Source organism: Vibrio sp. A1-b2 (genome assembly GCF_021726015.1).
Lineage (GTDB): Bacteria > Pseudomonadota > Gammaproteobacteria > Enterobacterales > Vibrionaceae > Vibrio > Vibrio diazotrophicus.
On the sequence record NZ_JAKKCI010000001.1, the window covers coordinates 461,370 to 519,040 of the forward strand.

Annotated in this window: 54 protein-coding genes and 1 other RNA gene (2 of these 55 cut by a window edge); 22 read left to right on the top strand and 33 right to left on the bottom strand. The window is 42.9% G+C overall.

The annotated features are described in order from the left end of the window. On the top strand, nt 1–556 hold the 3' portion of the coding sequence (locus L3V23_RS02005) for a DUF5677 domain-containing protein (RefSeq protein WP_237291877.1). Its footprint begins 287 nt before the window's first position; the window shows 556 of its 843 coding nt (coding positions 288–843); its start codon lies beyond the left edge, outside the window; it ends in the stop codon at nt 554–556. A gap of 419 nt (nt 557–975) precedes the next feature. Continuing rightward, nucleotides 976–3,033 carry a hypothetical protein gene (locus tag L3V23_RS02010; RefSeq protein WP_237291878.1) on the top strand — a complete coding sequence of 686 codons (2,058 nt, stop codon included), beginning with the start codon at nt 976–978 and terminating at the stop codon, nt 3,031–3,033. A gap of 399 nt (nt 3,034–3,432) precedes the next feature. On the opposite strand, the gene L3V23_RS02015 is transcribed toward L3V23_RS02010, so the two are convergent. Continuing rightward, the gene (locus tag L3V23_RS02015) at nt 3,433–3,984 is read right to left on the bottom strand and encodes a hypothetical protein (RefSeq protein WP_237291879.1); all 552 of its coding nucleotides are present in this window, start codon (nt 3,982–3,984) and stop codon (nt 3,433–3,435) included. Nucleotides 3,985–4,087: 103 nt separating this feature from the next. Between L3V23_RS02015 and L3V23_RS02020 the strand changes: the two genes are divergently transcribed. Then, nucleotides 4,088–4,396 (top strand): helix-turn-helix transcriptional regulator, encoded by a 309-nt coding sequence (locus tag L3V23_RS02020; protein ID WP_237291880.1) that lies wholly within the window; start codon nt 4,088–4,090, stop codon nt 4,394–4,396. On the opposite strand, the gene L3V23_RS02025 is transcribed toward L3V23_RS02020, so the two are convergent. The 5 genes from L3V23_RS02025 to L3V23_RS02045 form a co-directional block, all read right to left on the bottom strand. Beyond that, nucleotides 4,393–5,379 carry a TniB family NTP-binding protein gene (locus L3V23_RS02025; RefSeq protein ID WP_237291881.1) on the bottom strand — a complete coding sequence of 329 codons (987 nt, stop codon included), beginning with the start codon at nt 5,377–5,379 and terminating at the stop codon, nt 4,393–4,395. The genes L3V23_RS02020 and L3V23_RS02025 overlap by 4 nt on opposite strands. After that, nucleotides 5,376–7,280 carry a transposase family protein gene (locus L3V23_RS02030; RefSeq protein ID WP_237291882.1) on the bottom strand — a complete coding sequence of 635 codons (1,905 nt, stop codon included), beginning with the start codon at nt 7,278–7,280 and terminating at the stop codon, nt 5,376–5,378. The genes L3V23_RS02025 and L3V23_RS02030 overlap by 4 nt, the downstream gene beginning before the upstream one ends. A 1-nt stretch (nt 7,281) precedes the next feature. Then, nucleotides 7,282–7,905: a TnsA endonuclease N-terminal domain-containing protein gene (locus L3V23_RS02035; RefSeq protein WP_237291883.1), complete on the bottom strand. Its 624-nt coding sequence runs from the start codon at nt 7,903–7,905 to the stop codon at nt 7,282–7,284. Between the two features lie 125 nt (nt 7,906–8,030). Beyond that, an RNA gene (ffs, locus tag L3V23_RS02040) (signal recognition particle sRNA small type) lies at nt 8,031–8,127 on the bottom strand. Between the two features lie 146 nt (nt 8,128–8,273). Then, the gene (locus L3V23_RS02045) at nt 8,274–10,280 is read right to left on the bottom strand and encodes a GGDEF domain-containing protein (protein ID WP_237291884.1); all 2,007 of its coding nucleotides are present in this window, start codon (nt 10,278–10,280) and stop codon (nt 8,274–8,276) included. 335 nt (nt 10,281–10,615) lie between these two features. Here L3V23_RS02045 and L3V23_RS02050 point away from each other — a divergent pair, with 335 nt between their 5' ends. After that, nucleotides 10,616–10,918, top strand: coding sequence for an MGMT family protein (locus L3V23_RS02050; RefSeq protein ID WP_042490143.1), 303 nt, complete (start codon nt 10,616–10,618; stop codon nt 10,916–10,918). 44 nt (nt 10,919–10,962) lie between these two features. Here L3V23_RS02050 and L3V23_RS02055 read toward each other — a convergent pair whose 3' ends face one another. Further along, nucleotides 10,963–11,397, bottom strand: a complete 435-nt coding sequence (locus tag L3V23_RS02055; protein WP_102952853.1) for a YbaY family lipoprotein — start codon at nt 11,395–11,397, stop codon at nt 10,963–10,965. A gap of 267 nt (nt 11,398–11,664) precedes the next feature. Here L3V23_RS02055 and tesB point away from each other — a divergent pair, with 267 nt between their 5' ends. After that, complete coding sequence (gene tesB, locus L3V23_RS02060) at nt 11,665–12,525, top strand: acyl-CoA thioesterase II (RefSeq protein WP_102952852.1); 861 nt, start codon at nt 11,665–11,667, stop codon at nt 12,523–12,525. 207 nt (nt 12,526–12,732) lie between these two features. Here the strand turns inward: tesB and L3V23_RS02065 are convergent, their stop codons facing one another. Continuing rightward, nucleotides 12,733–13,197: an Lrp/AsnC family transcriptional regulator gene (locus L3V23_RS02065; RefSeq protein ID WP_042490136.1), complete on the bottom strand. Its 465-nt coding sequence runs from the start codon at nt 13,195–13,197 to the stop codon at nt 12,733–12,735. Nucleotides 13,198–13,316: 119 nt separating this feature from the next. Between L3V23_RS02065 and L3V23_RS02070 the strand changes: the two genes are divergently transcribed. Further along, nucleotides 13,317–14,384, top strand: coding sequence for a PLP-dependent cysteine synthase family protein (locus L3V23_RS02070; protein WP_237291885.1), 1,068 nt, complete (start codon nt 13,317–13,319; stop codon nt 14,382–14,384). A gap of 97 nt (nt 14,385–14,481) precedes the next feature. Further along, nucleotides 14,482–14,949 (top strand): GyrI-like domain-containing protein, encoded by a 468-nt coding sequence (locus L3V23_RS02075; RefSeq protein WP_052404644.1) that lies wholly within the window; start codon nt 14,482–14,484, stop codon nt 14,947–14,949. A gap of 105 nt (nt 14,950–15,054) precedes the next feature. On the opposite strand, the gene L3V23_RS02080 is transcribed toward L3V23_RS02075, so the two are convergent. Both L3V23_RS02080 and L3V23_RS02085 read right to left on the bottom strand, forming a co-directional pair. Further along, on the bottom strand, nt 15,055–15,372 hold the full coding sequence (locus L3V23_RS02080) for a DUF1244 domain-containing protein (protein ID WP_102963170.1): 318 nt from the start codon (nt 15,370–15,372) through the stop codon (nt 15,055–15,057). Nucleotides 15,373–15,510: 138 nt separating this feature from the next. Then, nucleotides 15,511–16,383: a TIM44-like domain-containing protein gene (locus tag L3V23_RS02085; RefSeq protein WP_237291886.1), complete on the bottom strand. Its 873-nt coding sequence runs from the start codon at nt 16,381–16,383 to the stop codon at nt 15,511–15,513. Between the two features lie 271 nt (nt 16,384–16,654). On the opposite strand from L3V23_RS02085, the gene L3V23_RS02090 reads away from it, so the two are divergent. The 3 genes from L3V23_RS02090 (at nt 16,655) to L3V23_RS02100 (ending at nt 20,311) form a co-directional block, all read left to right on the top strand. Beyond that, nucleotides 16,655–17,251: a TetR-like C-terminal domain-containing protein gene (locus L3V23_RS02090; RefSeq protein ID WP_102963168.1), complete on the top strand. Its 597-nt coding sequence runs from the start codon at nt 16,655–16,657 to the stop codon at nt 17,249–17,251. Nucleotides 17,252–17,263: 12 nt separating this feature from the next. After that, nucleotides 17,264–19,135: an MFS transporter gene (locus L3V23_RS02095; RefSeq protein ID WP_237291887.1), complete on the top strand. Its 1,872-nt coding sequence runs from the start codon at nt 17,264–17,266 to the stop codon at nt 19,133–19,135. A gap of 249 nt (nt 19,136–19,384) precedes the next feature. Then, nucleotides 19,385–20,311 carry a putative sulfate exporter family transporter gene (locus tag L3V23_RS02100; RefSeq protein ID WP_237291888.1) on the top strand — a complete coding sequence of 309 codons (927 nt, stop codon included), beginning with the start codon at nt 19,385–19,387 and terminating at the stop codon, nt 20,309–20,311. Here the strand turns inward: L3V23_RS02100 and L3V23_RS02105 are convergent. The 7 genes from L3V23_RS02105 to L3V23_RS02135 form a co-directional block, all read right to left on the bottom strand. Further along, a complete protein-coding gene (locus L3V23_RS02105) occupies nt 20,294–20,467 on the bottom strand; it encodes a hypothetical protein (protein WP_167828599.1) in 174 nt (57 codons plus the stop codon). The two genes, L3V23_RS02100 and L3V23_RS02105, sit on opposite strands and share 18 nt — an antisense overlap. Before the next feature lie 191 nt (nt 20,468–20,658). Continuing rightward, nucleotides 20,659–22,086, bottom strand: coding sequence for an o-succinylbenzoate--CoA ligase (gene menE, locus L3V23_RS02110; RefSeq protein ID WP_237291889.1), 1,428 nt, complete (start codon nt 22,084–22,086; stop codon nt 20,659–20,661). Then, nucleotides 22,083–23,078: an o-succinylbenzoate synthase gene (gene menC, locus L3V23_RS02115; protein ID WP_237291890.1), complete on the bottom strand. Its 996-nt coding sequence runs from the start codon at nt 23,076–23,078 to the stop codon at nt 22,083–22,085. Before menC ends, menE begins: the two co-directional genes overlap by 4 nt. Before the next feature lie 109 nt (nt 23,079–23,187). Then, complete coding sequence (gene menB, locus L3V23_RS02120; RefSeq protein ID WP_042483502.1) at nt 23,188–24,054, bottom strand: 1,4-dihydroxy-2-naphthoyl-CoA synthase; 867 nt, start codon at nt 24,052–24,054, stop codon at nt 23,188–23,190. Beyond that, a complete protein-coding gene (gene menH, locus L3V23_RS02125) occupies nt 24,047–24,871 on the bottom strand; it encodes a 2-succinyl-6-hydroxy-2,4-cyclohexadiene-1-carboxylate synthase (RefSeq protein WP_237291891.1) in 825 nt (274 codons plus the stop codon). Before menH ends, menB begins: the two co-directional genes overlap by 8 nt. Beyond that, on the bottom strand, nt 24,861–26,573 hold the full coding sequence (gene menD / locus L3V23_RS02130; RefSeq protein WP_237291892.1) for a 2-succinyl-5-enolpyruvyl-6-hydroxy-3-cyclohexene-1-carboxylic-acid synthase: 1,713 nt from the start codon (nt 26,571–26,573) through the stop codon (nt 24,861–24,863). Before menD ends, menH begins: the two co-directional genes overlap by 11 nt. Beyond that, nucleotides 26,570–27,877, bottom strand: coding sequence for an isochorismate synthase MenF (locus L3V23_RS02135; RefSeq protein ID WP_237291893.1), 1,308 nt, complete (start codon nt 27,875–27,877; stop codon nt 26,570–26,572). The genes menD and L3V23_RS02135 overlap by 4 nt, the downstream gene beginning before the upstream one ends. A 215-nt stretch (nt 27,878–28,092) precedes the next feature. Here L3V23_RS02135 and L3V23_RS02140 point away from each other — a divergent pair, with 215 nt between their 5' ends. The 4 genes from L3V23_RS02140 (at nt 28,093) to L3V23_RS02155 (ending at nt 32,353) form a co-directional block, all read left to right on the top strand. After that, a complete protein-coding gene (locus L3V23_RS02140) occupies nt 28,093–29,307 on the top strand; it encodes a pyridoxal phosphate-dependent aminotransferase (protein ID WP_042483514.1) in 1,215 nt (404 codons plus the stop codon). Between the two features lie 128 nt (nt 29,308–29,435). After that, nucleotides 29,436–30,020, top strand: coding sequence for a 5'-deoxynucleotidase (yfbR, locus tag L3V23_RS02145; RefSeq protein WP_042483516.1), 585 nt, complete (start codon nt 29,436–29,438; stop codon nt 30,018–30,020). A 129-nt stretch (nt 30,021–30,149) separates the two neighbouring features. Next, nucleotides 30,150–30,920 carry a transporter substrate-binding domain-containing protein gene (locus L3V23_RS02150; RefSeq protein ID WP_237291894.1) on the top strand — a complete coding sequence of 257 codons (771 nt, stop codon included), beginning with the start codon at nt 30,150–30,152 and terminating at the stop codon, nt 30,918–30,920. Between the two features lie 83 nt (nt 30,921–31,003). Further along, nucleotides 31,004–32,353 (top strand): anti-phage deoxyguanosine triphosphatase, encoded by a 1,350-nt coding sequence (locus L3V23_RS02155; protein WP_042483526.1) that lies wholly within the window; start codon nt 31,004–31,006, stop codon nt 32,351–32,353. A 7-nt stretch (nt 32,354–32,360) separates the two neighbouring features. On the opposite strand, the gene L3V23_RS02160 is transcribed toward L3V23_RS02155, so the two are convergent. Beyond that, nucleotides 32,361–32,963 (bottom strand): DTW domain-containing protein, encoded by a 603-nt coding sequence (locus tag L3V23_RS02160; RefSeq protein ID WP_237291895.1) that lies wholly within the window; start codon nt 32,961–32,963, stop codon nt 32,361–32,363. Between the two features lie 3 nt (nt 32,964–32,966). Here L3V23_RS02160 and rrtA point away from each other — a divergent pair, with 3 nt between their 5' ends. Continuing rightward, on the top strand, nt 32,967–33,521 hold the full coding sequence (gene rrtA, locus L3V23_RS02165) for a rhombosortase (protein WP_237291896.1): 555 nt from the start codon (nt 32,967–32,969) through the stop codon (nt 33,519–33,521). Nucleotides 33,522–33,561: 40 nt separating this feature from the next. On the opposite strand, the gene L3V23_RS02170 is transcribed toward rrtA, so the two are convergent. Both L3V23_RS02170 and sohB read right to left on the bottom strand, forming a co-directional pair. Next, nucleotides 33,562–33,981, bottom strand: coding sequence for a DUF3319 domain-containing protein (locus L3V23_RS02170; protein ID WP_237291897.1), 420 nt, complete (start codon nt 33,979–33,981; stop codon nt 33,562–33,564). 289 nt (nt 33,982–34,270) lie between these two features. After that, nucleotides 34,271–35,329, bottom strand: a complete 1,059-nt coding sequence (sohB, locus tag L3V23_RS02175) for a protease SohB (RefSeq protein WP_237291898.1) — start codon at nt 35,327–35,329, stop codon at nt 34,271–34,273. A gap of 89 nt (nt 35,330–35,418) precedes the next feature. On the opposite strand from sohB, the gene L3V23_RS02180 reads away from it, so the two are divergent. The 4 genes from L3V23_RS02180 (at nt 35,419) to L3V23_RS02195 (ending at nt 41,510) form a co-directional block, all read left to right on the top strand. Beyond that, nucleotides 35,419–36,162 (top strand): YciK family oxidoreductase, encoded by a 744-nt coding sequence (locus L3V23_RS02180; RefSeq protein ID WP_042483538.1) that lies wholly within the window; start codon nt 35,419–35,421, stop codon nt 36,160–36,162. A 128-nt stretch (nt 36,163–36,290) separates the two neighbouring features. Beyond that, a complete protein-coding gene (imuA, locus tag L3V23_RS02185; RefSeq protein WP_042483540.1) occupies nt 36,291–36,977 on the top strand; it encodes a translesion DNA synthesis-associated protein ImuA in 687 nt (228 codons plus the stop codon). A 2-nt stretch (nt 36,978–36,979) separates the two neighbouring features. Beyond that, nucleotides 36,980–38,377: a DNA polymerase Y family protein gene (locus tag L3V23_RS02190; RefSeq protein WP_042483543.1), complete on the top strand. Its 1,398-nt coding sequence runs from the start codon at nt 36,980–36,982 to the stop codon at nt 38,375–38,377. Nucleotides 38,378–38,438: 61 nt separating this feature from the next. Further along, nucleotides 38,439–41,510 (top strand): error-prone DNA polymerase, encoded by a 3,072-nt coding sequence (locus L3V23_RS02195; RefSeq protein ID WP_237291899.1) that lies wholly within the window; start codon nt 38,439–38,441, stop codon nt 41,508–41,510. Between the two features lie 76 nt (nt 41,511–41,586). On the opposite strand, the gene L3V23_RS02200 is transcribed toward L3V23_RS02195, so the two are convergent. Next, a complete protein-coding gene (locus L3V23_RS02200) occupies nt 41,587–42,528 on the bottom strand; it encodes a chemotaxis protein CheV (protein ID WP_042483549.1) in 942 nt (313 codons plus the stop codon). A gap of 86 nt (nt 42,529–42,614) precedes the next feature. Then, nucleotides 42,615–43,832, bottom strand: a complete 1,218-nt coding sequence (locus tag L3V23_RS02205) for an ROK family protein (RefSeq protein WP_042483552.1) — start codon at nt 43,830–43,832, stop codon at nt 42,615–42,617. Nucleotides 43,833–44,167: 335 nt separating this feature from the next. Between L3V23_RS02205 and pyk the strand changes: the two genes are divergently transcribed. Further along, complete coding sequence (pyk, locus tag L3V23_RS02210) at nt 44,168–45,613, top strand: pyruvate kinase (protein ID WP_237291900.1); 1,446 nt, start codon at nt 44,168–44,170, stop codon at nt 45,611–45,613. Between the two features lie 49 nt (nt 45,614–45,662). Here pyk and L3V23_RS02215 read toward each other — a convergent pair whose 3' ends face one another. Both L3V23_RS02215 and L3V23_RS02220 read right to left on the bottom strand, forming a co-directional pair. Further along, nucleotides 45,663–46,853, bottom strand: a complete 1,191-nt coding sequence (locus L3V23_RS02215) for a DUF6363 domain-containing protein (protein ID WP_102966708.1) — start codon at nt 46,851–46,853, stop codon at nt 45,663–45,665. Nucleotides 46,854–46,871: 18 nt separating this feature from the next. Continuing rightward, complete coding sequence (locus L3V23_RS02220; RefSeq protein WP_042483562.1) at nt 46,872–46,961, bottom strand: YnhF family membrane protein; 90 nt, start codon at nt 46,959–46,961, stop codon at nt 46,872–46,874. Between the two features lie 681 nt (nt 46,962–47,642). On the opposite strand from L3V23_RS02220, the gene L3V23_RS02225 reads away from it, so the two are divergent. Both L3V23_RS02225 and L3V23_RS02230 read left to right on the top strand, forming a co-directional pair. Beyond that, nucleotides 47,643–49,103: a sodium-dependent transporter gene (locus L3V23_RS02225; protein ID WP_102963151.1), complete on the top strand. Its 1,461-nt coding sequence runs from the start codon at nt 47,643–47,645 to the stop codon at nt 49,101–49,103. Next, entirely contained in the window at nt 49,103–49,195 is a 93-nt protein-coding gene (locus L3V23_RS02230; RefSeq protein ID WP_146029080.1) for a MetS family NSS transporter small subunit, read from the top strand. The genes L3V23_RS02225 and L3V23_RS02230 overlap by 1 nt, the downstream gene beginning before the upstream one ends. Before the next feature lie 72 nt (nt 49,196–49,267). Here the strand turns inward: L3V23_RS02230 and L3V23_RS02235 are convergent, their stop codons facing one another. From L3V23_RS02235 to fabF, 9 genes are all read right to left on the bottom strand, one after another. Next, nucleotides 49,268–49,984, bottom strand: a complete 717-nt coding sequence (locus L3V23_RS02235; RefSeq protein WP_102966707.1) for an SDR family NAD(P)-dependent oxidoreductase — start codon at nt 49,982–49,984, stop codon at nt 49,268–49,270. 139 nt (nt 49,985–50,123) lie between these two features. Continuing rightward, complete coding sequence (locus L3V23_RS02240) at nt 50,124–50,528, bottom strand: hypothetical protein (protein WP_102966706.1); 405 nt, start codon at nt 50,526–50,528, stop codon at nt 50,124–50,126. A gap of 164 nt (nt 50,529–50,692) precedes the next feature. After that, complete coding sequence (gene ptsG, locus L3V23_RS02245) at nt 50,693–52,123, bottom strand: PTS glucose transporter subunit IIBC (RefSeq protein WP_102963148.1); 1,431 nt, start codon at nt 52,121–52,123, stop codon at nt 50,693–50,695. A 444-nt stretch (nt 52,124–52,567) separates the two neighbouring features. Continuing rightward, nucleotides 52,568–53,335, bottom strand: coding sequence for a YchF/TatD family DNA exonuclease (locus L3V23_RS02250; RefSeq protein WP_102966705.1), 768 nt, complete (start codon nt 53,333–53,335; stop codon nt 52,568–52,570). Next, on the bottom strand, nt 53,326–54,291 hold the full coding sequence (gene holB / locus L3V23_RS02255; protein WP_102966704.1) for a DNA polymerase III subunit delta': 966 nt from the start codon (nt 54,289–54,291) through the stop codon (nt 53,326–53,328). Before holB ends, L3V23_RS02250 begins: the two co-directional genes overlap by 10 nt. Nucleotides 54,292–54,299: 8 nt before the next feature. Further along, nucleotides 54,300–54,929, bottom strand: coding sequence for a dTMP kinase (tmk, locus tag L3V23_RS02260; protein ID WP_102966703.1), 630 nt, complete (start codon nt 54,927–54,929; stop codon nt 54,300–54,302). Beyond that, nucleotides 54,929–55,942, bottom strand: a complete 1,014-nt coding sequence (mltG, locus tag L3V23_RS02265; RefSeq protein WP_102966702.1) for an endolytic transglycosylase MltG — start codon at nt 55,940–55,942, stop codon at nt 54,929–54,931. Before mltG ends, tmk begins: the two co-directional genes overlap by 1 nt. Continuing rightward, entirely contained in the window at nt 55,939–56,742 is an 804-nt protein-coding gene (gene pabC, locus L3V23_RS02270) for an aminodeoxychorismate lyase (RefSeq protein ID WP_102966701.1), read from the bottom strand. Before pabC ends, mltG begins: the two co-directional genes overlap by 4 nt. A gap of 79 nt (nt 56,743–56,821) precedes the next feature. Next, nucleotides 56,822–57,671, bottom strand: partial view of a beta-ketoacyl-ACP synthase II gene (gene fabF / locus L3V23_RS02275; protein ID WP_042484139.1) — the 3' portion only. 395 nt of this gene lie beyond the right edge of the window; 850 of the gene's 1,245 nt are visible here — the last part of the coding sequence; its start codon lies off the right edge, out of view — the gene reads right to left on this strand; it ends in the stop codon at nt 56,822–56,824.

Sequence of the window (57,671 nt, forward strand, 5' to 3'; positions counted from 1 at the left end):
TTGGAATTATCCAGAGCGAGCACAATTAAGATTCCTTATATACAAGCATAGTGGCTATCGAGAGCGTCAAAAATTTGCTCGAACTAATGCAACTGTTAACAATGAAAAAATATCCAAAAAAATACTTGAGGAAAGTCTTCGAATTAAGGAGTTAGAGAGCGAGATTTCACTTCTGGCAGGGCAACATGGTATTCCAGAAAACTATATTAGTTATAACCTCGAGAAGGGATGGAAAAGTGGAAAAAGTTGGGCTGAGATAGCAAAGGAAACAAATTTGTCTAACACCTATATTGATCTTAGTTATCCTTATTTCTGTGGTTATTCACATTCTGGTTATGAAGCGTGTATGCAATTAATTACTGACGAACTCGAAGGATACGAAACTCGGTTGCAAAGGCATAATTTTACTTACTTCTACGCTACGTATTTAGTTGCTATTTTTTATGAGTCATTCTGCTCATTTCTACTGTCCAATAAGAATTTTCTTTATCAAGAAGAACACTCTATGGGAGATATTATCTTAAAATATGATAAAGCAATTCAATCTATGTGGTAACTTGCGTTAACGGAGAAATCTATCTTTTAAGTAGGTTAAGATTAAATATGAATCCAGATTTAATATAAAGTTATCGGAAGTAAGAATTCTGATTGCCTTCCACTAAGAAACTTTTGCCCCAAAACGAGTTTGTATCGATGGATAGACTAAGCCTTACCTGCATTTTTACGATACATAAACTAATGAAAAAGCAAAACGCAAGTCTATTTATTGTTAATCAATAAAATCAGAAACCATTAAGAGATTTTAGTCACTTTAAGCCATGATGCTTAAAGGATTCTATAGGTAGTGCTTTTCATGTTTTTTATGTATTATTTACTCTAACTTATTGTTTTAACTATATCATGAATAAGTACGTCACTTTTGTAAGCTATTCAATTGATATCGCAGATTGTTCTTTAAATAGGAGACTTTTTACTATGAGTAGTAATGCTGGAGGTGCGGCTACAAATGCTGGTATAGACTTTCAACAACGAATATCTGCATTATTTTTGACACATATGTTTATGGATGTTGTATTTATTGATGATCTAGGTATGGATAAGAACTCGAAGATTGTTGAGTTAAAATTTGAGTCTAATAACGAAATCGATGATCTTGTCATCAAAACAGAACAATCTACGATATTCATTCAAGCTAAGAGATCTATCAGTTGTTCAGAGTCTGAAAGCTCTGAGTTTTATAAGGTCATAAAGCAGTTTGTTTCACAATATTTAACTAATACAAGCATTAACGATAGATTTGTACTTGCAACGACATCGAAATCTTCATCGAAAATCACTGTCGAACTAAAAAAAATACTAGAAAGTATACGGTCTAATGACAAAGGTTTTCTAAATAACCCATTGAACAAATCAGAGCAAGATGTTCTTAGAATAGTTAAGAAAAACATTGCATCTAACTACAAAGATATTACGAATAAACCAGCCTCAGATGAAGTTGTAAATTCTATATTAGAGTTATCACATGTATCTGTTATTGATATTGAAGAGGGAATGCCTCTAGAGAAAGCAATTCTTACTTTAATATCAGGAAAAGTTTCCATATTGCCTGAACTTTTTTGGTCGAACTTAATAAATATTGGACTAACGTTATCAAAAAAACGTTCTTCCATTAATCTAAAAGGACTTGAAGCCAGAATCGGTAAATTTATTGAACAAGAGAAAAAAGAAAACGGGCAAAACAAAATCCTTGATTTTACTCTAAAAGGAGGTATCTCCTCAGGAAGGGAAGTTCTAATAATTGAGTCTTTTTCCGAAGAGTTTGAATTTATGATTGTTGAATTGATTCGCTTTGAAGACGATGGGGAAAATAGACTTTCTTTTTCCAATAACAAAGTTGAATTGAAAAATGGAGATGAATGGAATGTAATTTATCGGGCTTCAACCTTTTCTGGTGTTGAGCGATATATAAAGGAAAATATAGATATATTTGAAACTGGTAAAGTAGCTATTTTGGAAATTAATTCAGACGAAAGTGTTGACGAGATGAACGTTGCTAAAAGCCATTCTGAGTTATGCTTGAAGTTAATAAATGAAAACACAGCTCCTTTCGAATGTATAATTTGTGGTGATGACATTTCTGATGACAGCTCTCCGATAATTGAGATTGATGAGATAGGTTTACCTCATCAAGTAGGATTAGCCCATAGGGGATGTTTATCTCCTTTGCATAGAATTTTAGGTGTAATAGACTCTGATTTATTCAGAAGCAATAAGAACTTAGTCAATTTTAACTATGATAAATGGTATTTGTTGTCTGTTAAAGGGCAGGGATTATTTTCCAGTCTGGCTATGTTACCTAAAAGTGTAAACCCTCTATTATGGAAACCTGATTATAATAGCCTATCTAAAGGGAAGTACTGTATAAAAATAAACTTGGATGACGGCAGCTCTAAATATGTACAAGATAGAGGCCGTATTCAAAGAGAGACGATTAGCTCCGCAAAAGATAAATCTCAGTGGTTTAATGAACGCTTTAAAGCTGCCTCTGATGAAAATAACCCACATTGCTACACTTCAGATAGTGGCATATTTACTACTTACTCACACGCATTACAATGTAAAAAAGACAATGAGAGTATACTTATATGTAAAGATGCTGAGCCAGTATTATTTACTCGAGCGATAGACAAATCACATTCAGTTTTTGAACGTTATTATGCACCACTAATGATTTTCCTTGATAAGGAAAATGGCCTTCCTATACTGATAAATGATGCAATGATATTTTTATCTAATCCTATTAATGTTGATTCTTTTATAAGAAACTGGGAGCTAGCTGGGGTTGCTTTACCTCCTTTCACTGTTTCAATAATTGAAAGTGACGAAGAATTTGACAAATTAGTCATTAACCTAAAAAAAGATGAGGTTACCGTTTTAATTGACCCTGAAATTGACATGAATGGTCAATTAGTTTCAGGATTAATTGTCGAAGATTTTAATGACATGGAAACGTTAATCGACAAATATAGTTAGAGATTATCAATGTTTAACCCCTCTAGCTTTAACATGTTTACACCTAATTAATATATATTCAAAAATTCATTCAATAACTAGTCATATTAGTTAATGCTCTGATTTATATATCAAGCTAGATTTCAATAACCTCCCGATATATGATTTTTTGGTAACCCACTATAAATATATTTATAAAAATTCAAATATTAATGTGGTAAGCTCAGGCAGTTAGTTCCATAAGAGCAGGTTAGTTAATCTAACTTGAATAGGGGCAGGTCTTTCATTTTACTATCTAGTTTAGCCAAACTTCAGCTAATCCGTATTTTTCTAAATTAGCAAAGCCACTGACACGTTTATGTCCAAAAACGATTCAGCTAACCTCTGTTGAATCGTTTCGGACCCGTAGAATACTCAGACTTAGAGAACTGAATGTTGGATTGCGCTAAGTGCACTAGTCAAAGCGTTTATTTTCCCAAGTGTTGTTTCCGAACGTTCCTTAGCCTGAACGTAGATCGGCATTAACAGTTCTTTTTTATCAGGGAAGCGACTCATCAAACGACTGTATTCCTGTTCTTCAGCATACGTGACAGATAATTCACTCTTGTACTGAACTCGTTCTTTTTCTAACGCTTCAATGTATTGCGCCGTTTGAACAATTTGCACATGTTTTTCGTCTTCTGATGAATTGTGCTTATACCTTTTAACGGTTTTCTTGGAAAAAGAACCTAAGTTAAAGGCTTCCGTTTTTATATAGAGCTTTTCTCTGCCTTCGCCCAACGTCTTCAAGTAACCGTTAGATACCAGATGATTGAGCTGCCGATATATATACTTCCTAGCTTCATTATCATCTTCAAACCGATCTGCTGATTGCTGCAGCTCATCCCGTGCCTGTATCACTGTAAAGCGATCCAAGTTTTTATTTATCAGAAGGTTATAAATTGGATGACTGAGCTTTTTGGTTCTTTTCACTGTGACCTCTACACACCACAAAAACTTAGGATTGCTAAGTATACAAAAATAGGTAAAACTTAGACAATCTAAGTTATCTGTAGGTACAAAAAAGAATGTCTAAGTGGAAAACCCAATCCCAGAGAGGCTCAAAGCAGCGCGTAAAAAAGCCAAAATCACCCAAAAAGATCTTGGGGTAAAAATTGGAATGGAAGAAAGCTCTGCAAGTGGTCGAATGAACCATTACGAAAAAGGTCGTCATGTTCCCGATATAGGAACGTTAACACGTATGGCTGAAGAACTGGATATACCGTTGAATTATTTCTTTTGTAAAGATGAAGTTACGGCTGAATTAGCTTGTCTGATTGATAAGTTGAGTGATGAAGATAAAAAAGGTTTACTAGATAAATTATCTACTAAAGCAAATAGTTAACGTAGTAATTCTGTTAATGGTATGTCTTCAAATATCTGATGAGTAAACTTGATATCCCCACTATCTGAGTCCAAAAGATAGCCTTCATACTCAATAATCTGCGGGATTAGTAATTTATCCAGTTCAATCTCAAATGGGTTACTAATATCAGGGCCAAAAATAGATTTAAATGCCTGAATAAATTCGTTTTGAGTAATCTGACGTTTACCTTCGAGTAAAGCCAGTTCAAACGCATAACCTACAAGTTCTTTGATTAAACCGAGCATCCCTTTACTGGCAGCTAATAAACGCATAGCCATATCCATATCAGACAGTTCCGGAGCGACCGAAATAGGTAAGGTCTTTTCAAGCCCCTCAAGTAAGGCAATATAGACATCTAAAGACTCTTCGTTCGTTATTCGGATATATGGTAAGTCTCGCTTCACCATAATTCGTCTGTCCCATTGTGAATCTTCCAAGATAAGTTTGGCGGTAGGAATGCCAATAAAGATGATAGGTAATCGACATTCATCACTGATCATCTTTAGTCGGTCACGTATTTTTTGCCTTTCTTTGGGAGATGCGCACTCAAACAATTCTTGAGCTTCTTCTATAACCAACAGCTTAAGCTTAGATTTCTTAACACTATTGATGAAATAATCTTGTAGGCCAATCTCAGACCGTTTCGACCGACTGTTGTAAGGAACATTCAGCTTTTCAATTGCCCAAACTAATGTTTCAACAAAACTTGGCCTGACTCTTGTGACTAACACTTCTGAAGCGGAAAAATGGTTGTTCAAATAGGTTTCAACCACTGAAGTCTTACCCGCACCGGTCCCGCCTGTAATTAGCATTGAAGGAGCAAACTTACCAAACTGGCTGCGGCGAACAATCCAATCTAAACCTTCAAAAACCTTTTCAACATCAGGATATACGACAAATGACTGGTGGAACTCAGCTAGTAATACATCGACGTCATTATTCGTTGGCAGAAGCGATGTCATTTGCTCGACTTCCTTAATGCCCTGCGCTTATTCCAAAGTGATTGGAGATCATCGACAGGTGTAGATTTCTGAGGTTGTATGGTGTCTATCGGATAATCGGTAGTTATGGATTTAGGACTATCGCTGTTAACACCAGCCAGCTCAGCCATTTTCTTACCGTTTTTAGCCTTTTTAGCACGCTGAGGTAACGACATCTGACGTAAGTTTTCATGTTCCTGCTTAATTCTCTCATGCAAAGCCTGACGTGCTTTAGCTAATGATAATGAATCAACTTGTCCTTTTATAAAATCACGGTGTACTTTTACCGTTCTTAAATGCTCACAAAGGCTAAGTTTTTTGGTGTAACCAAGCGGATCAGAGTTACAAGGTACTTCTATATAACCGCCAATTTCCTCCAGAAAAACGAAGATTCTGGATAAATCGTCCGGATCTATTTTGATAGTTTTTTTACGGCTTTCTTTCGTTTGAGGATACTGCTTTCTGTAATGCTCTAACGCCACATTATCATAAATTAAGTGCTTAAATTTTATCCCCTTACTGGTAACTGTTCCTTTATGAATCTTACCCATTACGACGCTAAAACTCTTTTCATCGTGCTCTTTTAATGCTGGCGGTGGCAACACATTTTCACTCTTCTTCCAGTGATAATTTGGAATTTTGGTGTAACGGCTATTGGGTGATGCATTGTGGACATCTATGATCCAGCGATGCAGTTCTTCAACAAAAACACTAAATCTCATAACCGCATCTTTCTGAGAGTCGTATTCATCTTTCTCCAGAATATTTGAAAACGTTTTTCCTGGCACCCAACCAGCAATACCCTGAATAATCTCTAGAAACTTTCTCTCTACTCTTGGTTTTCCCCACGGCTGCCCAACTTTACAAAACTCTATGTTGATTCCAGCTTCGGTACAGGCATGATCTAAGCTATCTGACCAAAATTCAGCTCCGTTATCGACAACTAGCGTTTCCATTTTCCCATGACATAACCAACTGTTTTGAAACTCAACATCGATATCCTGAATGTAATTCTTTTTCTTAACTGAATGAATAATTGCTTTTGCTACAGAAACATAGCTAGGAGGGTTGAAGCCCAGATGAAACCCAGTAATACACCCACTAAACACATCAACAAGCAATGTTAAATTAGCTCTACCCAGTGGGATTAACAGTTCATCATCTAGTAGTATTAAATCCAAAGGGGTATGGTCTATCTCTACCCGTTCAAGAATCCTAGTCGGCATAATTGATGACTGATAATAGTTAAATAATTTATCAGCATAATGTTTACCATACCTTGATAATGCTACCGCATACGGAGGTAGTTTTTTAACCTTTTCCTTGAACGCTTGATAGCTAATCTTCGGGATCTTCCCCGAGATAATACTGCTATTTTCAATTTCTATTCTGCCGCAATAGAATTCATATGCTTGAGAATAAGTTGGTCTTTTAGCATCTAGAAAACGTTCAACAGCTTCTATGAAAAATGGTTCATCATCTACAATTCTGGGTTGCCGGTTACCCTTTAAGTGATGACTATCAACCAAACTCTTAATATCACCATCGCTTTCACAAAAAGCTTTATACCAGCGCTTTACTGTACGATCACTTGGCTTCGGTATAGAAAGTGTTTCTATATGCTTATCTATCAAGGGGATAAGATTTTTAGGTGTCCAACCACCATTAATCTCCTTAGCAATCAAAGAGATTAATTTGTAACGCTCCAGCGCTTTTAGTTTCTGCTCTTCAGGAAAAGAAGATAGATCTCGCTCAATCACCTTGGTGGTTTCAAGAGGTGAATACTTCAGCCGAGATAGCTTAGCTTCAGGGCTTGCCTCATATTGTTGCTGAACGTCATTTGTTATTGAACCGAACTCATCTTCAAATGGCCCAAAAGACATATTAAGCCACCGAAATTAAAGAATTTTCATCCAGTAAAACATCCAGTTTTGTCTTGGCTTTCCCTAAAGCAATAAGACGCAGCACGGAAGCAAAAACTTCACCAATAGTTAGATTCAGTATTTCAGATAACACCTTAATGCAAATCGATGAGGATTGATTAACGGCTGACCAAACACTTTCCAAATGGCTAGTATTTTCAATGCAACCGCTATAACGATGCACGAGTTTTAAATTATTAAGATGCACATCGTTCCGTATTTGTCTGTCTGTCACAAGTAATAGTGATGTTCCCAGTTCTTTCGCCACAATTTGATTTTGGCGAAACTTATCTTGGAATTCAGAACTAAATGTTTTGGACAGTGGTTTTACTTCGATGAGATAGGACGTTCCATCTTTCTTATAAACTAAAAAGTCAGGAGTGTATGGGTGTTCTTTACTTTGATAAGGGACACGGTAACCTTTCGGCTGTGACTGGTAACGAACAACATCATCCGAATATTCCAAATAGTAGCAGCAGTCATATTCCAAAGAGCTTTCGCACATGATTGTACAGCCATTTTTTGCACTAACAAACTTATAAACGTTTTTGTCTGCTGATGGTTTTCGAAGATTGCGAACGTACATAACCTGTCCCTTTTTCGTTGTAAAAAAACAACCAAAATAAGTTTAGGACACTTTATGGGTTTTATTAGGACATTTTATGGTTTTTTTAGGACGCTTTATGCTTTCAGCGACAATTAGATGGGTGGAAGCCCCAGCCACATCCCGGCACACACGTCATTCGCTGTGGCTGCTTCCTTCCGGACCTGACCAGGTTTACGAACTAGTGTTGCGGGAGGACCAGGGCCCCCATAGAGCATCTTTGGTTTGTGCCAAAGAGTGGGAAGGATTATCAAGCATCGACTTCATCATTGCAAGCCTAAATCCTAGTAATGTCTTTGATTGTGAACCAATTGGACACCAATTAAACAAATCGAGTGCATTGGATTCGTTTATCGATGTCTCATTCGAATCGGTGTTACTACATTTCTTTGATGTTTTGTCACATACATCGCTTGATCGGTTTGGTGCAACACTTCTTGCAGAGACATATAGCTATCTCGATCTGTTGAAACGCCCATAGCCACTGTCACATCAAAACTCACATCACGCTCAACATCAACAAACACGAATCGTTGCAAATAAGCTTGGATTTCTTCCAACTGGTCACGCTTTATATTACCAACCAAAATAAACTCGTCACCACCAATTCGGTAAGCATGCCCTTGCCACACTTGCTGGATTCTATGCGCAAGTTGCTTTAGTACTTTGTCTCCGATTTCGTGTCCGTAATTGTCATTGATTTGTTTGAAATGGTTTAGGTCGAGATAAACAACGGATATTTTACCTGCTAAGCCCCTACTGTATCTGCGATACAGAGCTCGACGATTACGCAGTTTGGTTAAGTTATCGGTATTTGATTGTTTGTGTAGATATAAAGCAACGATAACTAATAAGCCAAATGCGGTCGCAAATAACCATTGGCTATGACGAGTGAAGCGCTTTTCAACCACTAAGGTGGCACGCCAGTCGGGCTGATAATCATACGTTTTTATGATTTTCTGCGTATCCATCATTTTAATAGCGCGGCTAAATAGTGATGCTAAAGATTCACCCAAAGGGGTTTTGGTAAAACCGATAGCGACATCAAACTTATAGAAGCCGCCAATCATTGAATCCTCAACAAAGGGCAACAACTGATCGGATTCACGTAAAAAGAGATTAAAATTGCCTCGGCTCATAACAATGTAGTCAACCTTCTCTGTCATAAGCCCTTCAATCAATTCTTCTTGAGTGAGGAATGTTTCGAGTTCCTTGCGCGGCAGCATTCGATGCAGCAAATCTGCAAAGAAGTCGTCTTTGATTACACCAATACGTTCTGCGATTAGTTCAGACACATTGCTGTATACAAAATCCTTGTAACCTTCTCTTTTGATCATCACGGCTTCGGGATGGTAGTAGCTCTCGCTGAAATTAACGATGCTCTTACGCTGCTCGGTGATAGTCAGTGGGGCAATAATATCAATGTGTTGCTGGCGAATATCGTTGTACATGCTCTCCCATGTTTCGTTCGCTTTACTGGCTAACTCACACTTCAACAGCAAAATGTCGCAGGCACGGAAAACGATATCTGCACTGATACCACTGACTCCACCATCCGGATGATAAATGGCATAAGGGCTGACGTTTTCCAACTTCACTTTCAGCGGTCGCTGAATGCTCAAACCACTGTCTATCACTGCTTGGCGTAAAGCATGCTTACGAATATCAAACTGATATTTTTGGATAGATTCACGAAGCAACTTCTGCACTCGCGCGGAATGAACGTAACGTTCGATTTCAAGCAGTAGTTCTGTGTTTTCACCTTTTGGTGTCACGATAGATACAGGCTGAATAGAGATTCTGTCGTTAAGAAGCTGAGCATCAAACCCCGCTAATAGCATCGGCTTTAGTTGATTTATCGCATCTACCACACCATCAACTTTGTTATTTTTAAGTAGCGATTTCGCTTCCGCTGAACCGTAGTAATCAATCAACTCAATATTGGGATAATTTTGAAGAATTAAGTCTCCATAAATCGTTCCCGCAGGTACCCCTACTTTATTCATATCTTCCAAATGATGATTGGTTTTACTAAATAGATAGGTGTATTCAATGTTGGTCGGGCGAGAAAAATCGAAACGCTCAGCACGCTCAGGGGTATAAGTCACATTCGCTGCGAAGTCACTGATCCCGGCTTCAACAGATTTTAGAATGGCGTCAAAGCTCGAATAATTCACATATTCAATATCGATATTAAAGCGATATGCGACGTCATCAAATATAACGCGCGACACTACATCGTCAGCTTCAGTCGCGACGAAATAGACTTTATGTGAATCATTTGTATTAGCGGCAAGTGCTTGCGAAGAACACAAAAGCACCAACAACCAACTGCAAATGTGCATGGCTCTGGACATAGACGTTGTTATTAATAGTTCTTATTTTTTATATGGAATAATAGTATCGAAACTGACTTTGATTGCATAAAGCTTTTTGCAATCCGTACGGCATATTTTTGCACTAGATTTGATTTTAATCGCTGTCTTTTCGTTCAACCTGCTCATAAGAACAGCGCAAAATAGAATCCGTTAACCAAGTCGTCGCGAACAAGTTTACCTAAGCTACCAATACAAAGTCGGGTACCGCGGTGTTTACATTCACTAACATTGCAGTACTGAACAGAAAAGTTGAAAATAACCCTCCCACTCCTTAAACCGATCCTTGGTAAATTTAGAACTAGGACTGACTCAGTATGGACCAATTTCTATCACATATCTTCACCGTCATTTATCGAATCCCCGAAGGGAAAGTTTCTACCTATGGTGAGATAGCGAAAATGGCGGGTTATCCCGGATACGCACGACATGTTGGTAAAGCGCTCGGTAACCTCCCAGAAGGAAGTAAATTGCCTTGGTTTAGAGTCATTAACAGTAAAGGTGAAATCTCGCTGACTGGACCCGATTGGGAGAGGCAAAGAGAACATTTAGTCGCAGAAGGCATTGCCGTAAGCAGCACCGGAAAAATATCTCTTAAGAAATACAAATGGCAGCCCTAAAGCTGCCATTCTTTTTAATTAACGTGTTTAAAATCGCAGTAGGCTTATTTCGCCCCTACACCGATTAATCGCAAATCAACGTGTGTCGTCGCGTTATCATCGGTAATAACCGCATATTGGGTGTCAGTAATAAAGCGCAGTTTACCGTTCACCTCAATACGGGCAGAAACACTGTAACGGTGGTTTTCCTGAATCTTAGTGCTGTCGTACGCCAAATCAAAAGTCAAAGGAACTTGATGACCGTTGGTAATAAATTGCTGTTTTGCAATCACTACCGCTGCGGTATCCATTTTCGATACGTCTTGCAATACGACGGTAACTTGCGCGTCATCAGGTAATGCAATTCGCTCACGGTAAGCAACCGTGCCAGTAATAGACTGGATTTTTTGTTGTGGCTTTGACGCCTCAGAGCTTTGGCAACCGACCATAAATATAGACCCCACCACCAACGATACTACCAACAGCATTATTTTTTTCATTTTGCCTCTCTTATAAGATCTTTCGACCAAGCTAATTTCATACAAATCAGTATAGATTCAGTGTCCTAGGCTGTCATATTGCTTCAGTTACCACTAATATACTTAGTACTCATTCAATAGCTGTGTTTTTAAATCAACACGTTAAATGAATATTAGCCGAGATGGCCTATGACAGTCACGGAGCTAGGTCAGCTATTGACAAACAATTGACTCAATAAACAGACTAACAGCGTCAGATAAAGATTCATAAGGAAAGGGTAACAAGCTATGAGTAAACCTCTGCAAGAGTTATTGAACTTGCTGCAATTAGAAAAATTAGAAGAAGGCTTATTTCGTGGAGAAAGTGAGAACTTAGGATTACCTCAAGTCTATGGCGGACAAGTAATAGGCCAAGCTCTCTCAGCTGCGCATTACACGGTGGATCCAGATCGTACGGTTCACTCATTCCATAGCTATTTCCTATATCCGGGTGATTCAGAAAAACCGATTATCTATGATGTTGAAAACCTCCGTGATGGCAGAAGCTTCAGTACCCGAAGAGTCAAAGCGATCCAGAACGGACGCCCAATTTTTTACCTCACGGCTTCATATCATGGAGAAGCCGAAGGTTTTGAGCACCAGAACACCATGCCGGATATCCCTGGGCCAGAGAACTTTGCTTCAGAATCCGAACTAGCCGCTCAGATAGCTCACCTGCTTCCTGAAAAGGTTCAAAAAATGCTGTGTGGTGAAAAGCCGATTGAAATTCGCCCTGTTACGGTTATCAATCCTCTCAAACCACAAAAGGCAGAGCCTAAACAATATCTGTGGATGAAAGCCAACGGCCAAATGCCAGACAACCAGCTTATTCATCAATATATCTTGGGTTATGCCTCTGACTGGGGATTTTTAGTCACTGCGTTACACCCGCATCAGGTCACACTGCTTACACCCAAGTTCCAAGTCGCAACCATCGACCACTCTATCTGGTATCACCGCCCATTTAAGATGGATGAATGGCTGTTGTTTGCCATTGAAAGCCCGACTGCAAGCAACACCCGTGGCTTAGTGCGTGGCGAAATCTACAATCAACAAGGCCACTTAGTGGCTACTGCTGTTCAAGAAGGCGTCATGCGCTTTAAGCCCTAATTTTTTCTTTACTCTCCCCTTAGGTTAAGGATTACTCTAATGGCATATCCTTGACCTAATCGGAGGAAATTATGGGCTGTTGTAACCAACCACCGAAAGGTGGCTCGACTGAAATCAAACCACTACTCAAAGCGTTTGGCGTGATGCTGGCCGTCATTCTACTCATTGCTTGGATATTCGGTTAACTACCCTCTGTGTTGGTCAAGATTAATGACCTAACGGTAGCTCAGTGGTGTATTTCAACGATTCCATGGCAAATGTTGAAGTCACGTTGTTAAGACCTGCAACACTGTTGACCAGTTTTTTATAGAACTGGTCATAGTCTTTCATGTCTTTGACCAACACTTTCATCATGTAGTCGTACTCCCCCGCCATACGATAAAACTCCATCACTTCTGGGAATTCCTCCACGGTTGCGACAAACTTCCGATACCACTCATGGGAATGATCGCTGGTCTGAACCAAAACAAACACGGTAAAGCATAGACCCAGTGATTCCGGATTCAGCAAAGCGACGCGCTTAGCAATGATGCCTGACTCTTCCAACTTCTTGAGACGCTTCCAACATGGCGTGGTCGTTAAGTTCACCGCTTCTGCCAAATCATTCAGTGAAACCGTACTGTCCTGCTGCAATATTGCCAATATTTTGCGGTCAACCTTGTCTAAAGCCATACAAACACCCACTTAGAGAGAATTATTTTCTCCAAAATTAAACAAACAGGAAAAAATTAGCAAAGTTTTTCTCCTGATAAATCGCTAGATTATGAATATAAACTTTAGGGAGAAAAAACATGTGTACCGATCATCAATGGATAAACAGCGCAATTCGAAAAATCGAAGCTGACTATCAACGTTCTGCTGACACTCATTTAATCAAACTTGATTTACCGTGTTTGCAGGGCATTGATATATATCTGAAAGATGAAAGTACCCACCCAACTGGCTCCCTAAAGCACCGCCTTGCCCGCTCGCTGTTTCTTTATGCCATTTGTAACGGTTGGATTGGTCCAGAGACACCGATTATCGAATCCTCTTCTGGCAGTACTGCTGTTTCAGAAGCGTACTTTGCTCGTTTGCTCGGTTTGCCTTTTATTGCCGTCATGCCTAAGTGCACAGCGATTAAAAAAATCGAACAAATTGAGTTTTACGGCGGTAAGGCACATTTAGTCGACCGTTCTGATCAGATCTATGCAGAATCACGCCGTTTAGCGGCGGAGCTGAATGGTCATTACATGGATCAATTTACCTATGCTGAAAGAGCAACAGACTGGCGCGGTAACAGCAATATCGCAGATAGCATCTATAGCCAGATGAAAATGGAAGACCACCCAGTACCAGCTTGGATTGTGATGAGCCCGGGAACTGGCGGCACTTCCGCAACTATAGGGCGCTTTATTCGCTATCAACAATACGACACTAAATTGTGCGTTGTAGATCCGCAGAACTCGGTGTTCTTCGATTTCTATAAAACCCGTAACCCAGACATCAAACTTGATTGCGGCAGCAAAATTGAGGGCATAGGTCGCCCACGTGTAGAACCGAGTTTTATTCCCAATGTCGTCGATGAAATGCTTCAAATCCCCGACGCCGCAAGTGTCGCAACCGTTCACTGGTTAGAAGGCATTCTTGGCAGAAAAGCCGGTGCATCGACTGGTACCAACCTCTACGGTGTCTTGCAGCTTGCCTGTGAAATGAAACGCAGAGGTGAGACAGGATCTATTGTAACTTTGCTGTGTGACAGCGGCGAACGTTACCTTGATACCTATTACAACGCGGATTGGGTAGCGAAAAACATTGGCGATCTTTCTCCATACTTAGCAAAACTAGAAATTTTCTCTAGAACCGGTGAACTGGAGTAATAACTTTCTCATAGCGTGAATTAAGAACCGAGAGACAGATTTATTGTCACTTTTCTTTTATAGTCTTGTTGAATAAAGAAAAATCTGGAGAACCACAGTGCAAGTGCGAATTGTTGAATTTACGCCGAGAAAAGTAGCCATTTATACTCATCAAGGAGCCCCTGAGCAGTTGATGAACAGTGTGGAAAATTTCGTAGCATGGCGTAAAGAAACGGGGTTGTCCCCTATCGCAACCAGTGACACCTTCGGTATTCCATACAGTGACCCTAACGAAACGGACAACAAAAATTTTCGTTTTGATATCGCAGGAAGTGTCGAAGAAGACATTCCTGACAATCGTTTCGGTGTGGTTAACGGCATGCTGACAGGTGGCAAATGTGCCGTACTAAGACACTACGGCAGTTTGGATCTGATCAGCCAAACAGTCTATAAGCTGTATAGAAACTGGTTACCCACCAGCGGCGAACAGCCAAGTGGTAAACCTTGTTTTTTCCATTACCTGAATATTGCTCCAGACACCGACAAAAACGCTTTGCAAACCGATGTTTACTTACCACTAAAGTAACCCAATCTGTATTGCTGCAAAGCTGAGAGACAATAAAGCCGCCATTGTATTTGTTCTGTTACTCAAGAATGGACAACACTGGCGGCTTTTTATTTGCTTAAGTTTCTATTTTTTCTGCTTTGCTTCAAACGCAGCGAGTTGCTCTGGTGTTGCTGGCAGTTGGTGATTTGCTTTCCACTCATCATAAGTCATGCCGTACACTCGCTCACGAGCATCATCAATCGACAAGTCTTTCCCTGCACTTTCGGCTTCGGCTTGATACCACTTACAAAAGCAGTTGCGGCAGAAACCAGCAAGTATCATTAAATCAATGTTTTGAACGTCTTTATTTTCATCTAGGTGCGCCAATAGACGACGAAACACTGCCGCATCAAGCTTGTCTTGTTCTTCTTGGCTTAGGTTTTTGTATTTGAATTCAGCCATGATATTTCCCTTTCTTGTTTGACTTTACCACTCAACGTTACGTTGTCTGGTTAGATTGTTGCTTATCATGCCAATAAAAAAACGCCCAAGACAAGCTCGGGCGTTATATAAAAGCAATTTTGTGACTTAATTGATTGATTAAGCTTGAATACCAACAATCAACCAAGGTGCATTTGGCACTGTCAGATCGCGCTCTAGATGCCAGATATCTTCGATATTCTCTTCGATACCTTCTACAGTGTCACGGTAGCGACCGCTAAACTGAAGGCTAAGTTGAGCTTTGTCTGCATCGTAGTCTGCGCGAACAATTTCAGCATCTACATACATTACGTCTGTGTGTTGCTCACCTTCCAGTTTCGCACGCTCTTCTTTCAGATCAGCGAATAGACTTGGTGATACATACTCTTCAATAGTTTCAAGCTGATTGAAGTTCCAAGCGCCTTGAAGAATACGGTAGTGTTCGCGAGAGCCACTGATGAAAGCCGCTTGATCAAAACCCGGTGGGTAGTTGTGCGGTACATCACTTGTTGCTGTCGTACCGAAACCGCCCGCAGCTTGTGGCTGCTCAAAGTTATGTACGTTTGGTTGCTCATGCATGTTGCGGTTAACACCGCCGAAAGCCGGCTGCTGTTGACTCTGGTTCATGCTGCCCTGTTTTGCTGCCAGCATGCTGCGCAAGAACTTAAATGCGAAGTAAGCAATCAAACCCATGATAAGAATATCTAGGAACTGAATACCCTCAAACGCTCCGCCGAAGAACGCAGCTAATAAACCACCTGCTAGCAAACCACCTAACAGACCGCCCATCAGACCTTTTTTGCCTGAAGTTTGCGCAGCTTTAGATGTATCTTTGTTGATGGTACTTGTGTTTTGGCTTTGCTGCTTAGGAGCAGGAGCTGTTTTAAAACTCTTACCAAATGACTTACCGCCACCAAACTTTTTGGCTTCAGCTATCGGTGAGACAGCGACAGAAACCATCAGCAGTGCGATCAGCGAGAACAGACGTTTCATACTTATCCTTCACGTTATATTTGTACGAGGGTGCAATAGTGTTTATACCCAAACTCATTGGAGTGCAGTAAGGCGACTATGTGTAGCAACACCGCTACAGCTTCAATTAATACGGGTTTACCTATATTTGTAACACATCATATCCACTTCACTCAGACAATAAAACGCTTTTACAGTGAGGACTTGTATCAGAATATTGCAAACCTAATGTTTGACGCCCCAGACCATGCTTATTAGAATATCGAACGTTGTTCATTATTCTATTCCGGCTATGGCGAGACGAAACGATCACACACGAGAGGAATTGATCACTCTCACACTCAGTTCCGTAAAGGATTTTTTAACTGAACATTCCTATCACGAACTCAGTTTGCGTAAAGTAGCAAACATGATTGGTTATGTGCCAAGCACATTAGTCAATGTGTTCGGCAGCTATAACTTATTGTTACTTCATGTGGTTGCTCAGACTCTAGATGAACTGGCTCTGGAAGCTAATGAAGTGGTCAGCCAGTGTCACGACTCTGAACAAGCCCTCTACGAACTTGCCTATTGTTACCACGATTTCGCGCAGAGAAACCCTCACCGTTGGCAACTAATTTTCGAACATAAGATGAACGGTGAAGCTCTCCCAGAATGGCAAGCTGAACGCATTGATAACATGACCAGTATGCTGGAAGATTTGCTTACAATATTTGCACCGCAGCGTTCTCCTCGCGAAGTACTACAAGCAAGCCGTGTGCTTTGGGCTGGTGTACATGGTATTACCTTGCTGAGCGTTGACGACAAATTTTTTGCAGACGAACCGATTGATGGCAAGAAGCTGATTCAGAATCTACTCTCTAACTACTTGAGTAAATGGTCACACTAATAAGGACATAGGATGTCACAACATCACACACCGTTGCTCAGCCAGCGACGTTTTCTTCCGTATTTTGTGACGCAGTTTTTTGGCGCTTTCAATGACAACATTTTCAAAAATGTTTTGCTGCTCTTTGTCGCCTTTTCAGGCAGTGCAATTCTACCCATTTCAAGTCATCTGTTTATTAATCTAGCGGCAGGGTTATTTATTCTTCCGTTTTTTCTTTTTTCAGCTTCCGCTGGGGTGCTGGCGGATAAATATGAAAAATCTTGGTTTATCCGTAAGGTCAAACTGATTGAAATCGCCATTATGTGTTTGGGCGCAATCGGCTTTATTACAGAAAGCTACCTTGTGCTGCTATTGATGCTGTTTTTGATGGGTACACAATCTGCGTTCTTTGGCCCTGTAAAATATGCGTTGCTACCTCAACAACTTAAAGCCAACGAACTGGTGTCTGGTAATGCGCTGGTAGAGGCGGGAACCTTCCTTGCCATATTAATCGGTACAATTGGCGCAGGCGTTATCGCCTCGCTTGACCACGCCAAATACATTGCTGCAGGTTGTGTGGTTCTGTTTTCACTTTGTGGTTATCTGGCAAGCCGCTTCATACCACAAGCACCTGCGGGTAACCCGCACATTCATTTTACTTGGCGCCCTATCCGCCAGACTCGCCACACTCTAGCCATTGCCAAAAGCGATCGCACCATATTGCTGTGTATTATGGCAATCAGCTGGTTTTGGTTCCTCGGCGCAACTTATTTAACTCAGTTTCCAAACTTCACTAAGCTCCATCTCAATGGCACTGAGAGTGCGGTTTCTTTCTTGCTTGCCCTATTTTCAGTAGGAATTGCTATCGGTTCATTAAGCTGTGACAAACTGTCAAATCACCGAATTGAAATTGGTATCGTACCTATCGGCAGTTTAGGCATTACCGTGTTCGGCTATTTGATGGCGACTAGCATTCCAGAATCACTGCCTATCTTTCATCAGTTTAGCGAGTTCGTTCTTTATCAGCCTCTCTGGCCTTTGTTCTGCTATTTACTGCTATTAGGCGCTTCTGGTGGTGTATTTATTGTGCCGCTTTATGCATTAATGCAGCAACGCGCTCAAGAAACTCAACGAGCACAAGTTATCGCGGCGCTCAACATCTATAACTCGTTATTTATGGTTGGCAGCGCCATTCTTGGGATTGTGTGCTTGTCTGTATTAGAACTTTCTATAATCCAGCTATTTGTCGTTATCTCGGTGATCAACCTATTAACGTCGGTATTTGTGTTCTTACAAGTTCCTATATTTGCCGTCCGGTTTTTAGTTTGGGCACTGACCCATACTCTCTACCGAGTGAAACACAAAAATCTCAATCACATTCCCGAACACGGCGGTGCGTTGCTCGTCTGTAATCACGTTAGCTATATGGATGCTTTGCTCCTCAGCGCAGCCAGCCCTCGCCTGATTCGTTTTGTGATGGAAGAAGACTATGCAAACCTGCCTGTGTTAAGAGGCTTTTTAAAGCGCGCAGGCGTGATCCCTATCTGCGCTCGCAACAGACGTTCCATACTCCGAGCGTTCAATGATGTCGAACAGGCTTTGAATGAAGGCCATCTGGTGTGTATTTTTCCTGAAGGCCGTTTGACGGCTGACGGCGAAATGAATGAGTTTATGCGAGGGTTAGACATCATCTTAAAACGCAGCCCTGTTCCAGTAATACCCGTAGCGTTGAAAGGACTGTGGGGCAGTTACTTTAGCCGATGTAAAGGTCGTGCCTGTAAAGGCTTGCCAAGTCGTTTCTGGTCACGCCTAGAAATAGAAGCCGGCCCGCCAGTAGCTTCAGATCTTGCGTCCTCAGAGGTAATGTTCAATAAGGTCGCTCAATTGCGCGGAGATTGGCAATAAGCTCTGGGTGTATCAAAAGATATTTTGTTGGAAGGCTTCTTTTAAGAAGCCTTCATTGCATTACCTAACACTGAAAACACCCATTGTTCAGTTTAACTAAACATATGTTCAATACATTAAGATTTCCTGACCAACCACTTCTCGTTACAATGCCCCTCCAAACGGTTCAGAGCTCGCCGTTTAGCAAAATCGTGCTGAAAAGCGGGACTTAAAAACATTGTCTGTGAATGTTGTTGTAAGGTAGTCACTATGAACATCAAACCTATTCACCTTCCATTTTGGCTGGGTGGCGCACTTTGCCTTTCTCCTTGGATTACGTCTCCAAGCGCTTTGGTTATGGGTTTTTTGATTGCTTCCTTAGGCTGGGTTCCCGCGCACATTCCTATCGCAAAGCTCACCAAGAAACTGTTGGCTTACTCTATCGTTGGCTTAGGTTTTGGCATTCCTCTGCAACAAGCGTTAACTGTCACCAGTGACGGTATTGGCCTTATTCTGGCAACCATCTGCGGCACACTCGTTATTGGTACTTTTGTTGCCAAAGCAATGGGACTTGAGAAGAAAACAGGGCATTTAATCGCTTCTGGTACCGCAATTTGTGGCGGAAGTGCGATTGCTGCTGTCGCTCCAGCAATTAATGCCGATGATGACCAAACTGGCTTAGCTTTAGGCACTGTTTTTGTACTGAATTCTATCGCGCTGTTTATCTTTCCGATGATTGGGCACGCGTTATCACTCGACCAACATACGTTTGGTACTTGGGCAGCGATTGCAATTCATGATACTTCTTCTGTTGTTGGTGCCGCTTCAGCCTATGGTGAAGAAGCACTTAAAACAGCAACCACACTTAAATTGGCGCGAGCGCTTTGGATTGTACCTGTGGCATTAGTGAGCGCTTGGTTGTTCAAGAGCCATTCTCGCAAACTGGCTATCCCTTACTTCATCCTTTTCTACTGTCTGGCAATTGGGTTCAGTGACTTATTTCCACAGTGGCAACAAATCTATCAAGGTGTGTTTTCGATTGCTAAACAGGTTCTGGTGATCTGTCTGTTTCTGATTGGTTGCAGTATTTCACCTGCACGTTTGAAGGCTTCTGGGCCTAAGCCGCTGCTGTTTGGTGTGATTCTATGGATTGCGATATCAGTGTCGTCTTTGGGCTGGTTACTTCTGACGGTTTAATGGCTCAGGCTTGGTGGTAAACGGTTTAACCGCAAGGCTGAATAATACAACTAATAAGAACGCACTCAGCTCCGCCACCGAGCGTACCCAGCCGTTTTGTGTAAAAGCAATCAATAGTTGCAGTGCGATGGTGACAATAAAAAGCCCTTTGAACATAACAGCCCCTTGAATATAGACACTATAGTCTTAAATTCTCAAAAATCTGGGTCTATTATGCTCATGAGTTATAAGAAGAGAAATTCTGTTTTGGACTAACTCATAACCGCAGCTTTTAACTTTCGGTTTTAAGTTCACAAACGTTCGGTTATGAGTTCACAGACTCCCGATTTTCAGTTCACAAGTGCAGTTCATAGCGGTATGTATTGGTTCTGATGATCCTTCAGCCAATCTTTAACCGCTTTGCGAGAGACTTTTATTCCTGTTTCTAACAGTTCGTCCGGCATCTGAAAATACGCGACCGGCCATTTGAATTTTTCAAGTTTGCCACTGCACAACATATCGCCTTCCGGTTTTTCGAACTGCTTTTGGCTGCGAATCACCGCCACCGGACGAGCGCCGTACTCTGCATCGGTTACCGGAACAACCATCGCAAGCTGAATATCTGGATGTTGGTTCAGTACGCTTTCAATCTCTTCACAGTGAATGTTTTCTCCACCAGAGATAAATAAGTTATCAGCACGACCGATAATCACCAATTCATCACCAACCCACTGCCCCAAATCTTTACTGTCAAACCACCCTTGTTCATCCACTATCGGTGTCATTGAGCCCTGAAAGAAGTAACCCTGAGCAAGCGTATTTCCGCCGATATAAATACGTTCGCCTTCCAGCTTAACTTTCCTTTGCGAAAGTACCTTGCCAGTCGTAGCCGTTTCATCAACTCGTTTCGCCGTCACTGTCGAGGCGGCTTCCGTCATTCCGTAGCCAAGCCAGGTTTCGATTCCCAATGCCGCTGCCTGCTGGCTAAGCTGATGTGGAATATGGCTTCCTCCAAGCAACACATGGCTAAGAGTGAGTACCTGCTTACTATCCAACAAGCGCTTTAATTGTGTGGGTACTAAAGAAGCGTGAGTGACATCCTGGATATCTTGAACAAGCTCTCCCGTACCGATTTTCAAACAAGCTCCTGAGCTTAGCCAACGATAAACAATCGCTAATCCAGAAACATGGTACATGGGCAGGCTTAGCAACCAAGAATCACCGGCTTGAAAGCGAAATACTTCGAGTAACCCCTGCGCCGAGGCAAGATGCTGACTGTGATTATGGGCAACAGCTTTCGGTTTGCCTGTGGAACCTGACGTAAAAATGATGCTGGCTAAGTTGTCAGCCTTGTATTGAGAGTGAAGAGAAACAGAATTAGGGTTGCAAAGATGATCGTCAAACTCGATGAACGCTATTTTTCTCTCAATGTGTTGAAAGTCTTCCGCTCGACATTGAGCGCTATCCGCTAACCACACATAAGCCGTTTGAGATGGTGTGTAGAGGGTATCTAGTTTGTCAGTCAGCTGAGAAATCGTTTGAGGCATCGCAAAAGCGCACACTACCCCAGATTGTTGGGCAGCCAAAAACCACATAAGCATCTGTATGTGATTCTTTCCCACTAAGGTGAGCACTTCACCCGCTTTGATTCCCTTTGATAGCAGAGACGCTTGGTATTGGTCTACATGATGGCTAAGTTGCTGCCACGTCAACCGCTGCTCTCTACCCTGTGGGTCATAAAAGCAAAGTGCCACCTTATCTGGGTGACACTGTTGATAATGTTGCCAAGGGGTCATGCTGTCTCCGACGACCAGATAAGCTCTTGGTCTTCGAGATTCGCAACCGGAATATTGCAATCCGGCCATGAGGTAACAAGCTGAGCTTTAAACAGCTCTATCGTATCTAGCCCCGGAATTTCTTCCGGCATCAGCCATTTAGACAGACGAGCTAACTGAGTCAGGCCTAAACTTGATTCAATACTTGAACTGACCACTGCCTGAATTTTTAACGCCTTAGCTTTTTCAATCAACGTTTTACAACGTTCGACAGAACCTATCAGCGTTGGCTTGATAACAATGGTTTTCGCCCCTACCAGTTGTTCAAGTTTGAACTCATCACTGCGAACCGCGTGTTGCAGGGTTTCATCCCACGCAATTCCAATACCGGTATCAATAGCAAAAGCCAGACTGTCACTTGGCGACATACACGGCTCTTCAAGGTAAGCAATTCTGCTGCGTCTTGAAGGCGCGATATATTGGGCAAATTTCGCGGCTTTTTCTTTTGTCCAAGCTCGATTGGCATCCAAGCGGAGATAAAGGTCTGGCATAGATTCTAAGAATAGATTCACCAACATGCCGTCACGAATCGGTTCGTACAAACCCACTTTGATTTTCGCCACTTTTCTGCCCGGCATATTGTTCAGCGTTGGAATGAGGTCGTCAGGATCACCAGTACAAAGCGGTGCAGCGTTATACTCACCCTCTTGTGGTAAACCACCAGCTAACTCTAATTCCGCCATCGATAACCCGAAGGCAACTGATGGAAACAGCTCATCGTAGCTCAGCGATTGCCCTTGAACCCAAAGTTCAAGCTGCTCTTTTGCTAACGCACCCGCTTCATCTGGCGTTTCGACACTGAATCCTTTTAAGGGCGCAATTTCCCCGAGCCCTACTTTTCCATCTTCACGAAGTTCAACAACAAAACCTTCGCGTACAGACAGTTTCTCTTCACGAAGAATCACTCCGCTATCCATGGGTAATGCATAGCGGTACAGTTTTGCACTGCGCATATAAAACCTAATTTTTTGACTATGGGTCAGTGTAACGAGACTGCTGACCCTGATTTCGTACAGCTAATAGTTAAAAACTGTCAGCCATTAACCATAAGCGTCTGCAACATTAAGGGTTGCGAGGGAACTTGTTGAAGTCCGGACGACGTTTTTCATTAAACGCATTGCGTCCTTCCTGCCCTTCGTCAGTCATGTAGAACAACATGGTTGCGTTACCCGCCAGCTCTTGAAGACCAGCTTGACCATCACAGTCTGCATTCAGTGCTGCTTTCAGACAACGAAGCGCCATAGGGCTGTGTTGCAGCACTTCACGACACCAACGTACCGTCTCTTTTTCAAGATCAGCCAGTGGAACAACAGTATTGACTAAGCCCATATCCAACGCTTCCTGAGCGTTATAGAAACGGCAAAGGAACCAGATTTCGCGTGCTTTTTTCTGACCCACGATGCGAGCCATATAAGAGGCACCCCAGCCGCCATCGAAAGAACCCACTTTTGGTCCTGTTTGACCGAACTGCGCATTTTCTGCCGCGATAGTAAGATCACACATCATGTGCAGAACGTGACCACCGCCTACCGCCCAGCCCGCAACAGATGCGATCACAGGTTTTGGACAGGTACGAATTTGGCGTTGGAAGTCCAACACGTTTAGGTGGTGAGTGCCGGTGTCGTCTTTGTAACCGCCGTAGTCGCCACGAATCTTCTGGTCGCCACCAGAGCAGAATGCATCTTCACCTAAACCGGTAAGGATGATGACACCCACACCTTCGTCGTAACGAGCATCTGCTAACGCATTGATCATCTCTTTTACCGTTTGAGGGCGGAATGCGTTACGTACTTGAGGACGAGCGATGGTGATTTTCGCGATACCATCTTCAGATTTGTGGTAGTGAATATCTTCAAAACTGCCGCTGCAATCATGCCACGCCACTGGTGCGTAAAGTTCTTCTTCTGAAATGCCTACTGTTTTAGCCATGGTGATCCCCAATATTGTTGCTTCTCACTTCTTTGTGGAGTGAGTCTATAAATCGCTGAATTGTCTTCGCAAAAGCACTTGGCTGTTCTTGATGAACATTGTGTCCTGCGCTTTCAATTTGACTGTAAGTCAGCCCGCTCTGTTCGGCGAGTTGACGAAATTTGTCATCGTTTGCTCCACACACATAAAGCACTGGCAACGAAAGTTGCTGCAATGCAGGTAGTAAGTATGGTTGATTTGCTAACGATGTCGATAACAGCATATTTGCTATCTCGTTCCCAAGATTAGCACTACGCTTTGTGATCAGAGTTTGTCTTTGCTCATCATTTAGTGAACTAAACACCGCTTGCTGATACCAATCGTTCAATACTTGCTCAATCGGTTCCAAGCGAAATCGCTGCGCCCAACAACTATCATTTTCCCAGCGCGCTTTTTTCTCTTGTTCATTCTGTAAACCAAAATTCCCACCTTCGATAACCAATCCAACAAGGTTGAGATTCGAAAACAGTTCAAGCGCAACCCCTAACATGGCGATGCGACCACCCAATGAGTATCCAATCAAAATAATGGGTGTATTAGGTTCTAGCTGGGAAAGGATTGTGTGAGAAATTTGTTGGCAGCACTGAAAAAAATCTGCACAGGCATACTCTTGACTTTGACCATGCCCGGGAAGGTCTATGGTGATCCAATTGCTGTTAGGAAGTTGTTCAATCGAGGATTGCCAGTCTTCGCCACTGCCCAGCAAACCATGCAAAAAGACCAGCACGGGCTCGCCTTCTTTGGTGGTTTGCTTAAAGCAAGAGTGACTATAAAGCATGAATCTGAGCGGTCAGTTGCTTGATTTGTGCTGAAGCTTGTTGAGGTGGCGTGATGACCTCCACCAGGAGACATCCCTCACCCGACTGCAAATGTTCCTGCACTAAAGAGCGATAAGCATGAAGCGTCTCAGGTTGCGCATAGTGCAAACCAAATTGCGCTGCTGCGGCTTTAAAGTTCATGCCATGTGGCATCTGGTAAAGCGCTTCACGCTTTTCAGCAGGTACAGGAAGCAAATCGAATATCGCGCCACCATCGTTATTGCAGACAACGATCACCAGCGGATGTTTACTTGCGCGCACTAACGCCAACGAGTTGAGATCGTAAAGTAGCGAGGTATCACCCAATATCATCAACATAGGTTTATCAATTGCGCGATGTACGCCAGCCGCTGTCGCAACAAGTCCATCAATACCAGACGCTCCGCGATTTGAGTACACGTCACGTTGATCTATCACGCTGAACATATCCGCTAAACGTACAATCAAGCTGTTGCCCAAGAACAACGCTGCGTCCGTATCGCCATCACTCAGCTCAAGTGCGACTGCGATTTCGGTTAAATGCTGTTGAGATAAATGCAACTTCGCCAATTGTGAAATGGCCGTTGAATACGCTATTAGTGAATCCGCCCAGCCAGATTGTAGCGGCGTTAGCGCTGTCCATTGTTCTATGGCAGAAGCGACCCAGTCAGAAATATCTGCCACCCAATGTTGCTGAGGAAGATGCGCAGGATTGTTTCTGTCCGAACTAGGGGAAACATAACCATATCGGCAATTTCTTTGGCTCACTTGTTCCGAAAGCCATTGATTTAAACGCTTGGAGACGATACGAGAGCCAAACTGAATGATTTGCTCACATTGATTAAGCTGAGTTTTTGCTGTGGCATTTTGCAGCCATAAATCAAAGTGTGCCCATTGACTGCTGATACCTGATTGAGGGTCACACAGCAGAGGCCAACCCAGCTTTTGGGCGAACCGCTTAGCCGCCAACGCCTCTTTTAAACTCACCGAGCCAACAATGACGACGCCTTTGTTACTCAATATTTCGTTGGAGATAAGAGAAACCTGCGAAATGCTAAAGTGTCGTTGGCAATAAATTTGTTCGGATTGCGACCATTCACCAATCGTAGCGAGGTAATCCTGATACTGTGAATCGTCACCATTGGAATACAAGGGCTCAGAGAATGGGCAGTTAATATGGATCGCGCTGCCTGCCTGCTCCTGCTGGTAACAAGCATCATCAATAGTAGTCAACAACCAGTTAAGTGAGACGCCAACATCAGGGCTGGGCAGGTAAACCGCTTTTGTCACATGCGAAGAAAAAATGTCATGCTGCACAATTGCTTGGTTCGCGCCACAACCTACCAGTTCAACAGGGCGGTCAGCAGTAAGTACTATCAGTTTTTCACCGGTTAGTTTTGCTTCTGCAATAGCAGGAAGTAAATTCGCTACAGCCGTGCCGGATGTAACGATAACAGCGACAGGCTTGTTGCTTGCTTTCGCTAGACCTAATGCAAGGAAACCAAGCCCGCGTTCATCATAGTGAGTGTGCAGGTTTAACTTTGCGTTTGCGTCAGCTTCAAGTGTTAAAGGTGTAGAACGAGAACCCGGAGCCACGCAAACTTCAGTCACACCAAATCGTGCCAACTCTTCTAAGATAACCTTGCACCAAATTCGGTTCAGTACCGCTTGATCTTGGCTCATGAAGCCACTCCTAAAGGCAGCTTGTCTGAGATTAAACTCAACAGCGTCGACATTTTCTTATCCAGTTCCTGCCACTCATGTTCTGCAACCGAGCCGGGAACAATACCCGCACCGGCAAAAAGCTGAACTTCTTTTTCCAGCACTAATGCGCTGCGAATCGCGACACAAAACTCGGCTTTTTGATGGCTAAAGTAACCCATAGAACCTGCGTACCAACCGCGCGCAAAAGGCTCGTTTTGGGTGATAAAATCCAACGCTTCTTTGCGAGGTAAACCTGCCACGGCGGCTGTCGGCTGCAACGCACTCAACAATTGAATGCCGTTAATACCTTGTTTCAGCTCAGCACGGATAGAACGCTTCAAATGTTGAACTTTGCGTAAGCGAACCAATCGGGCTTCCTCTTCAACAAACACTTGATGAGAATGCGGTTCTAAACGCTCAACAATGTCATCCACAACCAACTGGTTTTCATTCAGATTTTTTGTATCTTTCGTTAACCAATTTGCCAGTTCTAAATCCTGACTGGCATTGTGACCCCGTCCAATTGTGCCAGCCAACGCTTCTGTCTGCAGTTCACTGCCTTGGCGGTAATACAAACGTTCCGGCGTAGAACCCATGAAACTGTGCTTTGTATCAATCGATAGCAGGAAGTGGAAGCTGTGATGATTCTGCGCATAGCTTGCTTTTAAAAGCTGAGCAGCACTTAAGTTGCTGTCTAGCTGCAAGCTTGTTTTTCGTGCCAGAACCACTTTTTTGAACTCTTTCAGCTCAATACCACGCAAGACTTTTTCTACAAGGTGATTCCAACCGTTTTCATCCGGTGTATGTGTTACATGCACAATCTCGCTTTGCAGCGTCCGAATTGGCGTAACGTCCACCAGCAGTTTGTTGAGCGTGGCTAATGTGCGGTGTTTTTCGTGGCTCACATTTGCAGCTAACGACCATTTATCATCGAAACGGATTAACTCAATCTGTGGCAGAAAGAAAAAAGAAGCCATGCAGTAACGGTTCTTCTCCGTCCGCCCATCAAAAGAACGTCCGCCCCATACTCGCTGGCCTTCGCCCAGAATGGCGTAAGCAGGCTCTGGCTCAGTAAAGGTGTATAACTGCCCTAATGCGACTACTTCGTCACGAGTGTCTCGTGATTGCCAGTAAAATTTAGGGAAAATAGGTTGGGCTTCAAGCCAATCTATAAACGCGAATGGTGGCTTGTCTGCCAACTCTTGGACAAAACGAACATCGTTTTCTCTCGCGTTACTTACTTGCTCAATTAACTGAGCAACGGCTTGATAAAATTTAGACAAAACAACCTCGTAGTTAAGGAGATTTGGTATACCTTTGGCTACTCTATTGAGAGAACTTATTTAAATCAAGGTTATGCTCTATCTTTTACATCACTTCAACAAAATGACATTCAACTCACTCACCATAAAGCAGACTTTTTACAGATTTTTATTCTAAAAAACTTCTATTTGAGTTAGTTTAATAAAGAAATTCAACCATTCTCAGGAATAAAAAAATGCAAAATATCGGGATGTCGTCAAAACTCGATAATGTCTGCTACGACATTAGGGGTCCTGTACTCAAACATGCTAAGCGCATGGAGGAAGAGGGGCATAAAATACTGAAGCTAAATATCGGTAACCCGGCCCCATTTGGCTTCGACGCCCCAGACGAAATCCTGGTTGACGTGATCCGTAATATGCCGACTTCGCAAGGCTATTGTGATTCGAAAGGTATTTATTCCGCTCGTAAAGCTGTCGTTCAGCACTATCAGAAAAAAGGTATCCGCAGCCTAGACGTCGAAGACGTTTACTTAGGTAACGGCGTATCTGAACTGATCGTAATGGCGATGCAAGCCCTACTGAATAATGGCGACGAAATGTTAGTGCCAGCGCCTGACTATCCGTTATGGACTGCTGCTGTGTCTCTTTCTGGTGGTACTGCGGTGCATTACATCTGTGATGAACAAGCAGACTGGTACCCAGATCTGGATGACATTAAAAAGAAAATCACACCAAAAACTCGCGGTATTGTTCTGATTAACCCGAACAACCCTACTGGTGCGGTTTACAGTCGCGATTTTCTGTTAGAAGTGATTGAAATTGCACGGCAGCATAAATTGATCATTTTCGCAGATGAAATCTACGACAAAGTACTTTATGACGGTGCAACGCATACTCCAGTAGCAAGTCTGACGGAAGATGTACTGGTTGTGACATTTAACGGCCTGTCTAAAGCTTACCGTGTTTGTGGTTTCCGCAGCGGCTGGATGTTCCTGACTGGTCCTAAGCATTATGCTAAGGGTTATATCGCAGGTCTTGAGATGCTCTCATCAATGCGTTTGTGTGCCAACGTTCCTATGCAACATGCAATCCAAACAGCACTGGGCGGTTATCAAAGTATCAATGAACTCATTCTTCCTGGTGGTCGCCTGTTAGAGCAGCGTGATAAAGCATGGGAAATGATTAACCAGATCCCTGGGGTTTCTTGTGTGAAACCGAAAGGCGCGATGTACTTGTTCCCGAAAATCGACACTAAGATGTACAACATCAAAGATGACCAAAAAATGGTGTTGGATTTCTTAGTTCAGGAAAAAGTACTGTTGGTTCAAGGCACTGGCTTTAACTGGCCGAAGCCTGACCATTTCCGTATCGTAACGCTGCCACACGTTGAAGATCTGGAAATCGCCATCGGACGCTTTGAACGCTTCCTAAGCACTTACAGTCAATAATTTTATATTACAAATATCATATTCGAACCCTTAATCGGCAAGCCAAACGGTAAGAGTATTAGAATTAACGGGCTCTCTTCTGTACACTCAAGAGAGCCCGTTTTTTATGCTGAACAAGTTGGAATGTTATGCAAGAGAGTCATTTTTTCGCCCACCTCGCCCGAATGAAGCTGATTCAACGCTGGCCATTAATGCGTTCAATCTCTAAGGAAAATATCTCAGAGCACAGCCTGCAAGTGGCTTTTGTTGCTCATGCTTTGGCGGTAATCAAAAACAAAAAATTTGGTGGAAAGCTCAATCCTGAGCGCATAGCCATTTTAGCGATGTACCACGATAGCAGCGAAGTATTAACAGGCGATTTGCCAACCCCAATCAAGTACTACAATCCAGATATCGCTAAAGAATACAAAAAGATAGAAGCAGCGGCAGAGAAACGTCTTCTGTCTATGTTGCCTGAAGAGTTCCATGAAGACTTCGCGCCTTTCTTAGTTTCAGAATCTTCACATCCGGATGATGCCGCTATCGTCAAACAAGCAGACTGTATCTGTGCTTATCTGAAATGCTTAGAAGAGCTGAGTGCGGGTAATCACGAATATGCGTTAGCGAAAAAGCGCTTAGACGTAACGTTGAAAGAGCGCTATTCGCAAGAAATGGAGTATTTTCTAAACACTTTCGCCCCAAGTTTTGAATTAACACTGGACGAAATTAGCTAGAACCCGTGTTGATATAAAAAGCATGTTTGAAGGATTCTTTAAACATGCTTATTCAATAGGACACTCCGCTCGAAAAAGCCAAACATCAAATATCGTCTATAATCATACCGTTAATAACGGAGATGCTTTATGTTTGGGTACTTCAAGCGCCTATTGATTTTAACTTCACTGATTCTTTCATGTTTCATCCCGCCGAGTTACGCCAATACGGTCAATTTATCCGCGATGGAGTGGCCTCCCTTCTATGGGAAAAATCTACCCGAAAATGGTTTTTTAGCTGCAATAACCAGAGAAGCTTTTCAGCGCTCGGGATACACACTAGAACTGACGTTTATGCCTTGGAAACGAGCCCTCAGCAGCGCACAGAATGGCCTAGTCGACGGCATTCTAGGGTTGTACTTCGCACAAGAAAGAGAGAAAACGCTTTCTTACTCTTTCAGTATTTATTCTAGTGAACAGGTGTTTATTAAAAAACGAAACCCACTGAATAAAACTGACTCATTCGATGATAATAAAAATCTCCTTATTGCCGTTCAGATAGGCACCCTGCAAGCCGATGACGCTCAAACCGAAGGGCTTAATTTATATCCGGCAAACTCTAATTTGGTTAGTTTGTCTATGCTAGTTAAGGAAAGAGTTGACCTTGCTTTGATGGCTCGGGAATATTTTCGCTTCATGCAAAATTCTGGATTAGAACCGAGCAATTCCTCCGAACATATAGAAATCCTCGATCCGCCATTTCGCACTTACGAAGTCTATAATGCATTTAGTCGCAAGTTATCTCGAAGTGATGAGCTGACTCAAGCATTCAACCAAGGCCTGTCATCTATGAAAGAAGATGGTACTTACAACGCCATACTGACACGGCTTGGTGTTTCAAATCTTCCTAATGAAAATTAAGGCACCAAAGTAATTTCGCGTTATCTCTGGACGAACACCGCTAAGTCACTATAAGTTATACAAACACCTTGTAGGAGTTATGAATGAAACCCTCTTTCGACCTCGCGGAAAACTACGAATGCAATGCTCTATGGCAAGAACGTAAGAACGACGAGCATAAAATTCGCCGTAATGATCACCGCAGCCCTTTCCAGCGAGACAGAGCACGCATACTCCACTCCGCCGCTTTTCGACGCCTGCAAGCAAAAACTCAGGTGCACGGTACCAGTCTCAATGACTTCCACCGCACTCGCCTGACTCACTCTTTGGAAGCCGCGCAAATTGGCACAGGCATCGTCGCCCAACTCAAACTGAAACAACCCGAATTCAGTGAGTTATTGGGCAGCGACACATTAATTGATTCACTTTGTTTAGCACACGATATTGGGCACCCACCTTATGGGCACGGTGGTGAAGTCGCCTTGAATTATATGATGCGTGAACATGGTGGTTTTGAAGGCAACGCTCAGACGTTCAGAATTGTCACCTGCTTAGAACCCTATACTGAACATCACGGAATGAACCTTGCACGACGTACTCTGCTCGGGTTATTGAAATATCCTGCCCTGCTGAGTGCAACCCGTGCAGAAAAAATACCGGAATCCGTTCCTCACCAGCGTCAGTTAAAAGCGAAAGACTGGTCACCAGCGAAAGGGGTTTATAACTGTGACAGCTTTGTTTTTGACTGGGTCTTAGAGCCTCTTGATGCTCATGACAGAGCACTGATTAGCCAAATGCGTGACGGAATACAGTCACCCTACCAACATCAGAAAACTCGCTTCAAGTCGCTCGATTGTTCCATTATGGAACTGGCGGATGACATTGCGTACGGTGTTCACGATTTAGAAGATGCGATTGTACTTGGTATGGTCACTCGTCAGCAGTGGAGTGAAGCGGCTGCCCAGTTGGAGAAATGTGGCGACCCTTGGTTTGGCGAGAATACAGGCAAGCTCAGTGATATGCTTTTTTCTGGCAAACACCATGTGCGCAAAGATGCTATAGGCGGCATAGTCAATGCCCTGCTTACCAGCATCAGCATTCAACCCGTTAATGCACCTTTCCATAGTGAACTGCTCGCTCTAAATGCTTACTTGGAACCTCACATGGCAACCGCTTTGGAAGTGCTTAAGCACTTTGTTAGCCAATATGTCATTCAAATACCTGAAGTGCAGCGTTTTGAGTATAAAGGGCAACAAATCATTATGGATATGTTTGAAGCTTTAGCCGCTGATCCAGAAAGATTGCTTCCATCCGCCACCAAGGAAAAATGGCTTAATGCAGAGCAAACATCAGGCGATGGGTTACGGGTCATTTGCGATTATATTTCTGCAATGACCGATGCTTATGCACAGCGTCTACATCAGCAGCTATTCTCTGCTCACACTCATTATTAGCACGCGCTTAGGAACGATAGTTGCGCTCAAATACGCCAGCAGGCATTTGCTGAATTTGATAATCGATCATGGCTTCAAATGTGTCTAAAAGAGGCGAAAAATCTTTCTCTGGCTGCATCATGCTGAGAACATGAAAACCGGCCTCAACGGTTGACAGCGCATTTTCGCTTGGCGCTTTACGAATACGATAGTTACCTTTCAAATCTTCTGGCAAATGCAAGCAAGGCAGATGGTGAAGCTGAGTATTTAGCTGCCACAGCTTGAATGCTTTTTTCCATGTTCCATCCAGCAAAATGATGCGAATTTTTTTCTCAATTGGTAACGCTACATCCGCTGCCGATAGAGAAACATCACTAGGATATAGAACAAAATGCTCAACATCCGGCTCTGCTAATAGTTGGTTTAGTTCACCATGTTCGCGGAAGTCTTCCCCGACCAACAGGCGACTGTTGACCAGTGACAAACTTAAAATTCGCGCCGTTCCCATAGGACGGTGTTCTTCTGTTGGGTGTTGAAGGATGATAAGCTCGACCTGCGAATCAAGCGCAACAATGTTGTCACAGATACACGCTTTACGAGCCTTTCCACACTGAGAACAATAACGAGACATTTTGTGAATCTTTACCTGCTGTTATCTATAGTCACCGCCGTTTGCTTTGGGCTTCAGTTTGAGCCTTTCAGCCACGTAATGGCTTGGCAAGCCGATGCGATAGAAAATGGTCAATGGTGGCGGATCGTAACAGGAAACTTCACTCATACCAACTTTGCTCATTTGGCGATGAATTTGTTGGGTTTGTGGGTCATTGGCTACCTATTCCAACCCAAACCTCGATACTTTGCTCTGCTCACTTTACTTATCAGCACTTGGATAGGAATCAGCCTGTTATTTACCAACATGGTGAACTACGTGGGTTTATCAGGCACTCTGCATGGCTTATTTGCTTTTTATGCTTTGAATGAAGCATTAGGTGGACGTAAAAGTAGTTGGTTATTAGTGATTGGGGTGATGTTAAAAGTCGCCAGTGAACAGCTCTTTGGCGCCTCCACCAACACAGCTGAAATGATTGGTGCACGAGTCGCAACAGAAGCACATCTGGCTGGTTTACTTGGTGGTTTACTGCTGGCATCAATCGCCGAAATGAAAAAACGTCAATACTTAAAGAAGTAAAAACGTCCTATATTTAAACCTTAATTACATAGATAACCAACTATTTAATGACAGATACCCTTTCTTCTATCCGATCAATAACCTGAATTATTTTATCTTTAGAGCCTTTCATTAATTTTCCCCGGTAAATGATATACCAATCATTCTGCCCACCAAGGTCATTAATTATCTTAAAATTTTTGTAATCAAAAGTTTGCCTATTCGATGGATCATCATTACTTTCAAAATATTCTGGGGGTACATATGTTCCCGTATCTGCCCAATGATCGATGGTCATTTTAATGTATTTTATTTCACCTACCGCCATTTTCTCACCTAATATCACAGACCAACGCTCTGAACTATCAGCATTGCGTTTTATGAAGTGACCTCGATAAAAGTCTGTTCTAACGGTATGTGCTTTCCTAGATTTGGGTTTAGCCGAAGTAAAGATACTCAGAAATGATTTCATCTTATCCATTATTTCTACCTAATGTGAGAGTCAGTGACTACGCTTTCTTAATGAAACGACATTGCCAAACCTGACCATTTTTATCTCGGCATGTTTCTATTTCATCTACCGCACTGTAAACCCTAACATTTTCATTCCACCGATAACTGTGAGCGTATAGAGGTTCTTTGACTTCTGATACATTCCACCAGCCATGTCCATAACGTTAATTTTCGACAGACAATAAAAAAACCTGCCTAAGCAGGTTTTTTTATCAACTAGGTAGTTTTCAGAATGGTCTTCAGACTTATTCAAACAACTACACTATCGGTCGTTGGCCTCGGTTGATCAGTTTTAATAGAACACTGTCAGCCGCTTCTCCGGCAACGCCTGCCAATTTGTCGGTCAATTTTTTCTTCTGTACATAGCGAAGAGCTAATACCGTCTTCTCTTTACACGCTTCAACAATTAAATCGTCCGATGTTTTGATTTCATCTACCAGACCAAGCTCTTTTGCTTGCGTACCAAACCAGTGCTCGCCGGTTGCCACTTTGTCTAGATCTAACTCTGGGCGACGTTCACGGATGAAATCTTTAAACAATACATGCGTTTCTTCCAGCTCTTGCTTGAATTTCTCACGAGCTTTATCCGTATTCTCACCAAACATAGTCAATGTACGTTTGTACTCACCTGCGGTCAGTTGTTCGAATTCAATATTGTGTTTTTTCAGCAGTTTATTGAAGTTAGGCAACTGTGCTACCACACCAATAGAGCCAACAATAGCAAACGGCGCCGAAACAATTTTGTCCGCAATACAGGCCATCATGTAGCCACCGCTTGCTGCCACTTTATCTACCGCAATAGTCAAAGGTAAGCCTGCGGCTTTAATACGATCCAACTGTGAAGACGCTAAGCCATAGCCGTGAACCATACCGCCACCCGTTTCAAGGCGCAGTAACACTTCGTCACCTTGCTGTGCGACAGCCAGAATCGCGGTGACCTCTTGGCGCAGTGAAGACACTTCTTTGGCATCAATACTGCCGTGGAAATCTAAAACAAATAAGTGGGGTTCACGTTCTTCTTTTAACTCGCCCGCTTTTGCTGCTTTCTTAACGGCTTTTTCGCGTTGCTTATGTTTTTCTTTCTCGCTTTTTGCTTCTGCTTTATGGCGAGCTTTCAAAAAAGATTCATCGTGTAAGTGCGCTTCTAAATGTTCAGCGTTTTCTCTGTTCTGCTTAGTTAAGTCGGTCACTTCCAACTCACCTTTAGCTGCACCTTTTCCGCCGACGGATTTAGCAATGACTAACAACACAACGATCGCAATCACAACTGTCGCGATCTTGGCTAAAAATAAGCCATAGTCCAACAAAAATTCCAATGTACTCATCCTCTTCAATGCGAATTGGTGTATTGTAACCACCTTGTCATCATGACTTAAAGTAAATCATAACAATAAGGATACGTAACGTGGATTATTCAGTGTCTGCAAACGCCCTAAAAGATAAAGTAATTTTAGTTACAGGTGCTGGTGACGGCATTGGTAAACAAGCAGCCATCACTTATGCGGCACATGGTGCGACAGTGATTTTGCTTGGGCGCACTGTGAAGAAATTAGAACAAACCTACGATGAAATTGAAGCCGCTGGCTATGCTCAGCCTGCTATTGTTCCTTTAGATATGAAAGGAGCAACAAAACAGAACTATCTGGATATGGTGGATACCATTGAAGGCCAGTTCGGCCGTTTGGATGGTGTTTTGCACAACGCTAGCATTTTGGGCGTACTTAGCCCGTTTGACCAAATCGGTGAAGACTCTTATGACGACGTCATGCAGGTAAACGTCAAAGCACAGTTCCTGATGACTCAAGCTCTGCTGCCTCTACTTCATAAATCTGACGATGCCCGCATCATTTTCACCAGCTCGACGGTAGGCCATTCTGGTCGCGCGTTCTGGGGTACTTATGCGATATCTAAATTTGCGACTGAAGGCATGATGCAAGTGCTTGCCGATGAGCTTAGCGATACTAATATTCGCGTTAATGCTATCAACCCAGGTGGTACTCGTACTGGTATGCGTGCAAAAGCTTTCCCTGCGGAAGATGCTGGCCTACTGAAAACACCACAAGACATTATGCCGTTATACCTGTATTTGATGGCGCCAGAAGGCAAAGCTGTCAATGGTCAGTGCATTGATGCTCAACCGAAAAAATAGTCACTGAGTTTAATCAAACGATTCAAAGCCTTGCTAACTTAGCGAGGCTTTGTTGTTTCTAAACCTTACTTTTTTCTTGAATGTTCTAAACAACAAAATATACTGTACAAATATACAGGTAAATTATTATGTATGAACTGATAGAACACCTCAAGAACAAACACTGGCTATGGCAAGGCTCTGAAACAAAGTATGAGCAAAGCGCCCGCTCTACCGGATTCAATGCACTGGATGACAAACTTGCCGGAGGCTTTCCTCCTCATGGTGTGGTTGAAATTCAGTCTCTGTCGGGTATTGGTGAATTACGCCTTATCTATCCTTATCTGAAACAACATGATAAGCGATTAACGGTATTTATTAATCCACCGGGCATAGTGCAGGCTGAAAGTCTGAAGTGTGAAGGTATAAACCTTGAACACGTATTGGTTTTAACGCCCAAAAACCATAAGGAAGCCTTGTGGGCTGCCGAGCAATGCCTAAAAAGTGGTGCATGCAGTCAAGTATTGCTTTGGCAAGATAAGCTCGAAGTCCATCAGGTTCGTCGCTTAAATGTTGCCTGTGAAACGGGTAGCTGTTTGCAATTTCTTTTCCGTTCGCCGCAAGAAAGCGTATTTTCGCTACCAGTATCACTAAGTTTATCGTTACAAGCTGATCCACAAGGTCTGCAGATTAGTGTCCCAAAACGCAAAGGTGGGTGGCCTTTAAGCGCATTTAAGCTATCTATGTATGAGCGCTGGCCAAACTTGGTGATCCCGCAGGCTTCTTCAAAACCGTCTTCACAAGTTATCGCCTTTCCTCAACGTATGCAGGGCTAACGATGACGCTTTGGATCTATCTTCATTTTCCAGCACTACAACTGGATACCTTATACGCCGAGCATGAATACCCTCTGGTTATCATCGAAGGTCGTGATAACCATGTTGTTCAAGCCAGTGCTTGTGCATTAAAGCAAGGCATAAAAATTGGGATGGGGCTAGGCAGTGCGGCATCTATGTGCAGCGATCTACAAGTACATCCCTATGATGAGAATGTTGAAAATCAAACCATCGAAGAGATAGCACAATGGTTGTATCTGGTAACCTCAGACATCGTGTTGCTTCCACCAAAAGGCATATTGCTAAGAGTCACTAACATGCTGTCTCTGTATTCGGGTCTGGATAACTATTGGCACACATTAAGTGCTCATCTTCGTTTACGTAAAACACGTTACTACTATGGTTCCGGTTTTTCGCCACTTTCGGCTGTTTTGCTTGGAAAAAGCGGTTCAAACATCATCATTGAGGATAAAGACAAGATTCTTGCTGCCATTAACGATTACCCACTCAGTGCCACAGAACTGGATTTTAAACAGGTAGAAAAACTCGCCAGAGTCGGGATTCGAGACATCAAAGCCCTCCTTGCCGTACCAATACAAGATCTGGCAAGACGGTTTGATATCGATTTAGTGAACTATGTAGGCAAGCTCTTGGGGCAATTTAAGCATCCAGTTAGTTTTTACCATCCGCCAGAAGCCTTTTGTAGCCACCTAGAATTGCTGTATGAAATTGAAAATATTCAATGGTTGGAGAAGCCTTTATCTCGTTTGCTAAAACGCTTAGAGCAATTTTTAACACTGCGAAATCAGGTCGCTTTTGAGCTTGAACTGATACTGACTCAGCGAGATAACATCAAAAACAGTCTGCATTTTACTTCAGCACAGGGAGAATATGCTTGTGGAAAATGGGGGAAGCTCTGTCAACTCACTCTAGAGTCAATACAACTGTCCCAACCCGCACTGGCAATGACGTTAAAAGTCATTCGTTCTGGGGAAATGAACCAAAGCGTGACGGACATTTTTGATGGTGAAAAAGGTCAGACGACAGCACTGGAACTGATCACTCTGCTACAAGCCAAGCTTGGTCAGGCACAAGTCAATAAGCCGAATCTGAGTGATGATCCTCGCCCAGAGAAGCGCAGCCAATACATAGCAGCAACAGAACCCACATCCCATACATTACGCAGACCAGAGTTGCGCCCTAGCCTGCTGCTTCCTGAGCCCGAACCTCTGTGTGAAATCGTATCGCTCATCCATGGGCCTGAAAGACTAGTCACTGGATGGTGGGACAACCAGCCCATCACTCGTGACTATTTCATTGCCCACAGCGAACAAGGCCGCTGGCTTTGGGTATTTCGCAACCAAGATAAACACTGGTTTCTGCATGGCCAGTTTAGCTAAAACGCAGGCTTGTTTAGCAAACGTGCCTCTTTGATCAGACGATTTTTATAAGAGTAGTGACATGGCTTACGCTGAACTATTTTGCCAAAGCAATTTCTCATTTCTGACGGGTGCTTCTCATGCTGAAGAACTTATTCAGCACGCGGATTTTCTACGCTATCGTGCTCTCGCGATTACCGACGAGTGTTCAATCGCTGGCGTCGTGAGAGCTCATACCGCCATCAAAGACCGAAAGCTTGGTATCAAACAAATTGTCGGCAGTATGTTTTGGCTCAATGGTGAGTGCCAAGTTGTGCTTTTGTGCCCAAATCGCCAAGCATACGCTGAGCTGTGCCGAATCATTACCAATGCCCGCAGGCGCAGTGAAAAAGGCAGCTATCAGTTATCTGAATGGGATTTAATGTCCGCGAAGCACTGCCTTATTCTCTGGCTTCCAACCGAGGAAGACAACAATGCCTATTGGGGAAAGTGGCTGAAGCAATATCATCAAGGTCGTTTATGGATTGCCGTTCAACGCCATCTTGGCGCGAACGACCATCACTATATTTCGCACTGTCAGGAACTGGCTCAACAACTGAGTTTGCCCATCACTGCATGTGGCGGAGTTCTGATGCATACGGCCACGCGTCTTCCACTGCAACATGTTCTGACGGCCATCAAGCACAACCAAAGTGTCGAACACATTCAGGCTCATCTAATTGGCAACACTGAACGGGCACTGCGCAGTAAAACAAAGCTCGCCAAAATATTCCCAAGTGAATGGTTGGAAGAGAGTGTACGCATTGCTGAACTGTGTCACTTCAAACTGAGTGATCTGAAATACGAATACCCAAGCGAATTGATACCGAACGGTTCAGAACCGATGGAACATCTACGTCTATTAGTTGAAAAAGGAAAACAACTTCGATTTCCAGAAGGTGTTCCTGACGATATTCAGGCGACCATAGATAAAGAACTCTCTCTGATTGATGAACTCAACTATCCATTCTATTTTCTTACCATTCACGACATCGTTATGTTCGCCAAAAGTAGAGGCATTCTATACCAAGGACGAGGGTCTGCCGCGAACTCTATTGTCTGTTACTGCTTAGATATAACCGCGGTCGACCCTCGCCAAGTCGCGGTGTTATTTGAACGATTTATCAGTAAAGAACGTCAAGAGCCGCCAGATATTGATGTGGATTTTGAACACGAGAGACGTGAAGAAGTTATTCAATACCTGTATCAGAAATATGGCAGAGAGCGAGCTGCATTGGCCGCGACAGTAATTACTTATCGCTTAAAAAGCGCTATTCGAGACGTAGGGAAAGCATTGGGGATTAGCGAGACTCAACTCGATTTCTTTATCAAAAATATTAACCGCAGAGACCGCAAACTCGGATGGCAAGCCCAGATCATAGAGCTTGGACTTCAGCCACAATCGCATAAAGGGCAACTGTTTATCGATCTGGTCAACGAAATACAGTCGTTCCCACGCCATCTCTCACAACATGTGGGTGGCTTTGTTATTTCCGCGGGTCCTTTGTATGAGCTGATCGCCGTAGAAAACGCAGCCATGCCGGAACGAACCATTATTCAGTGGGATAAAGACGATTTAGAAAGTCTCGGACTGATGAAAGTCGATGTGCTGGCGTTAGGTATGCTAACGGCTATTCGTAAGTGTTTCACCATGATCGAACTCCACCATCAACGAAAGCTCAGCATTGCAGACATCACACGTTTAAAAGACGACGAAAACGTGTATGGGATGATACAACGCGCAGATACCGTAGGCGTGTTTCAAATAGAGTCTCGTGCGCAAATGAGTATGCTACCACGCTTAAAGCCTCGCACTTATTATGATCTGGTCATACAAATCGCCATCGTTCGCCCCGGTCCAATTCAGGGCGATATGGTGCACCCGTTCCTTAAACGAAGAAATGGTATTGAGGAACCTTCTTTCCCATCCCAAGAGGTGAAAGAAGTTTTAGAGCGGACGATGGGCGTTCCGATCTTTCAAGAGCAAGTGATTAAAATTGCTATGGTTGCAGCTGGTTTCAGTGGAGGCGAAGCAGATCAGCTTCGTCGAGCGATGGCGTCTTGGAAAAAGAGTGGCGAGTTGGCTAAATTCAGACCTAAATTGATAAACGGCATGCTGGCTCGCGGTTATGAAAAAGAGTTTGCCGAACGGATTTACGATCAAATTTGCGGCTTCGGGGAATACGGTTTCCCAGAGAGCCATTCGGCATCATTCGCGGTTTTGGCATATTGTTCGGCATGGCTCAAATACTATTATCCGGAAGCGTTTTACGCCTCGTTGCTCAATAGTTTACCTATGGGTTTTTATAGTCCGTCACAACTGATTCAGGATGCTCAAAGGCACGACATTGTGGTTCTGCCTGTTTGCGTTAATCATTCATCTATTGAGCATCAAGTCGTACGCCACCAGCAAGGTTTTGCTATTCAACTCGGTCTGCGTCTGGTGAAAGGATTAAGCGACTCAGGAAGCGAGCAACTGCTGCGTGCTCGCCCTACTTGCGGATTTCAACATGTTAACCAGCTAAAAAATGCAGGAATTAACCAGAAAGATATGGAATCACTGGCCTCTGCCAATGCCCTGCATCGTTTAACCAATAACCGTTACGACACCCGTTGGGCGATCATGGATTCTCTTTCTGACCTGCCGTTATTTGAGCACTATCAAGAAGATGAACGCCTAATTCAACACTCACCTACAGCGATGGAAGATCTGATAGAAGATTATGCGTCGTTAGGATTGTCCCTCAACCAACATCCGATCACCTTATTAGACAAAGCTGGTCTATTGGGCAAATTCACTCGTCATAAAGACCTGATAAATCTTCCACATAAATCACTCGTGACCGTTGCAGGAGTCGTCACCGGACGACAAGCACCCGGCACTGCCGCTGGCGTAACGTTTTTCACACTAGAAGACGATACCGGAAATATTAATACCGTTGTTTGGCAAGCCACAGCCAGAGCACAGAAAAGCGCTTATATCAGTGCCAAAGTCTTAATGGTAAAAGGTATTGTCGAGAAAGAAGAAAATGTGGTGCATGTGATTGCGGGAAAACTGATTGATATCACCGAACATTTAACGTTGCTTCAAAGTCGCTCTCGAGATTTTCATTAAGCCAGATACTAATAAATACTGTGAGACAGTATTTGAAGATACCAAAAAGCGCTGAATATTCAGCGCTTTTTTACTCTTATAAAACTTCTCGAAGTCGTTCTTGAGCTACTTGCACTAACAAGTCGGGCTGGAACTTAGAAATAAATCGATTACAACCGACTTTCTGAACCATCGCTTCGTTAAAGCTACCACTCAATGACGTGTTCAAAGTAATAAACAGGTCTTTCATACGAGGATCATTACGAACTTCATGAGTTAAGCGATAGCCGTCCATTTCTGGCATTTCAGCATCAGTAATCATCATCAGAAGTTCATCATTAATGTTTTTACCGGCATCACACAAAGATTTGAGGAAATTCAAAGCTTCCAAACCATCTCGGCATTCAATGATGTTAAGACCAAGCTGTGACAAGGTATCTTTAATCTGGTTTCGTGCGGTTGAAGAATCATCCACGATTAAAACATTGCGACCTACCATTTCACCCAAAATATTGTGGTCAAGCAGTTCTTCAGAGATAGAAACATCGTACTCGATGATCTCTGCAAGCACTTTCTCAACATCAATAATTTCAACGATATTGGTTTGATTTTGCTCTTTAATTTGAGTAATGGCAGTCAAGTAGTTTGAACGCCCTGCTGATTTTGGCGGCGGCTCAATTTCTGTCCATGCAGTGTTAACAATGTTGCGGACTTGGCCAACGAGAAAACCCTGAGTAGTACGGTTGTATTCCGTAATAATGAGGTTTTGCTCTGGCTTTTCTAATCGAGATGGAGGGAAACCAATCGCTTGGCGCAAGTCGATAATCGGTACTGGCACACCGCGAAGTGTTGCAACACCAGTAATATTGCGATGTGAGCCTGGCATTTTAGTTAGATGAGGGACTTTAATCACTTCTCTAACTTTAAATACGTTAATAGCAAACAGTTGACGGCTGTTTAAGCTAAAAAGCAATAACTCAAGTCGGTTTTCGCCAACCAAGTTAGTACGTTGATCGACTGAATTTAAAACACCTGACATAGAAAATTCCGCAAACTATTAAAACCCAATAACAGTATAGCTACAAAGGATAAATGTAAATGATAGTACTCAAGGTAATGTGATAATTATCCTTCTACCACCTTCATCAGCAACAAACCATCATACAATGCTTGCTTAACAAGCGCTGCGCCAGGCATCGTCGCCTGTTTGTAAAAACGAGACTCCACCAGCTTCAAATCTTTATGGTAAACAGGAAGGCTTTGTTGTTCGATACAATGCTGAATTGCCGGATACAACACACTTTTTGCTTGATTGATAACGCCACCAATAAGAATTTTTTCTGGATTAAATAGGTTGATTACGATAGCAATCGCCGCACCTAAATAAGCACCAAGCTGCTCAATCACTTCAACCGCAAGAGGATCCCCTTCTGCAGCCGCAGAACAAATATCTTCTATCGTGATTTCTGCAATTTCACTTAAGCTTGAAGCTTCACCATTGGCAATACGTTCTGCGACTTGTTCTCGAATCGCTTGAGAACTGGCAACCGTTTCAAGACAGCCAATATTCCCACAGTGGCAACGCTTACCATTGCGGTCAATTTGGATATGCCCTAATTCACCAATATTGCCGTTACGACCTTGCAGTACTCGACCATCAAGAATGATACCAGCGCCTAAACCATGGTGTATTGAAATCAGAATTGAATTATCAACGTCTTGCGAATGACCAAATAACTTTTCCGCCAAAGCCCAAGCGCGGGTGTCGTTAGCAATAAATACAGGCAGCCCAGTTGCTTTATAGATTTCAGGGCCTAACGCTAGATTATTCACGTTGTAGTGAGGCATCTGTAAAACGATGCCTTTCTCCGAGTTAACTAAACCCGGTAAAGTGATAGCAATGCTCGTGACACGATCGAGTTGGTCAGCATAAGTTTGGAAAAACTCTTCAACTTCAAATAAAAGACGTTGAAGCACATCGTCTTGATCGATTTCATGAATCTCAATTTTAGTATCGATCAGAACTTCGCCACCAAGCTCATGAAGGGCTATGGTTAAATATCCGCGTCCCAGACGCATAGAAAGGAACTGCCAGCCTTCATTGTTGGTCTGTAAACCTACAGCAGGACGACCACGGCTGATAGCTTCTTGAACCGTTGTTTCATGAATTAGGTGCGCATCAATAAGCTCGCGAGTAATTTTAGTAATACTTGCAGGCGCGAGTTCGCTCTCTTTCGATAAATCGATACGAGATATCGGACCTTTTTGGTCAATCAATTTATACACACGACCAGCATTGACCTGCTTAATGTGGTCAATATGGCCAGGTTGAGCCATGTACATAGTACGCTCCAAAAAACAACAACCTGCCAATTTTTTTACTTTGCGAACTAATTGTGAAGGGCTTTGGTAAATACCCGTGACCAGCATCACGTATATACTCGGAACTTTGTGTATTCAGTCAAATTGTCGGGTTTGGGTAGGCTCGATATCTGTGTTTGAAAAACTTATTTTCAGAGCAAAATTATTTTAATTGCATTGAGCATTACGGCCAAATTCCTACAAAAATCTCAGACTTACGTAACAATTTTATAACCTTAATCTCAAGTACTATGGGTGTTGTTTATACTTATAAAATCCTCGATACCTTATCTGCCCGATCACGGTAGGAGATCACCATGAGTTTAGGTCAAAGACGTACCAAAATTGTCACCACACTCGGCCCATCCACAGATAAAGAAAACGTACTAGAGCAAATCATAAAATCAGGGGCAAACGTAGTACGAATGAATTTTTCGCACGGTTCTGCGGAAGACCACAAGCTAAGAGCCCAAAAAGTTCGCGAAATCGCAGCAAAACTCGGAAAAAATGTCGCGATTTTGGGTGATTTACAAGGCCCCAAAATCCGCGTATCCACATTTAAAGATGGACCGATTCTCCTGACTGAAGGTGACCGATATATCCTTGATGCCGAACTGGCGCCCGGAATGGGCGATCAGGACTCAGTCGGTATTGACTACAAAGCCTTGCCAAACGATGTCAAAAGAGACGACATCCTTCTGCTCGATGACGGAAGAGTACAGCTACAAGTATTGTCCGTTGAAAACAATAAAATTTTTACTTCCGTCCTGATTGGTGGTCCTTTATCGAATAACAAAGGCATCAACAAAAAAGGAGGAGGCCTTTCAGCAGACGCACTGACCGAGAAAGACAAACGCGATATCCTTCTTGCTGCTGAAATCAAAGTGGATTACCTCGCCGTTTCATTCCCTCGCAACGGGGCAGATATGAATTATGCTCGCCGTCTTGCTCGAGATGCTGGCTTAGAAGCGGGGTTAGTAGCGAAAGTGGAGCGTGCAGAAACCGTCTCATGCGATGAAAATATTGACGATATCATCATGGCATCTGACGTGATCATGGTGGCTCGTGGCGATCTCGGTGTCGAAATTGGCGACCCAGAACTCGTGGGTGTGCAGAAAAAACTGATCCATCGCGCGAAAGCTCTCAACCGAGTGGTGATTACCGCCACGCAAATGATGGAGTCTATGATCACAAATCCAATGCCAACCCGTGCCGAAGTCATGGACGTGGCGAATGCCGTACTTGATGGCACCGATGCCGTAATGCTGTCAGGAGAAACGGCGGCGGGGAAATATCCTGTTGAAACGGTCAAAGCGATGGCTGAAGTCTGTATTGGTGCAGAGAAAACCATTGAGTCGAATCAACAGAACTATCGTATTGATCGTTCCTTTGCCACTTCAGAAGAAACCATCGCCATGTCTACCATTTATGCAGCTAACCATTTGGAAGGTGTACAGGCGATGGTCACTTTGACGGAGTCGGGACGGACAGCACTAATGACGTCTCGTTTAAATTCCGTCTTTCCTATCTTTGCCATGTCACGCAATGAGCGTGCGCTTAATCGCTGTGCACTATACAGAGGAGTTACTCCATTCTATTTCGACAGTAAGCATGAAGAAGGATTTATTGCGGCACAATCTGCTTTGAAATCTCTCAAAGATAAAAAGCTGCTCGAGTTTGGCGACTTGGTTATCATCACTCAAGGCGATGTGATGGAGGTTGAAGGTTCAACCAACTGTATGCGTATCCTGCCAGTCTTCTAACTGGTATATCCCATAAAGCAATAACTCACTCTACTTGTTCTAGAGTGAGTTATTCGCCGATTTCCAGAGAATTAAAATCTGCACGAATAATGCGTTCCGCTTTTATCTCCCTAGCCTGCAAAAACAAATTGATAAAGCGGTTTCCGGCTTCGACACCTAACTCATAATCGTGTAATAGGTCTTCTTTATCACTCATCAAAGAGGAGGATTTCAGAGGACTGCTTGGCGCAATTTGCACTATAAATACATCATCAGGTGGTGAATTCAGAAACTCTCTAGTTAGGGAGTAAGTCTGGTAATGTACCATCAACATATCCGCCAGCCCTGAATCAAATTTATCTCCAAGCAAATGACTCAATCGATAAATATCGTCCGCACCAAATAACCAACGACCGCCGTTGAGTACTTGTAGGTGTTTATGCTCATTTTTCAACTCTTTGGAGCGCGCAATTTGCTGCTGAAAAAAACGGTTCCAGTCTTGTTTCCATTGGCCTAATCGGTTCTGCCACTGATTTTGAATACTGTTAAAAGAATCTCTGAACCATTTAATTTCTTCTTGCCGAGCTCTTTCATCCTGCATGATTAGCCCTGATTCAGAATCAATTTCTTCCGTTCTGATCACCGTAATAAAACGAGCTTCTCGACGCCACGCCTCCTGAACAGGGATGGAAGCGGAGACTCCGCCATCAATGTAAAACTGATTGTTTAACTCGACTTGTTTGGGATATAAGCGAGGAATCGCGCATGTCGCTCTCATAATATCCTTCCAATTGCCTCCCAGCATCGGAAAGTATTCATCACTCAGGGTCAATGAGGATGTAACAGCCGCCATTGCTTTGCGTGAACCTAATGCCCTACGTCCCATGTCTATATCCATATGAAATGGGAAGTCACAAATTTTTTCCAACGCCCAGTCAAGATCCATATATTGTTTTCTACGGATGTAACCAAAAAGGTGGAAAAACTCGGGTGTAGTGGTGAGTTCTGTAATGAAAGCTTTGCCTAAGCCATGCTGACGGCAGAGAAAAGCGCTGAGATTCAGAGCACCAGCGGAGGTACCATAAAATTCATCGAATGGGTCGAAGTTGGCGAGATTAAAGGCGTCTAATACACCGGCAGTAAATATACCTCTCTGACCGCCACCTTGAGCAACCAGAGCGTTTTTACCGCCGATGAATTTGGATAGTCGAATCACATCGACTTTGTTATCTAAATTAGAAACAGTTCCACTATTAGGCATAAGTAGAACCCTTATCAGTTAGTGTGTTATTGCGATCAATCCAAAACCGACAAGTACCGTAAAGATAACGGCAGTAGCAATTACTGCAAACTTTAGATCATGTTCCATACAGACCTCCTTTTACTTAACAAATTAATAACATCGGTAAAGGAAGCCATCAAGAATTGTCGATTTTTCACCTACAATTATGCAATTGCCCTCACAATAACTCAATCACCATATCCCTTATTAGGCTAATCTGGAGAACAAAAAAACTAACCTCAACGACTCTTTGATTAACAATGTCTGCATTTCCTCTCCTTATTTTAGATAAAGAGCGAAAGGTGGAGGGATTCACTGTCGATTGTATATTTTTCAGTCATACACTCTACTGTTTTTAATAGTGATATCAATTACAAATAAACGAAATAAACATCACTTGAGCCAGTGATAAGTAACTCAGCAATATTTTAAACCACATATTAGCCAATACATCACACAATAAAACTATCTAAACACAAAAAACTAACATTTATGATCTATTGCTATTAACAGAACAAATCTGTAGTCTCGGTACCACGCGTAGCTGATTATTTCAGATTTCGCAAACACACATCAGATAATAAAGAACAAAACTCTGAGTTTTCTTAAGGCAAACAAAATTTAATACTAACTTTTCACCGAATCATGGACGATAGATAAAATATTGAGCAATTCTATAGAATGCTAAAAAATATCGACAGTAGCTATGTTCGCCAGTGATAGCCATAAAGAAGCTTCAGACCTCAGAGTGTCGTAAAGGAGTAAAACATGAAGCGAGAACAATGGGGATCCCGAGTTGGGTTTATCCTAGCTGCAGTGGGCTCTGCAATCGGTCTTGGAAACATTTGGCGTTTCCCTTATATGGCTTATGAAAACGGCGGCGGCGCATTTTTCATTCCTTATATCTTCGCACTACTTACTGCGGGCATCCCATTCATGATCCTTGAGTTCAGTATGGGTCAAAAAAACCGTGGGTCAGCACCTTCTACGCTAGCAAAGATCAATTCTAAATTTGAATGGCTAGGCTGGTTCCAAGTAGGTATTGCTGCGCTTATCGCAGTTTACTATGTGGCAGTTATTGGTTGGGCTATCTCTTACTTTGGTCTGTCATTCACTCAAGGTTGGGGTACAGATACTAACGCATTCTTCTTTAGTGAATACTTGGCGCTAGGCGACAACTCACCAACCAACCTTGGTGACATCCAATGGAATATCGCATTCGCTATGCTCATCGCTTGGGCAATCACCTATGCGGCTATTGTAGGTGGTGTAAAAGCGGGTATTGAACGAGCTTCTAAGATCATGATGCCAATTTTGTTCATCATGGTATTGGGTCTGATTGCACGTATGATTTTCCTTCCTGGTGCGCTTGATGGTGTGAACTATATGTTCGAACCAGATTTCAGCAAAATTTGGGATGTGAAAGTTTGGGCGGCAGCTTATGGTCAGATCTTCTTTACGCTAAGTATCGGCTTTGCAATCATGCTTGCTTACTCAAGCTACCTACCAGAGAAATCAGACATCACAAACAATGCGTTTATGACGGTATTGATCAACTGTGGTTTCTCGATTCTTGCAGGTATTATGATTTTCTCTGTACTGGGCTACATGGCTCAAGAGCAAGGTAAACCTCTAACAGAAGTTGTTTCTGCAGGTGTAGGTCTGGCATTCGTAACACTGCCAGCGGCAATTAACCTTTTACCAATTCCATACATCTTAGGTCCACTATTCTTCCTAGCATTGGTTGTTGCAGGTCTAAGCTCGCACATCTCTATCATGGAAGCTGTTACTTCAGCAGTGATCGATAAGCTAAACTGGAGCCGTAAAAAAGCTGCAAACATCGTTATTGGTTCAGGCGTAGTGATCTCTATGGCATTTGCGACTAACGGTGGCCTACTGTTACTTGACCTAGTTGACCACTTCGCAAACAACGTAGGTATCATGGCAAGCTGTTTCGTGGAAATCGCACTAATGACTTGGTTGCTAAAAGTCTCTGACGTACGTAAATACGTAAACAGTATTTCTGATTTCAGCGTAGGCATTTGGTTTGACATCTGTTTACGCTTTATCACTCCAGTGATGCTAGCGGTTATCATTTCAACAAAACTGATTGCACTGTTCACTGAAGGCTACGGTGGTTACGACCTAACTCTAGGTTGGGCAATTATTGGTGTTCTACTTGTATTTGGTGTCCTTGTTAACCTAACCAGCCGTAAGGAGGCAAACTAATGACGACTAGCGCAATTATTATGATGATCATTGGTCTTGGTATCACTTGGGGTGGTGCTGCTATCTGTATCAAGAAAGCGATGGACAAATAACTCATCCAGTTAAAGAAAAACCGGCATAACGCCGGTTTTTTTATTTGATACGGATAGAAGAATCTCCTACCTCTAGCAATAATTTTTCTCAACTATAGGTCGAATGACTAATTCATCTACGCTAGAAATGCCGTTCTGACTCGCCATAAACAAAATCGCATCCACCACCTGTTCTGGATCTAAATACTCAGGGCGATCAGCGGCTCGGAAAGGGGTATCTACCCCACCGGGATAAATAGCGCATACTTTCACACCATGTTCCCTAACTTCTTTTCGGAAAACCTTTGTTAGGGCCTCTATACCAGCTTTTGAGGCTGTATAAGCACCGATCCCTTCATTGGAAAATCCACACACCGTTGACAGAACGTTGATGACAATGCCCTGCCCCCTAGGCTTCATCGAAGCATTGTAGACTTCCTTCATAAAAACGAATGGAGAGATCATATTCAGTTGAACTAACCCCATGAGGTCATCTACAGATAAGTCTGCGACAGCACTTCTCGATGTATTCGCACCAGCACAATTAACCAATACATCAATGCCACCCAGTTTCTCACTGGCATCAGCAACGAAGTGATTGATCAACCCGAAATTTGTCGCGTCAAAGGCTTGCGAGAACATTTGGCTATGACAAGATGTGACTTCAGAAACTAATTCATTGAGTTTACTTTCCGAACGCCCACAAAAAGCCACATTGGCGCCTAGCTCTAACAATCGCTTTGTCAGCAAACGTCCAATACCGGATGTCGCTCCTGTGACAATAAAATTCTTATTTCTAACATCCAGCATCAGGTATCCACGCTTTTGTTCAAATAGGTTTAAATTCAGCCATGACAAGCACGGCTGATACGATTTACCTATATGATACGTTTAACTACCTAAAAGCGAAAAGGCGAGCAATCACATAACGAACTAAATAGTTTTAAGATTAGAAATGATACGTCAGGCCTAATGCCGCTCCGATTTGCAGTTCAGGGCCGCCATAAAAATTGACTTCAGGGTGTACCTGACCATAAAGGTTAAAACGGTTATTGAACTGCCAATTAATACCTAACGGTAGGCGAGCACCAAAATCATCTTCCCACTCAGCCCACGCACCGCCTCCGACATACCAGTCAAAAGGTACATTTGGGCTGTTGAAGCCTCCCTGAGCAAAAATGTAATCAAACGCTGCGCCATCATTACCTAGAATGAAACGATATTGATCGTCGATTTCAAAAACAACACTGAGCTGCTGGTCAACTGCCATGCCGACTTCAAAGCCTTTGTTCTGCAGTGCATGAACAGCGAATGAAGTGCCAAGTAGTAAGGCGACAATCCCTAATTTCTTCATATGTAATTCCAAATACCATTGCTATACAAAAGTATAGACGGTACCCAAGCGGCCATTGGAATGTGTCATTGTCAGGTAAGGGAATATCAGAAATTTGTAGGAATTCGCGCACAAAAAAAGGAGACCGAAGTCTCCTTTTCTATAGGGGAAGAAATGTCTGAGGATTAACCGTGGTTACGGATCCACTCATCCATATCTGTTTTAAGGTTGTCAGACTTAGTACCGAAGATAGCTTGAACGCCACCAGATACTACAACTACGCCTGCTGCACCAAGTTTTTTCAGTTTGTCTTGATCAACAATTTCAGTATCAGCAACTGATACACGTAGACGAGTGATACATGCGTCTAAGTTAGTGATGTTCTCTTTACCGCCGAATGCAGCAACAAGTTCACCAGCCATTTCAGTACCAGTAGTCGCTGTTGCAGCTTCTGACTCGTCTTCACGGCCTGGAGTTTTAATGTCCATAGCGCGAATAACGAAAGTGAACACTACGTAGTAAAGAACTGCGTAAGCGATACCTAGGCCAACAAGCAGTAACATGTTTTCAGCACGTGGAGATTGAACCACGAAGTCGATGAAACCGTTAGAGAATGTGTGACCGTGAACAACACCTAGAGAGTTCGTTAGCATGTATGCAACGCCAGCTAGTACTGCGTGAATTACGTATAGTACTGGAGCGATGAATAGGAACGAGAACTCGATTGGTTCAGTAATACCAGTTAGGAATGAAGTCAGAGCTGCAGAAGCCATGATACCCATTACTTTTGCACGGTTTTCAGGTTTAGCACTGTGCGCAATTGCAATAGCAGCAGCTGGAAGACCGAACATCTTGAATAGGTAACCACCTGCTAGCTGACCGAAACCGTTACCCGCTGCGCGAGAAGCGTCATCAGCAGTAAGGAAACAAGTCATGATACCGTGAGCAACTTGACCAGCAGCGTTTGTACAAGTACCTGCTTCGTAGAAGAATGGTACGTTCCAAATGTGGTGTAGACCGAATGGAATTAGAGAACGCTCAACAATACCGTAGATACCGAATGCAGTAACAGGGTTTTGGTTTGCAGCCCAATCAGAGAAAGATGCAATCACGCTACCAATTGGTGGCCAAATGATAGAAAGAATCACACCAAGACCAATTGATAGGAAACCAGTGATGATTGGCACTGCGCGTTTACCAGCGAAGAAGCCTAGGTACTCTGGAAGTTGAATTTTGTAGAAACGGTTGAATGCCCAAGCAGCAACACCACCCGCTAAAATACCACCTAAAACACCAGTTTCGATGTGGCCAACACCCATTGCATCGCCCATTACGTTTAGCGTAGCAATCATGATGCCGTAACCAACGATAGCAGATAGACCTGAAACGCCATCGTTGTTAGTGAAACCTAGAGATACACCAACTGCGAAAAGAAGTGCCATTTGGCCGAAAACTGAACCGCCAGCTTGTTCCATTAGGTGTGATACAACTTCTGGTATCCAGCTAAAGTTCGCCGCACCCACACCAAGCAAAATACCTGCAACTGGTAGCACTGATACTGGTAGCATCAGAGACTTACCAACTTTTTGCAGGTTAGCAAAAGCGTTTTTAAACATGTTTATGCTCCTGATTAAGTTATTAGAATTTTAGGGTTCTAACGGCACACCCCCGTAGCCTAAATGTTAGCACCCAATGAAAATGTAACCACAAAATGTATTATATTTTCCGCCTCTAAATATATATTGATGCTCCTCATGGATTCTACTTAGTTACGAAATTAAGTTTCAAAGTATTAGACAGATCACAATCAGATCTGACCTCTGAAAACCATTACACAGAACGTATCTAATTGTTTTTAATGAATTTAAAAGTTAAAACCAATAATTTCACTGCGTAAATAAAATTGGGCATCATGTTATTTTATGTAACAAAATTACATTGGCTTGTTTTTTCCTCTCAAAATCAACAGATTTAGTAAACAACGGGGTTATTTTTATAATCATCTGAAATTTTCAATAAAAAAAGGAGCAGATGCTCCTTTTTAAAGCAAATGTTGATTTCTATCGCAAAAAAAGATTTTGGTAATTTTGGGTTGTTTTTTCAGCGATTTCAGAAAGCGAGCACCCTTTTAACTGAGCAATGTAGGCTGCAACCTCAACAACATAGGCTGGCTGATTCTCTTTTCCACGGTGTGGAACAGGTGCAAGATATGGTGAATCCGTTTCAATCAGCAAGCGTTCTATCGGCAGTGCTTTCACGACTTCCTTCAGTTCTGTTGCTTGTCTGAAAGTAACAATCCCTGAGATAGAAATGTAAAAACCTAAATCCATAGCCGCTTCAGCAAAAGCGAGATCTTCAGTAAAACAGTGGATCACGCCACCACAACGCTCTGCTCCACCTTGTTTTAGCATCTCTAAGGTGTCTTTTCGCGCATTGCGAGTATGAATAATCAGCGGCTTATTAAGTGCAACCGCGGTTTCGATTTGCTGGGAAAAACGTAATTTCTGCAACTCTGCTGTTTCTGGCTGGTAATGATAATCCAAACCAGTTTCACCTATCGCCACCACCTTAGGGTGTTTCGCATATTCGTGAAACTTATCTAATGCGAACTCACTTTCCACATCCAATGGATGAACACCACAAGAGGCATGGACATTTTCGAATGGCGTGATCATTTCAATCATGTCAGGGAAAGAATCAAGCGTAACTCCAACCGACAAAAGCTGTTTTACATTCGCTTGAGCGGCTTTGTTCACGACATCCGATATATCAGTATGCAAATCTTGATAATTCAGTTTATCCAGATGGCAGTGGGAATCTACAAACATGTTTCCTCGTTAAATTTAAATATCCAATCCATAATTAAAAGCTCGCTATTTAGACCAGTAAAATGACGTAGCTTTTCAATTAAAGTGGCAAGTTCTGAACTTTGCTTTTCTAAAACAACATAGCTCAATACTGACGATAAAGTATGACAACCGGGAGTAAAGTTTGGTTGCACAACAGCAAAATGAGCTTTTTGAGCATCAGTAAGTAAGTACCAAAGCCAAGTTAAGCGCACAACTGGTGACTCATTCAGTTTGCTCGCACACTTGAGGGCAGCTTCAGTATTGCCTTGCACCGCAGCAATCAGACTCTCTTCAATAGACTTGTATGTATCTAAATCACCGGACTGAATAAAAGCTTTAGTCTGTACTGGAGCATCACCATTAATATGAGCAACATAAGACGGAACTTGCTCACCCAATTCATTCTGTAGCCATTGAGTGACAACTGAAGATTGCGGGTCAGGAATCGTAACTTGCTGACATCGACTCACAATAGTAGGCAGCAAGGCACTGGCTTTGGAAGCGATGAGAACAAACACGCACTTCTCTGGCGGTTCTTCGAGTGTTTTCAATAATGCGTTAGCAGCAGACTCGTTCATTGCCTCCGCAGGTTCAATCACAAACAGGCGATAGCCTGAGAGCTGAGAGGACTCCTGAGCAATACGATTACACTGGCGTATCTGGTCTACTGTAATCGCCTTCCCTTCCTTCTCCGGCTTTACGACATGGTAATCAGGGTGATTACCCGACTGCATTAAATCGCAGCCATGACAAAAACCACAAGGTTCACTGTTGGAAGTGCTACACATCAATGAACGAGCAAACTGCTCGGCCAACTGAAACGTTTCTAAACCGGGAGAAGATGACAGCAAGGTAGCCGAAGCGAAGCTGTTATTGTCTAGCTGATGTTTCCAGTTGTCCCAACTGCTTTGTAACCAAGAATGGAGTTCTCGCATATTGCTCCCTAGACGCTCTTCAACCATTGTTGTAGCGCAGACTTAATGTCCTGTGCCACTTTGTCTATGGTTTGCTCTGCGTTCACGACAATAACCGAATCGTCTGAACCAGCTATTTCAAGGTACCGTTCTCTTGTGCGCTCAAAAAAACTGATATCCATTTTCTCGATACGATCAAGCTCACCACGTCCGCGAGCGCGCTCAAGACCGACTTTAGGATCAATATCAAGATAAAGAGTTAAATCAGGCTTAAAGTCACCTAGAGTCGTTTGTTTCAAACTTTGCATGGTTTGACGAGAGATTTGACGACCGCCCCCCTGATACGCCTGAGAAGACATATCATGGCGATCTCCAACAACCCAACTTCCTTTCTCTAGAGCTGGCTTTATCACGTTCTCAACCAGCTGAACGCGAGCGGCATACATCAAAAGCAGTTCAGTCATGTCCTGCAGAACTTCACCTTCGTGTTCTTGCTTAACCAATTCACGCATTTTCTCTGCCAGTACAGTGCCACCAGGCTCTCGAGTACGTGTAATTTGGTCGACACCAAACTCATGTAAGGTTTCTACAATCGCTTGAATAGCGGTACTTTTACCAGCCCCTTCTAGGCCTTCTACTACGATAAATTTTGAGTTCATTATTGGTTACGAATCTGTTTTAGATAGGCGCGTACTGCGCGGTTATGCTCTGCGAGTGTCTTAGAAAAAACATGACCACCATTACCACTAGCAACAAAGTACAAATAACTGCTTTGGTCTGGATTTAGAGCTGCATTGATTGAAGCAGGGCCAGCCATTGCAATAGGCGTCGGTGGTAGGCCAGAAATCACATAGGTGTTATAGGGTGTAGGTGCTTTCAAATCTTTCTTGCGAATATTCCCGTCATAATTTTCACCCATACCATAAATCACAGTAGGGTCAGTTTGAAGCCGCATGCGCTTGTTAAGTCGATTAACAAATACCGATGAGATCTGTGTTCTCTCATCTTCGACTGCGGTTTCTTTTTCAATGATTGAGGCCAAAATCAGCGCTTCGTATGACGATTTCAGGGGTAAACCAGTTTGTCGTTTGTCCCACTCAGTAGTCAGAATGTCATTCAGCTTTACATGCGCCCGTTTCAGAATATCTAAGTCACTTGCTCCATGAGTAAAGTGGTAAGTTTCTGCAAGAAACAAGCCTTCCAGTTTGTCGCGTTCAATCCCCAATTTTTGAGCAATCTCTTTTTCTGATACACCATCTAATGTGTGTTTCAGGTAAGGATTGTTTGTAAGGATATCTCTCCATTCAGAGAAACGGCTACCTTCAACGAAGGTGATAGCAAACTGATGTTCTTTACCTGAAATCACTAGATTCAACGCTTGGTTTAACGTCATATCAGGTGTGAGCTGGAAAGTTCCCGCTTTTAGGCCAGCAAGCTCAGGGTGCAAGCGATGGATTAGAGAAGTAAAAGGCGTTGTCTCGATCCAGTTCTTCTCTACTAGCATTGACATCGCGCGATTTAAACTGGTGCCACTTTGAATAGTGACGATTTGCGGCTCTTCTATTTTTAAAGGTTGGGAAAGATAGCTGTTTACTTCACTTTGTACATAAAAATAAGTGCCAGCTACACACAGAAAAAGAACGACCAATAGAAAAGATAACTTTTTAATCACGAATTAAATTTCTCCTGAATTCTTAGCGTCTGTTGTCCAATAGAGTACTTACGCTCCGATATTTGGACCACAGGTGCGATCTCTAACAGTGAGTTAGAGATAAATACTTCTTCGGCATTATCAAGATGATCGAGTTCGAAATCACCTTTCACCACTTTCAAATTAAGTTGCTGGGCGTATTCTAATATAATTCTGCGGGCCACACCTGAAACACCTGCATTTTTTAACGAAGGCGTATACAAAGTAGCACCTTTTACCCAAAAAATATTGGCGGCGGTGGTCTCTACAATATGCCCATGAATATCAAGACATAAACCATCGAGATAGCCAGCCAAATCCATTTCGCTTTTGAGTAGAACCTGCTCGAGTCGGTTGTTGTGTTTGTGTCCTGCAAGCATAGGGTTTAAGCCCATGCGCTTCGAACAAATACCAAGCTGCAAACCTTCGGCTTGCCATTGTGCATAGTGAGAGGGAAAAGAAAAGTTGCTAATCGTAACGTTAGGTTGCATGGTTTGAGCAGGGCTGTAACCTCGCCCACCAGTACCTCGGGTGATATGCAATTTAAGGCCAGATTTCTCATCAGAAAGAAGAGCTTGTTCCAACCATTGTTCGACTTGCTGCCAATCTGGAAACGGAATGTCTAAGACTTTCAAGCACGCTTCCATACGGTCTAGATGATATTGCCAATGTTGAATTCTGCCTTGCTTGACCAACATAGTTGTAAAGCATCCATCACCGTATTGAAATGAGCGATCACTGACTGAAACTAGATCACTCTGCTCACCATTTATCCAAAACATATTTCCGCTCCCTGAAAATAAAGAAACGGCCTAATGCTAAGCATCAAGCCGTTTCAAAACAAGTACAGTTCAATGAACTTTATACGCGTTTAAAGATCAATGATCCGTTTGTGCCACCAAAACCAAACGAGTTACACATTGCGTATTCCATACCTTCCACTTTACGTGCAGTGTTTGGAACAAGATCAACGTCTAAACCTTCTTCTTGGTTTTCAAGGTTAATTGTTGGTGGAACCATTTGATCAACTAGCGACATAACTGTGATGATAGCTTCAACAGAACCCGCTGCACCTAATAGGTGGCCAGTCATTGACTTAGTAGAAGAGATAAGAACTTGTTTCGAACCTTCTTCGCCTAAAGCACGTTTGATGCCTTTCACTTCAGCCACGTCACCAGCAGGAGTCGATGTACCGTGAGCATTCACATAACCGATTTGAACACCAGTTAGGCCAGCATCACGCATTGCCGCTTCCATCGCTAGCGCGCCACCAGAACCGTCTTCGCTTGGTGAAGTCATGTGATAAGCATCACCGGACATACCGAAGCCAACGATTTCTGCATAAATTTTAGCGCCACGAGCCTTAGCATGTTCGTACTCTTCAAGCACCATGATGCCCGCACCGTCGCCTAGTACAAAACCGTCACGGTCTTTGTCCCAAGGGCGAGAAGCTTTTTGTGGTTCATCGTTACGAGTCGACAACGCTTTTGCGGCACCGAAACCAGCCATACCTAGCGGCGTTGATGCTTTTTCTGCACCACCAGCAACCATAGCTTCAGCATCACCGTATGCAATCATACGAGCTGCATGACCAATGTTGTGCAAGCCAGTCGTACATGCTGTTGAAATAGCAATGTTAGGGCCACGTAGACCACGCATAATAGATAAGTTACCAGCAATCATGTTTACGATGGTTGATGGTACAAAGAAT

Coding starts and splice junctions, on each gene's coding strand:
- L3V23_RS02010 (WP_237291878.1), top strand. CDS start 976: ATGAGTAGTAATGCTGGAGGTGCGGCTACAAATGCTGGTATAGACTTT.
- L3V23_RS02025 (WP_237291881.1), bottom strand. CDS start 5,379: ATGACATCGCTTCTGCCAACGAATAATGACGTCGATGTATTACTAGCT.
- L3V23_RS02030 (WP_237291882.1), bottom strand. CDS start 7,280: ATGTCTTTTGGGCCATTTGAAGATGAGTTCGGTTCAATAACAAATGAC.
- L3V23_RS02035 (WP_237291883.1), bottom strand. CDS start 7,905: ATGTACGTTCGCAATCTTCGAAAACCATCAGCAGACAAAAACGTTTAT.
- L3V23_RS02045 (WP_237291884.1), bottom strand. CDS start 10,280: ATGTCCAGAGCCATGCACATTTGCAGTTGGTTGTTGGTGCTTTTGTGT.
- L3V23_RS02050 (WP_042490143.1), top strand. CDS start 10,616: ATGGACCAATTTCTATCACATATCTTCACCGTCATTTATCGAATCCCC.
- L3V23_RS02055 (WP_102952853.1), bottom strand. CDS start 11,397: ATGAAAAAAATAATGCTGTTGGTAGTATCGTTGGTGGTGGGGTCTATA.
- tesB (WP_102952852.1), top strand. CDS start 11,665: ATGAGTAAACCTCTGCAAGAGTTATTGAACTTGCTGCAATTAGAAAAA.
- L3V23_RS02065 (WP_042490136.1), bottom strand. CDS start 13,197: ATGGCTTTAGACAAGGTTGACCGCAAAATATTGGCAATATTGCAGCAG.
- L3V23_RS02070 (WP_237291885.1), top strand. CDS start 13,317: ATGTGTACCGATCATCAATGGATAAACAGCGCAATTCGAAAAATCGAA.
- L3V23_RS02080 (WP_102963170.1), bottom strand. CDS start 15,372: ATGGCTGAATTCAAATACAAAAACCTAAGCCAAGAAGAACAAGACAAG.
- L3V23_RS02085 (WP_237291886.1), bottom strand. CDS start 16,383: ATGAAACGTCTGTTCTCGCTGATCGCACTGCTGATGGTTTCTGTCGCT.
- L3V23_RS02090 (WP_102963168.1), top strand. CDS start 16,655: ATGGCGAGACGAAACGATCACACACGAGAGGAATTGATCACTCTCACA.
- L3V23_RS02095 (WP_237291887.1), top strand. CDS start 17,264: ATGTCACAACATCACACACCGTTGCTCAGCCAGCGACGTTTTCTTCCG.
- L3V23_RS02100 (WP_237291888.1), top strand. CDS start 19,385: ATGAACATCAAACCTATTCACCTTCCATTTTGGCTGGGTGGCGCACTT.
- L3V23_RS02105 (WP_167828599.1), bottom strand. CDS start 20,467: ATGTTCAAAGGGCTTTTTATTGTCACCATCGCACTGCAACTATTGATT.
- menE (WP_237291889.1), bottom strand. CDS start 22,086: ATGACCCCTTGGCAACATTATCAACAGTGTCACCCAGATAAGGTGGCA.
- menC (WP_237291890.1), bottom strand. CDS start 23,078: ATGCGCAGTGCAAAACTGTACCGCTATGCATTACCCATGGATAGCGGA.
- menB (WP_042483502.1), bottom strand. CDS start 24,054: ATGGCTAAAACAGTAGGCATTTCAGAAGAAGAACTTTACGCACCAGTG.
- menH (WP_237291891.1), bottom strand. CDS start 24,871: ATGCTTTATAGTCACTCTTGCTTTAAGCAAACCACCAAAGAAGGCGAG.
- menD (WP_237291892.1), bottom strand. CDS start 26,573: ATGAGCCAAGATCAAGCGGTACTGAACCGAATTTGGTGCAAGGTTATC.
- L3V23_RS02140 (WP_042483514.1), top strand. CDS start 28,093: ATGCAAAATATCGGGATGTCGTCAAAACTCGATAATGTCTGCTACGAC.
- yfbR (WP_042483516.1), top strand. CDS start 29,436: ATGCAAGAGAGTCATTTTTTCGCCCACCTCGCCCGAATGAAGCTGATT.
- L3V23_RS02150 (WP_237291894.1), top strand. CDS start 30,150: ATGTTTGGGTACTTCAAGCGCCTATTGATTTTAACTTCACTGATTCTT.
- L3V23_RS02155 (WP_042483526.1), top strand. CDS start 31,004: ATGAAACCCTCTTTCGACCTCGCGGAAAACTACGAATGCAATGCTCTA.
- L3V23_RS02160 (WP_237291895.1), bottom strand. CDS start 32,963: ATGTCTCGTTATTGTTCTCAGTGTGGAAAGGCTCGTAAAGCGTGTATC.
- L3V23_RS02170 (WP_237291897.1), bottom strand. CDS start 33,981: ATGGATAAGATGAAATCATTTCTGAGTATCTTTACTTCGGCTAAACCC.
- imuA (WP_042483540.1), top strand. CDS start 36,291: ATGTATGAACTGATAGAACACCTCAAGAACAAACACTGGCTATGGCAA.
- L3V23_RS02190 (WP_042483543.1), top strand. CDS start 36,980: ATGACGCTTTGGATCTATCTTCATTTTCCAGCACTACAACTGGATACC.
- L3V23_RS02195 (WP_237291899.1), top strand. CDS start 38,439: ATGGCTTACGCTGAACTATTTTGCCAAAGCAATTTCTCATTTCTGACG.
- L3V23_RS02200 (WP_042483549.1), bottom strand. CDS start 42,528: ATGTCAGGTGTTTTAAATTCAGTCGATCAACGTACTAACTTGGTTGGC.
- L3V23_RS02205 (WP_042483552.1), bottom strand. CDS start 43,832: ATGTACATGGCTCAACCTGGCCATATTGACCACATTAAGCAGGTCAAT.
- pyk (WP_237291900.1), top strand. CDS start 44,168: ATGAGTTTAGGTCAAAGACGTACCAAAATTGTCACCACACTCGGCCCA.
- L3V23_RS02215 (WP_102966708.1), bottom strand. CDS start 46,853: ATGCCTAATAGTGGAACTGTTTCTAATTTAGATAACAAAGTCGATGTG.
- L3V23_RS02220 (WP_042483562.1), bottom strand. CDS start 46,961: ATGGAACATGATCTAAAGTTTGCAGTAATTGCTACTGCCGTTATCTTT.
- L3V23_RS02225 (WP_102963151.1), top strand. CDS start 47,643: ATGAAGCGAGAACAATGGGGATCCCGAGTTGGGTTTATCCTAGCTGCA.
- L3V23_RS02230 (WP_146029080.1), top strand. CDS start 49,103: ATGACGACTAGCGCAATTATTATGATGATCATTGGTCTTGGTATCACT.
- L3V23_RS02235 (WP_102966707.1), bottom strand. CDS start 49,984: ATGCTGGATGTTAGAAATAAGAATTTTATTGTCACAGGAGCGACATCC.
- L3V23_RS02240 (WP_102966706.1), bottom strand. CDS start 50,528: ATGAAGAAATTAGGGATTGTCGCCTTACTACTTGGCACTTCATTCGCT.
- ptsG (WP_102963148.1), bottom strand. CDS start 52,123: ATGTTTAAAAACGCTTTTGCTAACCTGCAAAAAGTTGGTAAGTCTCTG.
- L3V23_RS02250 (WP_102966705.1), bottom strand. CDS start 53,335: ATGTTTGTAGATTCCCACTGCCATCTGGATAAACTGAATTATCAAGAT.
- holB (WP_102966704.1), bottom strand. CDS start 54,291: ATGCGAGAACTCCATTCTTGGTTACAAAGCAGTTGGGACAACTGGAAA.
- tmk (WP_102966703.1), bottom strand. CDS start 54,929: ATGAACTCAAAATTTATCGTAGTAGAAGGCCTAGAAGGGGCTGGTAAA.
- pabC (WP_102966701.1), bottom strand. CDS start 56,742: ATGTTTTGGATAAATGGTGAGCAGAGTGATCTAGTTTCAGTCAGTGAT.